Raw genomic sequence first — 56,781 nt, 5'->3', positions numbered from 1 at the left:
GGCGACGGGCTGCATGCACTCTGGCTTCGAGACCCGACGCGATTCGTACGGCGGACATGCCGCTTTCGGCATCACGGCCGCTCGCCGCCCGTCCGTCGACGCGTTACCCTCCGCAGCCGCGCGCTGCCGAGGGCGGCCGGCGGCACCAGAGAGTCAGCGCCCGGTGCGGGGGAGGCCCTGTCGGATTGCCAGGCGCATTCTCCCCAGATTCTCCCCAGGGGGCCCGACGGGACACTCCTCTATTTCGCGAGAGCTCAGCACATCAACGGCGTTGATGTGCTGACTAGAGCCAGTCGCGCTTCTTGAAGATGACATACAGGCTCACGCAGACCACGGCCATCAGCAGGATCGCGAAGGGGTACCCCGCGGCCCACTTCAGTTCCGGCATGGTCTCGAAGTTCATGCCGTAGATGGTTCCCACGAGTGTGGGTGCAAACAGGATGGCCGCCCACGAGGAGATCTTCTTGAAGTCGTCACCCTCATACCCCTGACCTGCGAAAATCGGCTAGACGGGCAGTCCGACCTGCGGCGATCTGCCTTTCCGACCCTTTCACCGTGCTGCCCGTTTGTACGGCCGATCCTCCCCAGCCGCTCCCCAACGCGGCTTCATTCTCCCCAGATTCTCCCCAGCCGCGGCCGCCTCCGATGGGGCATCGCCGCTGGTAGGGAGCGCGATCCGGCAGCAAGGACGGACTACGCGACGTAGTGGTGCCCCGGAAGGTGGGACGGAGGCCATCCTCGCAAGCCGCGCCATGCCACGGCGAGCGAGAGGGGCGTCAGTAGTTGCCTGGCCGCCCCATCTCCGAGCCGCATTCGTGGTTCGAGCCGAGGGTTACGCATTTCGATGCCCCGAAAGATCATCTCGGGTGCTGTCCGGCCGTGCATCTGGCCAGCCTCAAACACCTGCCGCGGCCTTGAAGGCTCTGGTACGCGCTTTCTCCTGTGTTGTCTTGCTGTGGCCGTTGAGGGTGCGTGCCAACCGGCGTGCGAGGGTCGGTAGCGGTCTAACGGCCTGGCCGAGCGCCGTAGCACCCTCGGGGGTGGCGGCCAGTAGCGATCCGCCGACTTCATCGACCAAAACCTCTGGCACGGAATTGGGGGCCTTCGCGATCAAGCTCCCCATCATTGCGCTGGCGCGCTGGAAAGTGCTCTGGTCTGCCCCAGCGGCCTTGAGCAGGACTTCCCACAGCGGCGGAAAGACGGAACAGGCATTGACGACTTGGGTGATGCGCAATGGGTCCCACTCTCGGGCTTGAAGGGCCCGCTCTACGTGCAGACAGAGGGCATCGGTGGCTGCGGCACTTGAGGAGATCACCTCCAGCAGAGCTGGCAGCTGCTCGGTAGTCGCCATAGAGAGGGCACTGTCCAGAAGATCGGCAGCAGCTTCGTCGGCGCGAGTGGTCAACTGCAGGCAGCGGTTGTTCGCGGCAGCGAGGAGGGCCGCCTGCTGATCGGCGCCCAGTTTGTCCCACAGAGAAGAGGCGTGTTGCCAGGCTTCACGGTCGTCGCTCTCCAGGATGTGCTGTGCGAGTGACATCGGCAGGGCGGTCTGAGTCAGGTCCGTTCGACTCGACGCAGCTGTTGCAAGGGTACGGACCGACGAGGGGACGCTCGCCCAGTGCTGGTGGATCCAGGAGAGCCATTGGGCGCTCACTGCTGGCTCGGCAGCGTAGTGGGCAACGAAGCCAGTGGCGAGATTGGGCTGGTTGGACATCCAACCTTGCAGTTGATTGACGGAAGTTTCCAGGCGTGCCGTGCGAGTGTCTTGATCACGGAATAGGACATGGATGCTGGCAAGGATGTCTTCGATGTGGGGGTGACTCGGACTCGCGAGCACGGGCATGAGTAGGTCAACCAGGACTGTTCCGGAAGCGCGCCCTTGCGCGGTCGTCATTACCGCAGGAAGGAACCGCCGAGCAAAGTCGCCAGCCGCATCGGGGGCCGCCAGAGACGATGTTAGAGCGGTCAGGCATGCCTCAGCAGCTGTCCGTGCGTCGTGGGCATTGTTGTTCTGCGCTAGACGCAAGTAGGAGACCAGAGCGTCACCGAGTGCGTAGCGGAGTCCCTCCTCAAAGCCTCCCGGGTTGCCGATGCTGCTGGCAATGACTGTTGCGCAACTCGCTGCGTCCTGCGATTGCAGGACAGGAAGAATTTTCGACGCCTCGGTTGCGAGTTCAGTACACGTGTGTGCCACTTGCCCCAGAGCGTCCGCAACGACGGCACTGATTTGCTTGTCGGGGGTGCTAGCCGAGTGGTAGCCCACCACGGGCAGCCAGCTGCGCAGAAGGCTAGCAGTGAGTTTTGAGCTCTCGGCTTCGTCATCGTCGAGAAGGAAGTTAGTTGCTGCTTGGGCGAGTTGCGCAGCCAACGTTGAATCGCCGGCCATCTCCGGAAGAGGTTCAGGCTCTCCCCAACCATCTGAGGAAATCGTGATCTGACTAAGCAGGCTCACGGCCTGCCTGCGGAGAGAGTGTTCGCCGGCAGTCAGCCAGGCAAGAAGTCCTTGAATAACGGGGCGCTGCCATTGGTGCATGTCGCGGGCGAGCTCGACAGTGCGATGTACTCGAGCAAGGGTTTCGCCATCTGCAACGCGGGTGGCCATACCGAGGAGAGCACGGTAGGCGTGGGGCGGCCAGGCTGCGCGGCCTACGTCCGACGATTCATCCCACTCGACGAGCCACGTGGCCAGCTCGTCGGCCGTACCGTTAGCGGCAAGGACAGCGAAGTGACGTCTGAGAGCCGCGTGCAAGTTGTCGGCGTGAGCTCCTGCTGGGAGGGAAAGGATGGCCTGAGCCCAGAGGAAGGTGGGTTCTTCCGCGCCGGGAGTGCCGACAGGGCCAGGGGCAGGCGGGATGCTGAGAGCGCCATAGAGGCCGGGAACGTACGCCTGCGGGACCAAGTCCAAGATGGCAATCAGGTCGTGGGCCGGAACAGCCACGGCTGCCTCCGTCCGTCGACGGGCAATGCGATCCGTGAGCGTTCGCAAGGCCCGGTCGACGGCTTCGTTCTCGTCTCGATGGTCGGCCAGAGCAGGGGTCCGTCCGAGAGCTTGGACAGCAGCAGTGAGTGCGTTATCGAGATCTTGCCCGTGGCGTGCGGCAGTAAGAGTGTCCGCGGCGGCGAGCAAAACTCGTTCGCGGCTGGCCGAGTCGGCCAGCCGGTCGGTGAGCGCATCAGTGTCACGTTCAACGAGTGCACGCTGGATCGCAGCCGCAACCTCGCTGCCCAGTGCCCGGCTTGCTGGTGCGGAACCCAGGGTAAGCAGTGGCATCAGATGTGAGGGACGATGGATTCGGGTCCGGGCGGCGGTGGCCCGTAGGTAGTCCAGCCCCGGGTGATCGGCAGTGTTCAGACGCCGGGGAGCATCAACGTGGCGCAAGGTGTCCTGGCCGTCTTCCGACGGCAGGCTGCTCGTTGTGAAGGGAATGAGGAGAGGGTCCGCCAGAGCGGCGGTGGAGCCGAGAAGGGCATCGTCGAGCAGGGCTAGTAGGTCATTCTCGGCGCTGATTTCGTCATACAGGTGCCGAAAGTCGTGCCGAAGGACCGTGAGCCGCGCGAGCGTCAAAGGATGATCTGTGACCTCCCCACGTGCGATGCGGGGTGTGTCGGTGTTGGCCGGCTGTTCGCGGCGGACTGCGAGCGCGTAGTCGGCGAGGAAGCTGTTCACAAGACGGATGGCGTGGCGTGGGTCGCGTACGCCGTGATGTATCAGGACATCGAGGACGTTGCGGACCGTGGTCATGCCCCCGAGGTGTGGGATCACATCGTGCGGCGTCGGATAGGTGAGTAGATGCTCGGCGTACTGCCGCAAGTCCGCGTCGTGGTGCGCGGGCAGGAGAAGACGGACAGTGAACAGTTTGTTCAGGTACTCCTGGGCCGCCTCCTCAGTCGCCTTACGCTCGGCTGCCTTGCCCTGGGCACCGCTGCCGACTTGCTCCTCGCCCGGTGGGGGCCGGTGGGCTAGACCAGGGCGAACACCGACAATGGCTTCGCGGACGATGTCCTCGTCGCACGACAGCAGGAATACTGGTGGATTGCGGTGGTACGTTCCGGTCAGCAGCAGACTGCGAACCGTCGTGATCGCTTCGAGCACGTCTGATGCTGCCAGGCGGTCAATGTCGTCGACTGCGATGACAAGCCGTCGATCGATGCGGTCGATCAGCCGGGAGAACACCTGCTCCAGATCGTCAGTGGAGTCCGGGCGGGGAGTGGTCAGCGTGATTTCGTACTTCTTCAGGGTCGACAACGCGCCGTCTTTCGCAGACCCCAGAACAGCAGCGACAACAGCCGCACCGAAGAGCACAGTGGTCAGTGGCCCAGCGACCGGTGAGGCAAACCAAGCCCACGTCGAAACCCCGGCCCCGCGGCCAACGGCATGGCCTATGGCAACCAGGACAACGCCGAGGATCCAGATCAGCACTAGGAGGGCAGCCATCCAGCCTAGAGCGACTGCCGCAGCGGCCGGGTAGCTCCACCAGGCTGCCCCCGGCTCACCCGCTATGGGACTGGAGCGAGGCAAGGTCCGCTGGCGACCACCTTCCAGACACGCGCGCTCAGAGTTGTACGTCTTCTCATTGATCAGGCCTTGCCGACGCGCATCATCCAGCAGGCTGTACAGCAGGCCGCGCACCCTGGCGGTACCGCTGTGGCGCTCAGCGCTGAGGTGTACGACCGCCCAGTCCCTACTCCCTTGCAGTTCAGCATCGAGAAGGCGAACTACGGACGACTTGCCAGTACCGAACGGGCCAAGCAGACCGATGGCAAGGGGAGCCCGAGATCCGCGAACAATCGCGCTTAGTTCACGGGCAACCGAGCGGTGGTCAAACCGGTCCTGCTCGTGCGAAGCGATCGCAGAGTCCTCAATGATCCACGGACGTGGTTGTGCCATCTCATGCAGCTCCGCTCCGAACCGGTCCATACGGGTGAGCGGATCATATGAGTTGCCACTGACAGATGGCGCTAGGTCGGAGCGACTCGGGTGGGGAGGGTCAGGCTACGGCCGCCAACGCGTGAACCAGCCGATCCGTCCTGTGCAGGTCCCGACTGTGAACGGTCACGGTATTCCCCAGCTGGAACGTCACGGAATGGGCCAGGGACATCGCGGAGCCGGCGTCGTCGTCCCCATGCGGACACCGGAGCCGTTGCGCGCTTCCCACGGACGCCAGGGTTCTCGGGCCGCTCGATAGCTGCCGATCGTAAGGGCTGGTCAGGGCGGTCAAGGGTGGGCGAATGCCCAGCGCGGAGCGCCGCCGAAGGCGCCCTTGAGGGCACTGTCCTGCCCCAAACTCAGGAGTCGGGCGGCCCGTCAACGGCCCCGACCAGGTGGGGAATTCGGTGACGCTGGAGACCGCGGTCATGGGTATATCCGTGACCGCTCACACCGACCACTCGCGCAAGCACCGATGCCCTCCCTGAACCGGCACGCTCTGTCAGCACATCCCAGTACGCTGCCACGCATGGGGGAAGCAGTGAGCGGAACAAGCCTGCCGACGTGGTGGCACCCGCTGTTGCGTTTGCATCACCGATGGGTTGAGAGGCATGTGGTCCCGGCAGAGAAGGCTGCGACCGAGCTGGGAATCGACTTCGATGCTGCGGCCATCCGCAAGGCGCTCGGCTACCAGCGGTGGATGTTTCTCCGAAGGGTGAGGAGGATCGCGATCTTCTTTGCCGTACTGGCCCTGCTCGCTGTCGTAACCCGCCCGGCAGCATGTAGGCCGGGCGGTCTGCTCACCACAGGCCAAGCCTGGTGCCCGACGTATACCGCGTACGTCTTCGGCCCGAACGCTGACCCATGGGTGTCGATCACGCCAACGCTGGCTTTGATCGTCATCCTCTGGATCGTTTCGGCCTGGCGAGGCGAGAACATACTGCGTCTCTATCAGCCTCTGTACCCGCTTCTCGACCTCCTCACGGCCAGTGCCGACCTGACAACGATGGATGGCAGTCGGTACACGAACGCAGTGAAACTCAGCGCCAAGGCCGCCGAGCTCGGTCTTCCACTGCGGACGGTCGTCCGGGACGCCGCCTCTGATTTCGGAGCCCGGGGAGCCCTTCGCAAAGAGCTCCTCACCCACGCGGATCTCGTGGAGACGGCCATAATGCAAGCCGCGGATGGCCTGGTTGGAGACCGCACGGGGTCAGCAAGGAAGCTGGGCACGTTGGCCGGCGCCATCGCGGCCAACGTCGCAGCTGGTCAATTCACCAAGATGCTCCCTCACGCTGATCTCCCCGAAGAAGCCGTCATTGAGCCCGACCGTCTCGACGGACGCCGCTTGGCGAAAGCGTGCCTTTGGTCGGCTATCAGCGTGACGGCATTCGCACTGCTGCTCGCAAGGCTGGGCGCGCCAGCCGAGCTCCTGATGCCTCTGGCGGTAGTGGCTTTCATCGTGACGGCCTATGTGCTCCTGGGCCTCTGGTACGGCCTCGCCGAAGCGACCCGACTAACGCGAAGCCTCATGTCCTTCTTCTCAGCTGGCCCCCCTCTCTGACTAATTCTCACAATTCGGAGCGGCCTTGCCTGCGGTCTGGAATCGAAAGAGGCATGGGGTGAGCTCGATGGAGACCCTCTCCCGGAGCGAGGGGCAGGCGCCGATGGTGGCAAGGGCCCCTCGCCGCCCACCGAGTGCTGAACTCTCGCTCGCCGGTTCGACCACTGCGCCCTGTTCTTGAGCGCAGGGCGGTGGCCGAACCAACCGCACCCCGGTGTCAGGGCCGGCGTGCTGGCCTCGCTACTGGTGATGGCCGCGGCATGGGTCGGAGTGGCGAGGCGGTCGGCTCCGGCGCGGTCGCTTTCGGCTGGGAGGCGGCGAGGTCGTTCAGGACTGCGTTGACCACAGGCCAGCACATGTCCAGCGTGTCGCGATCCGGGGTGTGGGCCTCGCGGATCTCTGCTCGCGGATGGACGAAGTTACGGTACTTGCGCAGCTCGTGACAGAAGCGCTCCACGTCGGCACCGATCCATCCTGCGTCGTGGCAGGTCTTGATCAAAGTGTCGAGGGTCACCCTGTCTGCAGACGTGCTGCCGAGTCGTGAGGCGTCGCGTTCGCGCACCACATGGACCATGACGCCTTCCAGCAGGCTGCCGAGCATGATGATGGCAGCCACGTGAGCGCCATTGGCGTAGCAGGTGCGTGCCTCGTCCAAGCGGTGTTGGAGCAGGGCGGCCATCTTCCGGTCACTGATGAGATCGGTCATGGCTGCGCTGAGTTCGGTAGGACCCTGGCTACCCGGGTGGGCAAGGGAGGGGTCACAGGCGACGAGACGGGGGCGGCCGCCAGGATTCTCCAGGCGTGCTCCCTCGTAGACCAGGAAGGCGTTGACCGCGGAGACAACAGCAGGGAGCTGGTCCGGCTCGTCAAGGTATTCGCGAGGGTCGGCCAGGCGAAGCAGGACCCGTTCCAGCTCGGTGGGCTCTTCTCGGCGTTCGCTGAGCCGGGCGAGCGTCCATTCCATCCTGTACTCGCCGTTGTACTCCGGCACCCGCTGCCAGCCGGCGTGTTCCAGGAAGCGTGCGATCTCGAAACCCTTGCGGTAGTAGAGGTGGTCGTCGCCGCAGATGACGCGCGCGAGCTCCTCCAGGGTGTTGGCGTCGAGGATGCCGAGTGGGGACTGCGCAGTCATGCCGAGCCTTCCGTGCTGTCGTCGGTTTCGTCGTCTACTTCGTTGTCTTCTGCCTTGCGGAGCGTGTTGGCCAGATCGTCTGTACCCGGGTCCTCGGGTGCCTCCGCCGTGTCGTCGGCCAAGCCCTCGTCGGAGGAGAGGTCGAAGGGGGTCCACTTCACGCTGGTGGGTGTGGCGGACGAACGGGTCCGGTCACTGGTCCCCTCGAATGTGGCCGGATGGATGCCAAGTCGTTCGAGCTCATCCCACAGGCCGGACAACGCCTCCTCAGGGTCGAATCGGAACTCGCTCTCACGAATCCGCCAGAACGTCCAGCCGACGCGTTGGAGTTCACGGTCGCGCCGTTGGTCATGCCGGATCTGCTCGGGTGTCGAGTGATACCGGTCGCCGTCGCACTCCACGGCCAGGCGCCCACGTGCCCCTACGACGACGAGGTCGAGGCGCTTGTTCCCTGCCGGATACTGCGGGACGACGTGATATCCGCGGGCCTTCAGGTGCAGGTAGACCTGCTGCTCGAAGAGCGATTCGAAAAGCTTCTGCGGCACATCGCCTGTTACCTCTCCGATGTCTTCGGAGCCGGCAAGTGCGGATGGCGGGTTCTCCATATAGGACAGGAGGTTGAGTCGCATGTCCTCCCTCTTCAATCGGTCCGGCGGTACCGAGTAGAAGATCCACATCTGGTCCTGTGCCCGGGACGCGGCGACGTTGTATGCCTGTCGTTCGCTGCGGGCACCTCCCGTGATGCGCGGCGGATCGGTGACGACCATCGACAGCAGGATGACGTGCCGTTCGTCTCCCTGGAACGACGCCGGGCTGCCCACACGAATCTGGTGGCGTTCAAGCATCGGCGCCGGGATACGTTCCTGGATGAGCTTTTCCAGGAGCTTGACCTGACCGATCGACCCCTGAAGGGTGATGACGCCCATGGTCCGGTCGCGGTAGTCAGGGTCCGCTACGAGCCTGGCCAGGCAGTCGACGATGGCCTCGGCCTCCTTCGGGTTGCGGATCCTGCTGTCGCGCCCCTGGGTAACGGCCCCTTCAACGAACTGAGTCACGAGGGGGTCGAGGCGCTCACCGCCGTACTGACGCAGAGGCTGCAGCTTGTTGTTGTAGAAGGTCTGCGAAGACCAGCCGATGATCTCCGGCATGCAACGGAAGTGCTCCTCCAACCGGATCACCTTCGGGAAGAAGGTGGACAGCAACTGGTAGAGGTTGGTGGAGGGTCCGTAGAGCGTGCGCAGCCTCGGAGGCATGTCCGGCAAGTGGGAGACGAGCCGGTCATGGATCGCCTGATGCCGGCCCATGCCACTGAGCGGGGGCGCGCATTGCTTGTCGTCCCCCACGACGATGACGCGGGGCGCCAGCCACAGCAGGAACAGGGCGTCCATGCCGGCCTGACTAGCCTCGTCGACGATGACGACATCGAACGCGTCCCGCCTGGGCTGCACCATCTCGGCGACCTGGGAGATGGGCATGACCCACGCGGGGACTGCTTCCTGCGCCGTCTTCATAGCGTCGTACGCCGCGGCACGGTATCGGCCCGCACCGCGCCCCTTGCCCTTGCCGTACGAGGACATGTGGTTGCGGTACGCCTGGAGTGCCGACCGCTGCTCTTGCGTCATGCGATGCAGACAGTGCCACCTTCCCCAGGTGGCAGCGAGTTCACCGGTGATGTCCTCCAGGTGACGTTCACACTGCGCCAGTTCGCCTTCGACCTGACGTTCGCGTCCCGGTGTGCGCTGACGGTGGACGAATGCAGAAGCCACCGCCCAGGCCCACGCTTCCGCCAGCGAGTCCAGGCGAGCTTCCCATGCCCGGTCACCAGGGTCGTGCGTCAGCTGGTCAGCGAGCAGCGGGTGGGCCCGGCGGACGCTTTCGAGTAGCACGGCGCATCGACGCCGGCGGTGTTCACGCCGATGAGCCTCGCGCAGCGCCTCAAGTTCCTTGGCGTATCGGTCGATGTCCTGCTCCCGAACGGCTTGGGCGGCGGCCACAGCTTCGGTGGTGGGGTGGGAGCCGTCCACCGGTGTGCGCAGTTGTTCCTCCCAAGCAAGCAACTGGGCCGTAGCCTCGTCTGCCGCTCGTCGGCCGGAGACCGCAGAGAGGGCGCCGGTGAAGTCCTGCCATGCCGACCTGGAAGTGAGGGCGATGTGCACCCCGTGATGTACGAGCAGCTCGTCGATGCGCTCGCGGCCAGCGCCGAACGTGTCGACATGTTCCAGGCGTGCGTACGCCTCCGTCAGCGATGCGAGCCGAACTTCCAGCGGCCCTTCGGATACGGACACCTGCACTTGGCCCCACCGCTCCGCAAGCGTGGCAACGGCGGAGCGGGCGCGGAGGTGAGCAAGGGCGGCGTCGAGATCCTCCAGGGATTCGGGTGAGTGACCGTTCACAGTGCACGAGTCGAGGAGGTCCTGCGCGGCCTTCTGCGCCCGCGAGGCACGGAAGCTGCCGCGGACTCGCAGCTTCCCACCCGAGACGAGGTGCTCGCGCAGCGCAGAACCCGCCGTGAGCATCGCATCCCCTTGTTCCGTGGAGAGCTGCCCGGGCACGGTGACGCGCGTCATCCCCTGTTCGTTCAGCCGCTCGGAGATGTCCACGAGTTGATCGGCAAGTCCGGACACGCGACGCCACAGCGCGAGATTCTCACGGGAGAGTCGGTCGGTGAGGGCCTTGGTGGCCCACTTGTCCTCATCCCATTGTGTGGCCTGCGGAGACAGACCCAGGTAGTGCAGAGCCGTACGGCAGGAATCCACGAGAGAGGTCAGCTCATCGGTGACAGAGCTGTCGAGCCTGGCAAGATCGCCGCGGATGCGGACCGCCCCGGAGGACAGGCCCTCGTCGGTGACGCGGCTGGCTGAGAGTGCCTGGGCCAAGGCTTCGGGGGAGGGGAGGCCGTCGGGGTCTGGCAGAGTGCCACCGGCGCGTGGCTCAGCCGCCCCGTCGCGCAGCAGGCTCAGCAGTTCCGCCGCTTGCGCGGGGGACAGCGGAGGGACAGACGGGGTCGGGCCGTTAGCCGGCACAAGACCGATCCAGGAGTGATGTCCGGCGTTTTCTTGCACACGCTGCACAATTGCGGCGAGAGTGCCGGCGTATCCCGGTGCGATCTCCGGGTGCCGGTAGACCTCGGCCTCCCGCAGTGCGATCACCTGTTCGGTGAGCGTGCTGATCCTTCCCCGCACCTCCTCACGGCGGGTGGAGAGCCGATGGATCTCGTCCTGCAGTTGCTCGGGGTCACTGGCGGCGACCTGATCGGTGAGAGCGTTGACCGTGCGTTCCAGCTCATCCGCCCCGTCCTGCCGTGCCGAGCTCAGCAGGAGGACGCACAGGTCCCGTACGGCGGGGGGAAGTTTGTCCCGCAGGACCGTCAGGGCCTGGTCGCGGGCACTGGTCACCAAGACCCTCTGCCCCTGCGCCAGCAGCGCGGAGACCAGATTGGCGATCGTGTGGGTCTTGCCGGTGCCGGGTGGGCCTTGGACCACCACGCCCGTGTCGTGCTCCAGCCGCCGCAGGACACTGCGTTGACGTTCGTTGGTCTTTCCTGGGAAGAACGGGTCGTCCCCGAACAGGGGGGGAATCTCGCGGCCGTCCCAGTTCACGCGCTCTTCGGAGTTCAGTGGCAGTACCAGCTGGGCGAGACCCAGAGGTGCGTGTGCCTCGGAGGACACGCTGTCCGCGATCCGGTCGTAAAAGGCCAGCAGAGCATTGCGGTCCCGTGGACGCAGCACAAGTGCGGGAGCGTACGTGAGACGCGCGCCTGCCTCGGGCTCGTAGGGTGGCTGCCACTCGGCACTGAAGGACACGGGCCGTTGCAGCACCCGCTCCTGCCACTGGGCCAACTGCTCCAAGGCCTCCGATCCAAGCAGGTGCAGTGACTGGGCCGCGATCTCCTCGGTGAGCGCGGCCGAGCGTTCGGGCGCCCAGCCGTCATCGGTGTCGAGGAATGATTGATCCTCCAGCCGCACGGCTCCCTCGGCCATGAGCCGCACTGTGAGCCTGGCGGTCTTCCGGTCTACCAAGGTCTCCACGCGGTGGGTGAGCAGGTGACGGTGAATGGCGTCGCCACGTGGATCGCTCCAAGTCAAGAGCCCTGTGGCGAGCACGAGTTCTAGCTGATCATCCTGCTGGGTCAGCTTCTGGTGCCACCCGTAGACCTGGTCGTACAGCTCCCGAAGGGCTCGCTCCGCGCGCTCCCTCTCCGCCCACTTCCGCCAGCGCGTCAGCCAGGGACCGTAGGCTCGGAGTACCTCGTCGGCATCCTCTCGGCGGACGGTCTGCTCCGCCGCCGGTTCCCAGGACTGGCTGCCGTCCGCAGCTCGCACGAGTTCCTGCCCCGGTCCTTCAGCCTCAAGCGGCGGGTCACCGCCGCCCGCGTCCTGGCAGCGTTCCGTGGACACCCATCCATCCAGCAGATCCGGGAGTGAGGGCGGCGATGTCTGCGGAACGTGGTCAAGCGTGAACAGCAGCCCGTCGGGTCGGTCGGACGGGCTTCGTACCGAGGGGGGCATGGCGACCAGCCATAACCGCTCCCTTGAGCGGCGGTCATCACGAAGTCGTTGGTTGCTGCTCTGCACGACCTCCTTGAGGAAGCCGATCAGACTGGCAGTCTGACCGATGACGTCGGGGTCCTTCGCGTGACGTCGCGGTACGTTCACTTTTCTCCTCCCAGCTGGTGACGAACGTTCCAGGATCGGGATGAGGGGCAGTTGGAACAACCTGTCTCGGGAGAATGGCGCGATATCGGCTCCGTATGGGCCGAATCACCTTGATCCCTGTGAGTGCGTCGCTGAGATCCGTCGGATGATGCAGGCCCGCGGCCATGTGGGGGCCTGCATCATTGGACCGTGGCCGTCCCGCCTCTAGGCCGCCGCCATCACCAACCTCTAGGGCACCATCCCTCTCCGGGCTCATCGGCGCACTGGCACATATCGCAGCAGCCCTGGTGGTGCCCTGGGTCGGCGCCGAACTTGCCCCCCTTGGCGGCCAGTCCCAGCTGTTTGCTGTGCTGGCAACCGTCTTCCTCGTTACCGCGTTGCTGGCCGCAGCTGCTTCGGGGCGGGCCGCAGGGAACGAGCCATGGCTGACGGGCGCCCTTACCGACAAACGTCGCCTTGCCCAAACTGCTGCTCGGAGACGGGGAGGAACTGGGTGGCAGCACGCAAAAGGCGCCGGTCGGCATCGCAGAAGCGTCGGGAGGCACGGCTCAAGACAGGTGCGTGGGGCGGCGTCGTCGTCCTGGTACTGACCCTGACGTTCTGGGCGGTGATCTGGCCTTACCTAGTAGGGGCGGTGGCTCTCGGCGTAGTCAGTGGTGGCGGTTGGTGGCTGTGGAGGACGGACCGTCTCGTGCGGGGCAATGACCAAAGGTGGCGCCACGAGAATGGGATCAGCGCGGGCCATCGGACGCTCGCCGAGGTCGACGTGATGGACGGCACGCAGTTCGAGGACTTCGTGGCCGACCTCTGCCGACGGGACGGCTGTACGGAAGTCCGCCGCGTCGGCCGCACGGGCGACGACGGCGCCGACGTACGTGGACGGCTGCCCGACGGCCGCACAATGGTGATCCAGTGCAAGCGGTACAACCCGAAGCGGAAGGTGTCCAACGGAGAGGTCCGCAACCTCCTCGGCTCCCAGGTGCACTTCAAAGCCGAGGTCGCCGTCTTCGTCACCACCACGTACTTCAGCGCCCCCGCCGAACGCTGCGCGGTGCAGAACGGCGTCGTCGCTGTCCACCGCGATCATCTCGGCCTGTGGAACAACGGCGCTGCGCTCCCGTCGCTTACCGCGGTGAGCGGAGCCGGCCAGGGAGACCATCGACACCGCACCCTCCGAAAGGACACGTACGAGTAGTTCCCTGGGAGCCGAAGGGGCACCCCGAGGCCCGCCGCGAGCGCTGATGGTGTTGGCCTACCAGTGCCGTTGCCCGACCAGGGGTGGCCTGCGGCACCCCTGTGTGTTCGTCATCGGCAGACGAGGATGCCTCCCAGGCAGGTGACGCGGAATGCGCCTTCTGCTTGGATGGTCTCTTCCACTCGTTCTCGGGCGCGCTCTACCGTCTCCTTGAAGGGGACACCCATCTGATCGGCCCATGCCTCGTACGAGGCCAGGTGGGCGACCACGGGCGCCGAGTCGGTCACTTCGATCACTCCTGGGAGGGGGATCGTCCGTACGTCCTCGAAGACGGCGCCGAGGACTGCGGGGGCGTCCTCCAGGGTGAAGCGGGCAGAGAGCTGGACGCGTGCCGGACCCTCTGGGATGCCGAGGACCTCGCCGGCGGCTCGTCGCCAGAGGTCTTCCAGTTCACGTTTGTCGGTGCGGCTGTTGGTGGATGCGATGGCGATGCCGCCCTTGGCCAGGACTCGGCCCAACTCCCGGACGGCGCGTGCCTGGTCCTCCACGTGGTACAGCATGTGCATGGCCAGGGCGGCGCCCAAGGACCCGTTCGCGATGGGGAGCTGCTGGACGTCCGCGGCCACGGCGCCAGCGATGCCTGCCAGGATGCCGGGGGAGACGTCCATGGGGAGAACAGTCAGGTCCGGCCGCTGGGTGCGTATCCGCTGCACGAACTTGCCGTTTCCGCAGCCCACGTCAGCCACCGCGCCGCGTACGCCTGCCAGTTCCTCCACGACGAGGCCGGGCAAGTCGTGCCGCGGGGTCTGCCACTGGTAGAGGGACTGGCGGGCTGCCAAGTGCTGGCCGGTGCCGTACGCCTGAGTGGAGAGGAGGTGCCGGTCGGTGACCGAGGGCTCGTTCGTGGGCTGGGTGCTCATCGCGGCTCCGTGGGTGTGCTGACGATCGTGGGTCGGGAGGTGACCTCGTGGATGTGTTCACGGAGATCGACTACCGGCCGCGAGTCACGGTACGGCCCGCTGGCGATGAGCGTGTCCAGTTTGCGGAGCCTGATGGTGATGCTCGCCGTGTACTGCTCCGCTACGAGGACCGTGTCGAGTTCCGCACCTGCCACGTCCACCTGGCCGTTCGCGAGGTACGCGGTGGCCAGGTCCAGGTGCGCGGCGTGCAGGTCTCCGGGGGAGCGGTCGTCTTCAGGCCCTGTCTGGTAGAGCTCCACCGCGCGGGTGGAGGCCGTGATCGCGCGCTGTACCTGTTCGTCACCGCCGACGGCCAGCAGCGTGGTGCCGGTATAGGCCCATTGCTTGGCCTCGGGGAAGGCGAACACCCCCGGCAGCTCATCCAGGTCGGCGATGGCACGGGCCTCGTGGGCAAGGGCGAGGGAGCGCAGCGCGCTGCGCCTGTCTCCGCCGGCCGCGAGAGCCCGGGCTTCCAGGCTCAGCAGTCGTGCCGTGATCGTCCCGGAGCCCAGGCCCCGGCCATCCTCGTATCCGGACCTCGCAAGGTCTGCGGCCCGCCGGTAGTCGCCTGTCCAGTACGAGGCCAGTGACTGGAAGGAGCGGGCCCAGGCTCGCAGCCTCGGGTGTTCCGCGATCTCGGCGCACTGCACCACGGTCCGGGCATGGGTGGCGGCCGAAGGCTGGTGGCCGAGGTCGAGGGAGACGTGTGCCGCGAGGCCGGAAAGCCATCCGGCGACGACGTACAGATGTCGGGTCTGGTGTGGGTGCTGGCGGCCTTCGACCAAGCGGAACACCTCGGTGCGCAGGGTGCGGATCTCAGGGATCAGCAGGGTCAGCGGCCGGCTGACGAAGTCCCTTGCGAGGCGTTCTAGGTCGGCGTCGAGCTGCTCCAGGACCAGGGCGTTGACGTTGGTGGCGGCAGCGTGTCGAGCGAGCCGGGCTGAGAGCTCCGCGTCCGCGATGATGCTGCCCGCATCGTCTGTGGGCGCTGCGGAAGTGCCGAGCGTGTGTGGTGTTCCTGAGTGTGGGGTCGCCCCCTTCGGATGCAAACCCAGCACTGCCTCGTTGTCGACTTGGAACACCGCGCACAGAGCTGCCCGGTAGTCGCCGGAGGGCCAGGTGATCGCACCGCGTTCCAGCCGGGAGATCCAGTTCGCATCGAGCTCGGGGTCGCGGCCGGTGGTCGCTCGGACTTGGGCACAGACCTGCTCCGCTGCCTGTGCCTGAGTCCACCGGCGCTCGTTTCTGAACCTGCGCAGGGCCTCGTTCGCCATCATCCCGCCGTCCGCTGGTCGAGTCGGGCGCCCGGAATCCTAGCGGGATTCTGCCTAGTTCGTGCCTACAACGTGCCTACAGGAATGCCCTGTTAGGGGCCCTGGTGGCGGAGTTGACTGAACCCCTGCCCCCGCTCAGACAGCCCCGGGAGAGCCCCCGTGATCACCCACGCAACTCCGGTCCGGCGCGACATCACGTACCACCACGACGACCACCAGGCCACCCTGCCGATCGAGCTGCACCGCTCTGACGGCACCACCGAAACCACGACCCTGATCCTCGACCCCACCCAGCTGGAGGTTCTGTACGCACAGCTGGACCGGGCGATCGGGATGCGCGAGGCTGCTGCGGGGCACTCGGGATGACGACCACCCCCGCCCCGCAGGCTCGCGTGCAGACGGACATCATTCGTGCCCTGTGTGCCCGTGTCCTCACGCCCGACACGTATGGCATACCGGGTGGCGAGGTACGGGCGGCCACGACCCTGCTGTCGGGCCACGTCCGACTGCTGCTCGGCGAGCCGGGCGGTGGCACCCAAGCCCGTACGGATGCCGAGCGGCTGCTGGCGCGGGAGCCCGGTGAGGGACGGCTCGGGGCCTGGATCCACATGCGGGCCCTTGCTCGTGTCTGCCGCGTACTGCTGATCGAGCACCAGGTGCACCGGAAGCGCGGCGTTGCCGCCGCCGGCCGGGTGCCGCAGGACGTGAACGTGGTGGCGAGGCAGTGAGACAGCGGATCGCCGTGATCGTCTACGCGATCCTCTGCGGCGCCATCGTGGGCTGTCTCCTGTCGGCCACCGAACACTGACCACCCGCCGCTTGTGGCGACGGGGAACGGCGGCTGCGTCCGCACCGCCGAGAAACCGAAGTGATGGAGGCACGTCATGAACCGACCCAAGCCCCAGACGAAGCCGAGTACGGCCGTTACCGCAGAGGCGGTCCGCCGGCTGCAGCAGCGCGTGACGGCGTTCGCCGCCACGGGCACCACCAACAACGCCCCGACCACCTACCACCGGTAGATCCTGCCGGTCCGCGAATCGGCGCGGAGGGGGACGTCCGCTGTCCCTCTCCGCGCCACCCTCGTGACCCTTCCCAACCGTGCAAAGGAGTTCGTCATGGCAGCAGCCCCCGTCGGCCTGGAACTGACCTTCCTTGGCCACCAGACCTGGCACATCACCGACGGCCTCTCCTCCGTCCTCCTCGACCCGATCCTCGCGCCCGCCTTCGGAGCAGGGAGCCTGGAGTTCGCGATCTGGCCTCCCCGCACCGTGGACACCCAGGGCATGCCCGCCCCGAACGCCGTGATCCTCAGCCATGAGCACCTGGACCACTTCCACCTGCCCTCCCTCGACCTCCTCGCCCGCACCGTGCCGATCTACACCGGCACCACCACCCCGGCCGCCGTCACCGACGCCATCGAGGCCCTGGGCTTCACCATTCACCGCCTGGACCACACACAGCCGCTGAACGTCGGCGACATCGAGATCACCCTCTACCCCGCCGGCGCCCGCACCCTCTTCTGGGAGAAGCGCGTCTCCCAACCCCTGGTCCGCCTGTCCGGCACCACCGGGAACGACGTCTTCATCGGCGTCGACGCGGACGTCTCCGACCTCTACATCGAGCAGCTGGCCCAGGGCGTACTCGCGCCGCCCCGGCTCGCGGTCGTCTCGAACAATGCCCAGACCGTCCCGTACGGCGCGCTCGGCGCCGACAACAATCTGCTGCCCGGCATGGACGGCCCCCGCAACCGCACCACCGGCGTCCAGATCCTCAACGGCCTGCTCATCGACTACCTCAAGTCCCTGGACGGTGTTCGCGACGTGGCCCTGTGCGGCAACGGCTTCACCGCGCCGCGCAGTCCCCACGGCCCCTTCCTCTACGCCGATCACAAGGCCCTGGCCGCCACCGCAAACGAGCTCCAGCACCTCTTCCGCGTGCACGGCCCCCGTCCCGGCGACCGCCTGACCGTCCCGGCCGGCGACGGCTCCCTCACCACTTCCCGCGTCCCCTGGGTCACCCCCGACCCGGTGACGGAGAAGACCGCCCTTGACGCGCTCGCGTCGTTCCTCGACTCCCCGCAGCGAGTCGAGCCGACCCCGGTCACCCCGCCCCTGGACAAGGAGGATTGGGAGAGCGCCGAGACCCTGGTGGCCGAGGAGCTGCCCCGGCTGGCCCGCGAGCTCATTGCCACCCGCACCGGTGCCCTCGCCACCAGCATCCACGACTACCTCCACGGCCCCCTCGGGCCCCACCGCGCCGTACTCCGCCTCCTCGACCCGCCCGGCCGCCCCGGCGACATCGACACCTACGCGTGGAACATCACCGGACCCACGTGGGACAAGGTGGAGACGACCAGTCGCGAGGAGGCCATGGCCGCCTACCCCTTCGGTATCGAGATCTACTTCCAGGACCTGGCCGCCGTCTTCCTAGGCCGCGCCCAAATCTGGGACGTCGTCGGCGGCTCGTACCAGGGCTGGCACATCGGCGAGAACCTCGACTCCCCGGTCTACGCGCTCTTCGCGATTTACGGCGAGCACCAGCGGCCCGACCTCGCCGCCCGCTGCTACGCCCACAGCCTCGCCGCGCTCGGGGTCCAACAGGAGACCTCGGCATGACCACCGCCCCCGTCGGGCCGCTGGACGGCGCCGCCCGCACACGACCCGACGGGTGGCTGGCCACCCCTCTCACCACCGACCGGGCCGCTGCCGAGCGCGAGGCCCACGCCATCCTCGACCGGCGCCACGCAGGCGAGCCGGGCCCGGTGTACTGCCTCACCGCCCACTACCGCACCGCAGTCTTTGCCCTCGGGACACCACCCCGCCGGATCCTCAAGCGGCACGCGGACGAAGGCGCCTACCAAGGCGAAGTCCTCGCGTACGAACTGCTGGCTGGCGAGCGCGTCCTGCCGGACCTGCACCGCGTCTGCGACACCTCCCGCACCTTGCTCGTCGACTACGTCGGCCAGGCCGTCACCCTCACCAGTACAGACGCGTTCGACGAGCTGATTCGGGCGGTCGCTACGATCCACACGGCCTCCGCCCGCTGGCATCCGGTGGTCGGCGAGGCCATGGCAAGGTGGCGAACTGGCGCCGCCGTCAGCGCACCAGCGCCGCAATGGATCAGCCATGCCGACGACTGGCGCCGACTCCTCCAGCTCGTCAGCGATGCCCATGGCTCCGACCACGTGCCCCTCGGACACCTCGACCTCAAACCGGAACACGTACGCCGCCGCGACGACGGGTGCCTGGCCCTCATCGATGCCGAAACCCTCCGCCCCGACATCACGGGGCTGGCCGACCTCATCACGCTTGCCTTCATCGCAGGAGATGAGCCCAAGCTGGCGCCCCGCTGGGTGCGCCACGCCTACCTGCACCACGTCAACGAACTCGGCGCGCAGTGGAACGACCACAGCCTCGTACGCGCCCTCACGGCGTTCGCCTCCGCCACCAGCCTGCGTTCCCTGCACGGCGCCCACGAGTGACCGACACAGCGGTACCGTGCCAACTTCCCGACGCATAGGAGAACCCCAAGTGCTGCGCGGTATCCGCACCGTCATGGTCTTCGTCGACGACCCCGAAGCCGCCGCCCGTTGGTGGGGCGACATCTTCGTATCCGAGGTCAAGCTCGACATCAACGGCAACGCCGTCTACGCCTGGCTGGACCTCGACGGACTCGAGTTCGGTTTCCACCAGGCGTCCCCCAAGGCCAACCCCCACGGTGGAAGCACCGTCCCGTACTGGCCCGTTGAAGACCTCGACACCGAACGCAAGCGCCTCCTGGACGCCGGCTGCATCCATCACCGAGGTCCCCTCGACGTGGAACCCGGCCGACGCATCTGCCAGCTCGTCGATCCGTTCGGCACGATCTTCGGACTCGACGGGCCCTGACCCCGGAGCCTGCCCATGCGCCACTGGCCCATCACCGAACTGGAACTCTCCACCCCCGACCTCGTTCTACGTCTTCCCTCGGACGCGGAGCTCGACGAGCTCGCCCAGGTCGCCGCGGAAGGCGTCGTGCCCGACGGCGCCGTGTTCTTCCCGCAGCCCTGGGCCTCCGCCCCGCCGGCTGAGCGCGCCAGGAACGTCGTACAGAACCATTGGTGGGCGCGAGGCGACTGGAGCCGCGACGATTGGCGCCTTCTCCTGGCCGTCTTCCACGACGGCCAGGTCATCGGCCAGCAGAACCTATCCGCCCGCGACTTCGCCACGACAGGCGAGGCCCGCACGGGCTTCTGGCTCGGCCGCCGCTTCCAGGGTCAGGGCTACGGCACCCAGATGCGTGCCGCAGCCCTGGCCCTCGCATTCGACGGCCTCGACGCATCCCGGGTCACCTCCACTGCCTTCGCGGACAATGCTTCCTCCCGAGGCGTCTCGCGGAAGTTCGGCTATCAGCCCAATGGAGTGCACCGCATTGCCGTGGAAGGCCGGCCTCTCGATGCGTATGAGGAAGTCATCGCGTCAGCCGACTGGCAGGCGCATGACCGTCTCGTTCCGGTCGCGGTGACTGGTCTGTCCAGTGCCATCGAGTACTTCCGATGACCGACTCTCTGCCCAGTCCGGAGCCTGAGCGAACTCGACTGCCCATGTCGAGCCCGAAGAGTCGATCATTGCGTCGAGAACGCAGCATCGCCGAGCTCCAGCCAGGAGGCCGCCCGTGACCACCGTGACCGTCTTGCACCCCGGCGCCATGGGCTCCGCCGTCGCTGCCCAGGCCGCCGCAGCAGGCCACGAGGTGCTGTGGGTGCCCGAGGGACGAAGCGAAATCACCCGCGCGCGGGCACTGCAGGCGGGAGGGGTAGCGGTGAATTCCCTGACCGAGGCCCTGGAGCGCAGTGCGGTGGTTCTGGCCGTGTGTCCTCCGCAGGCAGCCGAGGACGTGGCCGAATCGGTCGCCGCTCAAGGCTTCGCCGGCGTTTACGTGGACGCCAACGCGATCAATCCGCAGCGCATGCATCGCATCGCCGAGGAGATCGCCCCTGGGGCAGTCGTGCTCGATGGCGCGATCTTTGGCCCTCCTCCCGGTGCACAGCGGGTTGCTCGTCTCTACCTCGCCGGGGACGAGTCGGCCATCGCCCTCGTGGAGACCCTGTTCAAGGACACCGCCCTGCACACACGCCAGGCGGCGAGTGGCGGTATCGGATCGGCCTCCGCTCTGAAGATGGCCTTCGCCAGCTACCAGAAGGCGGCTCGGACCCTCGCCGGCGTCGCGCACGCCCTCGCCGATGCCCACGGGGTCGGCGATGAGCTCACCGCGGAGGCCCAGGTCATGGCGTCCAACATCCTTTCCGACCCGGGGTACTTGCCCAGCGTGGCGGCACGGGCCTGGCGCTGGGTACCTGAGATGGAAGACATCGCCGACACCCTTCGTTCGGTCGGCCTGCCGACGGACATGGCTGAGGCCGCGATCTCCGTGATGTCACGCTGGGAAGACGACAAGGACCAGTACGACCTCCCGGTTGTCGACGCCCTGGCTCACCTTCGTGGCCAGGGAGATTGAGGGGGAATCGGCATGTCCTTGGGAGAGGCGCCTCAGCGGCCCGTTGCCGCTGCCGTCGTCGTGCGCGAGGGCCGGGTGCTGTTGGTGCGTCGGCGAATCGCGGAGGGGAACCTGTCGTGGCAGTTCCCGGCCGGCAAGGTCGAGCCGGGGGAGTCGCGCGAGGACGCCGCAGTCCGGGAGACGAAGGAGGAGACGGGTTTGGAGGTGGTCTCGCGCGGGCTGCTCGGTGAGCGAGTCCACCCTGCCAGCGGTCGCATGATGTCGTACACGGCCTGCGACGTGGTCAGCGGCAATGCACACGTGGCGGCTGCGCGGGAAGTCGCGGAGGTCGCTTGGATCACCCGCGCCCAGATCCCGGAGTACGTGCCACAAGGGCTCTTCGAACCAGTGCAGCAGTATCTGGACGTTGTACTCGGCTGACCCGTCCGCTGCCCGATACGAGCACGGACGGGTTTGGCATCCGCGACCTGGTCGCCGACATGGCGGCCCGAGACCGTCGGCGTACGCTGCCAGAGCTCCACCACTTCAGCCGCCGACTGGGAGTACCCGCGTGACCGAGCCGCAGCCCAAGCCCTTCCTGTACGTCGTCGTGTGCGCGGCCGGGGTCGCCGGCGATGTCGGCAGACTGATTACCGCTGCACAGGAGCGGGGCTGGGATGTGGGAGTGGTCGCCACACCCCAGGGGCTGGGCTTCCTGGACGCCGCGGCTGTCGAGGACCAGACCGGGTATCCAATTCGCTCGGCGTGGCGTTCACCCGGCGAGGCAAGGCCGTTCCCGCCGGCCGACGCCATCGCCGTCGCACCGGCCACCTTCAACACGGTCAACAAGTGGGCGGCCGGTTTCGCGGACAACCTCGCCCTCGGGATCCTGTGCGAGGCCAGCGGCATGGGAATCCCGACCGTGGTCCTTCCGTACGTGAACAGCGCCCTCGCTTCCCACCGGGCGTACCAGAGAAGCCTGGCCGAGCTCCGCGAGATGGGCGTCCTGGTCAGCAGCTACCAGCCTCACCCTCCCAAGTCCGGCGGAGGCGCCGACCGCTTCCCCTGGCCGGAGGCGGTCGAACTCCTGGCCCCAGCAATCCGCGCGGAGGGCGAACGTCCTTGAGCTACCTCACGGTCAGCGTGGACCGTGCAGGTACTCGAAGGCATCGGCATTACTGGACGAGGCGGAGCACTGGCCTTTGCTCCTGGACACCCAGCAGATCTCGAACTCGCCTGTTGGTCCACGCCAGTTCATGCGCCAGCTCGGAAACGGAGAGATTCGTTTCCTTGGCCGCCAGGTCGAAGGCCTGACCGAGCAGTGAGGGCTGCTCACCGGAGAAGTTCGAGACCGATTCCGGCGTGAAGCCGGGCTGGCCGTCGAGAGCGCGCAGGCGCTGGTACGTCCTGCTTGCGGTGGCGTCGGAAATCAGTCCCAGCTCACGGCATCGGTAGACGAGCGACTGGAGGGAGACCCCCCAGACTCCTCTCAGCTCTGCCAGCTTTGCGATATCCATCCTCCTGGGCAACAGTGGCAGGACGCTGGACTGAGGGGTCAGGAACTCGGCCGCGAAGGCGTCAGCCTCCTTCTCCTGACGGCTGTCACCGGTGGCGTCGCCGTGAAGCACGAGGTGGCCCAGTTCATGGGCGGCGGTGAACCGGTGCCGGTAGATGTCGTCCGCCCGGTTGGCGGTCAGAACGACGAGCGGCCGTGCGGCCCGGGTGGAGAACGCGTCCACGCTCGCGGCGGAAGGATCACTGGCAGGCGGCATCACCACCACGATCCCGTGGGACTCCATCCGCCTCACCAGGTGTGTGACAGGGCCGTCGCCGAGACCCCATCGCCTGCGGAGCTCACGGGCGGCGGACACGGGATCGGCGGACAGCTCCTCGCCGGGGTGGACCTCCCCACCAGCGAAGCCGGGCAGGTCGACAAGTGGCAACTGGATCCGCTGTTCCAGGGCGTACGTGAGCTCCCAGACCTGCTCGGCGAAGGCGAGAGCACGCTCTCGCTGGGACTTCGGCGTGCTGCGCAGGCTTCGGAAGTGCGCCATGGAGGCGTCGAGCCGGTTGGCCGGCCTTCCCAGCAGGAAGAACGTCACCGGAACCCCGAGGATCTCCGCGAGACGGGGGATCAAGTCAGGCCGTGGCTTCGAGACCCCCGTCTCGTACTGACCCACCGCGGCAGGCGTCACCCCGAGCTGTGCCGCCACGTCCTTCTTCGTCATCTCCGCCAGCCGACGGGCTTGTGTCAGCCGGGTGGGATCGAAGCCGTCGGAGATGGCACGCGGCGTGGCGCCTCGCTCTTCCGTACCGGGAATCAGGTCTTGCTTAGTGAGTCGCATCGTCTTCGCTGGTCTGGTCCTCGACGGGTTCTGCCTCGGTCTGAGCGGGTACGTGCAGGGCCCGGTCCGAGGCGGTTCGAGAGGACAGCGTAAGGGTGGGTTCGGTTCCGCCGGCGAAGCTGGTGTGCGCCGTGATCGGGTGCGGAATGCTGATCGGTCGCGGCGTGTACGAGGTGACCGACTGCGGCAGGTGGAGCGGCTCGGGATCGGTGGTCCATTCCAGCCGGCGGTTCACCCCGAGCGCCGCGATGCCCCAGTACGCCTCGAGCAGCTCGGAGGCGTTGCAGGCGAAGGGCACCAGGATCAACTGGGTGCCCTGTGGGACGGTCGCCAAAGCGCCGCGCGGTTCGGCGGTCGGGACAGCCGGCCCGAAGTCGAGGTCGAACGGGTCCTGGGTGTGCTTCGGCGCCGGCGCGAAGGTGAAGAGCTCCCGTACCAGCCGCGACTCGCTGGGGATTCGCGCGCTGCCCACGTCGGACTTGGTCTTGGAGTACCGGAACGGGTAGAGCAGCCCGTTGCCGATGAGCATCAGCTCATAGGAGAACCCGAAGGGCTGTACCGCGCGGGCGCCGGGCAGGTCCTTGAGTTCGTCCTGCAGTCGTTCGTACTGGTTCTCATACCGGCTGCTGCCGTAGGTGCGGGTGGTGCGGGATGCTGTTTGGTCCTGTGCGGCCTGTGCGTTGGCCTGCATGTTGCGAAGGCCCTGTCCGACGCCGAGGCGTACAGCTGCGGCCTGATCGCCGAACACGTCGGTCGCCCACGGCGACGGAGGCACACTCATGCGGACGACTCCTAGGGTCGGACTACGCATCGAAGCATTCCAGTGCGTCCCTGACTTTAGTTGACGTCGAAGATTTTGCACAACTGCTTCTGTGTTCGGCGTGTTCGACCGCCGCGGCCCATCGCTGGGCGAGCTCTACCGCAACGGGCGCGTTACGTCCCCCGCGTGGATGAACGTCGTTTACCGCTGGTCAACCCACCCCGCCGACAGGGGCTGGCTGCTGCACTGAAATCGCCAACGACCAAGGAGATAGCCCCACATGATCGAACGAGTCCGTGCCGTCCTCGTCACCGCTGACGACATGATGCTGGTCATCCGCCGCACCAAGCCCGGAGCTCCCGTGTACTGGGTGCTGCCCGGCGGCGGGGTCGAGGAGAGCGATGAGTCCCGGGAGGCCGCACTCCACCGGGAGATCCATGAGGAGATCGCGGGGAAGGCCGACATCATCCGCCTCCTGCACACGATGGAGTCCGACGACGAGCGTCAGCTCTTCTACCTCGCCCGCATCGCGACGTGGTCCTTCGAGGACCGGACCGGCTCCGAGTTCGGCGCCGTGGGACGCGGCGAATACGCGTTGGAGGAGATCCCGCTGACCGTGGAGGGGCTTGACGGCATCGACCTCAAGCCCGAGGAGATCGCTCATGTCCTGCGGGGCGCCGTTGGTGCTGACACCCTCGGGGCCGGGGCCGGGGCCGGGGCCGGGGCCGCGGGCTAGCGGTCGACCATGTGAACATGCCACCGGGGCCAACGCTGCTTTGCGTTGGCCCCGGTCACATTCTCAGAAGGTGTACGGGGTGAAGGGGCGAGGGGGCTCGATCACGAAGCGAAGCCGCCGATCGAATTCGGCCCTCTCGTCCTCGGTCATGAGCTCGACGGCGTTGCCGAGGGTCTTCGTAGTGAGCTGTTCCATGAACGGGGCGAGGAACTGCTGCAGGGCTTCGGGCGCGTCCTCCCACTTGCGCACGTAGTCCCGGTAGCGCTTGAACTGTTCGGAGGCCTCTTCGACCTCGGCGCGGACGGCCTGGAAGGCCGTGGTCTGCTCTTCCTTGGTGAAGGGGTGGCCGTCACGGTGGGACCAGGTGTTGGTGTCGGGTCGGTACTTCCAGTCCGCGTCGCAGAGCAGCGCGACGATGTGGGGTCGGATTTCGGTTTCGGGCATACGGGTGCTCCTCGAAGGGGTGCGGGAAGGGCGATGTATCAAGGATCTGGAGAATCCCCGGTTTGGCTGACCGGGGATCGTCGGCTACCTTCAGCGGCTCTTCTTTGGTCAGCGCCCTCGGGTTAGGTCGCTCGCTGCCTTGGTCGTCAGTTGCGCGGCCGGAGGCGCAGGCGGGGTGCGCCGGTTGCCTCGGGCGGGCCGGGTGTCGGGGGCGGCGGGTAGGTGGGCACTGCGGCGCAGGCGCCAGACGAGGACATCGCTGATCGATGTTGCGGTGTCGAGCTCTCGGCGGCGCGTGGCTTCGGCGAGCAGGGCGGTTGGGTCGTGTCCGATGCTCTCGGCATCGGCGAGAGTGGCGGCCAAGGCGGGCCAGCCGGGCTCAGCCAGGACGCGTTCGGCCAGTTCAGGCAGTGCCTGGTGGACGAGGCGGGCCTGCCGCTGCTGGACATGCGGGGCCAGGCGTTGGCCTTGCTGCTGCAGGACCGCCATGGGCTGGGCTGCGGCTGTCCGGTAGGCGGCGCGGAGGTGTTCGGCTGCCTGGAGGGCGGCGACAGCCTGCTGGGCGTGGTTCCTCTTGGCGTGCCAGGCGGCCGCTGCCACGGCGAGGAAGAACGCCATGTCGATCAGCATCGCGCCCGTGGCGCTCTCTTCGCCTCGGCCAAGGGCCGGACCGCTGTGGACGAGGTCGCGGGCAGCTTGGCGTAGGGCGCGGTCGTGGCCGCGTTCGGCGCGTATGTGGGAGCGGGTTGCCCGCTCGAAGGCCGTAGCTGCTTGCCTCAGCTGGGTGCGGGTGTGGGCGGCGGAGGTCTTGGCGAGGGCGTCGAGGACTTCGCCGGCGGCTGCGATCTGGGCGGCCACGGTCCCGTCGTCGCCGTGATCGATGAGGAGGACGGCTTGCCAGAGAGCACCGGTGGCACGGCGCCGGGTGGACGCGGGAGCGCTCGCCTGGGCGGTCGTCGGCTGGGTCGGCGCGTCGGTCCAGCGTTCGCGGAGGCGGGGCAGGGAGAGGTCGGGGGCGAGTTTCGACCCGGAGTAGTGGACGGGTGCCCCGTCCTTGTTGCGATCCTCGGGCAGGGCGACGGTGTAGCCGAGGGTGTCACCGGAGGGGGCGATGCGGCGGCGGATGAGGAGGCCGGCGGAGGCGAGGCGGTCGAAGAACTCCGTCTCCGAGGCGGTGCCCGCGGCGGCGCGGCGGACGGTCTCGCGCAGTTCCTCACGGGCGGCACGGTCCCGGCCCCGGCGCTTGGCTTTGTGCTGTTCGGCGCTGGTGGGGCGCTTGGCGGCGGTGCCGTCGCCGGGAGCCACGCGGTGGAGGTCGTAGTCGGCTTCGATGCGGCGGCATTCGGTCTGGGCGCGCTTGCCGGAGCGGTGGTGGTCGGGTTTGCGGCCGTCTTCGCGTACGAGGGTGGCGATGAGGTGGATGTGGTCGTCGGCGTGGCGGACGGCGGCCCAGCGGCAGCCGGCTCCGTCGCCGGGGTCGATGCCGGTGGCGGCGATGACGCGACGGGCGATCTCCGCCCACTCGGCGTCCGTGAGCGTCCGGTCGCCGGGGGCGGCGCGGACGGAGGCGTGCCAGACGTGCTTGTCCGGGCGGGTGTCCGCGGGCAGGAGGTGGAGGGGTTCGTCGAGGAGCTGCTGGAGGTCCTCCTCGGTGGCGTAGGGGTTGCGGCCGGGGTCGGGGGCGAGGCCGTCGAATGAGGCGACCAGGTGCGGGTCGGTGTGCTCTTCGCTGCGCCCGGGGCCGTAGAGGTAGGCGATCAGGCCGGCGGTGCTCCCGCCCTGCGGATGGATGGAGGGGATCAAGCGGCCCAGGTTCCTTCGGGGTTGGTCATGCGGGTGGTGACGCGCTGGATGTCCTCGGCGGCGCGGAGGACGGTGGCGATGGTGTCGTCGAGTCCTTCGGGGGCGATGCCCAGGTGCAGTGCTTTGACTGCCTGGTTGAGGTTGTTGTTGGCGATGCCGAGCTGACGGCGCAGGGCGAACAGGGTGGTGAGGACGTCTTGGGTGGTGGCGATGACGGCGGAGGTGCGGTGCAGGTCGCGGGCGGCGGTGAGTCCGCTGTGGGCGAGGAAGCCGGCCAGTCGCATGCCGACGGCAGCGGCGCCGGCGGAGGCGAGCTCGTGCTCGGGTTCGCTGAGGCGGACGCTGATGGCTCGGCGCTGCTTGCTGGCGCGGATGCGGGGCTTGCCCCGGGGCCTGTCAGGCTGCGGTCCGCCCTCGGCCGCAGCCTTCCCGTCCCGTGCCCCCTGGCGCGGGACGCGGCCCGCCACCCCCGGGGCGGGCTCTGGTTCGGATGCACCCCCGACGGGGGAGTGTCCGAACCTCCAACTTGCTCCCTCTGAGGCTGGAAGCGAGGGCACGTGCTCGTCGTGGTTGGGACGGTCGTGCGGTGGGTTGTGCATGTGTGTCCTTGAAGAGGTAGAGGCTCGGGATTTGAAGGGCTGATGGGTCGGGCCGGCGCCTGTGGGGACCGCTTGCTCGTGACGCGCGACGCTGCCGGTGCTGTCCGGGGACTGTCCGGGGACTGGGCGGGGACGGTCCCGTTCCGGGAGGTGCCCGGTCCCCAGTGGCATGGGTGGGGGGACCGGTCCCGTCTCGGTCCCCGTAACCGGTGGGTGGGGACGGTCCCCGATGTGGCGAACTCGCGGTCCCCGCAAGGTCTCAGGGCGGTCCCGGATTGTGGGGACCGTGGGGACGGTCCCCACCGAGGCGGAAGATTTCAGGGGATTGACCTGCGGAAACAGAGTTGGGGACCGGTCCCCGTGGGGCCCGGCGCGCGCAGCGCAATCAGGCGACGGTCCCCACTGCCGCGCCGTGAACCGGGACGGTCCCCGATCGACTGCCGCCGGTCCCCTCCGGGGGAGACTCCCGTCAGGCGGGACGGGGGACCGGGCTGGCGACGGGGACCGCGATCGGGGACCGCGATCGAGACGGGACCGGGGTGGGGCAGAGATGGGGACGGTCCCCGAATGGCTCGGTCAGCGGTTCAGTCCCCTCGATGACGGGACCGAGCTGGGTGGGGACCGTGGTGGTCAGGAGCCTGACGGCTGGGCGCGTCGGCGGTCCGAGCCGGTGAGGATGACGCGGGTGGTCATCTCTGCCAGGCGGGAGGCGACTCGGTCCCCGACTGCGTTGCGGAGTTCCGCGATCGGCAGGTTGGTGGTGATCAGGGTCGGGAGCATTTCGGTGTAGCGGCGGTTGATCAGCCGGTACGTCAGCTCCTCGGTCCACTCGGACTGCTTGGCAGCGCCGAGGTCGTCCAGGATCAGCAGCGGGCACCGGCCGAGCTCCTGGATCTCCCGCTCGGGGTCGTGGTGGGGACGGGGCCGGAGCTGGGCGTAGAGGTCGGCGGAGGTGACTGCCTGCCAGCGCAGACGGACTCCGGCGGCCAGCAATGAGCGGACGGCTCCGTAGGCCTGATGGGTCTTCCCGATGCCCGTGGGCCCGGCGATCAGCAGCGAGGGGCCGTAGGCGATGCCCCGGGTACCGGCCGGCCCGTTCCGCCCGGCGCCGGTGACCGCCTCCACCCAGCCCATGACTTCGGGTTGGGTGGCGAGTGCCTCGCGGTAGCGGGGCGGGATGCGGCGGTCGGCGAGTTCCAGGGCGGTCACGGGCTCCACGGTGGGCCCGGCGGGGGCGGCGTCGGGGTCGATGCCCTTGGCGGCGAGGATGGCATGGAGACGGGCTGCCAGGGCGCCAGCACGCTGGGGTTCGCGGGTCGCGGTGGTCACAGCTGGCCTCCGTAAGCGGCTTCGGCGTCACCGGGGTTGGTGTACGGCTGAGGGGCCCTGCGGGCGCCAGCAGTGGCCTGGGGCGGGTTCATGGCCTCGTTGACCAGGCTGGACAGCAGGCTCGGGTAGAGGCTCTTGAGGCGCATGCGGTCGACCCCGGCTCGGATGTGGTCCGGGTCGATGCCTTCGTGCAGCAACTTGCTGATCTCCCGGCCGACATGGCCCAGGACCCTCTCCGGAGGGCGCTTCCCGCACGCGGCGGCGTACTCGGCGACCAGTTGCTGGGCCGTTGCGGTCTGGGGTGTGGTGGGGGCGCTCGCGCCTCCCAACGGAGATCCTAGATCCATGATCCTAGGTCCTAGATCCGGACCGTGAGGGCTCGGCGCAGGCCTACGCACCTCCCCCTGATGCTGCACGGAGGGCTCACTGAATCCGTCCTGACCTGCGGATACGGGGATCATCGAAGCGGCATGAGGTGCGGGTGCGAGCTCCGGGACGGTTGCCTGATGGGGCAGGGACGCCTCACGGAGCCCTCCCTTCGCCAGCGGTGAAGTCAGGGGTACCCGGCCGCCGTCGTGGTAGGGGCAGTTCGGGTGCCGGACACCGCTGGGGCGGTTGACCTTCTGGTGCTTGGAGAAGGTCACGATGTGCAGGTACCGCTTGCCGTCCTCGCCCTCGTACCGGCAGATGAGTTCATTGCCGGCGAGTTGGGTGAGGTCGTCCTCGACCTCGATCGGGCCGTGTTCGGGGCGCAGGGACCACAAGAGGCCCGCGATGACGGCGGACTGGTCACGGAACCGGCCGTGGTCGTCGGCCTGGGTGAGCAGACCGAAGAACGTCCGCTCCGCGGTGATGCTGACGGCGGCCAGCGATTCGGAGCTGAAGGCTTCCGGCTTGATGGTGCGGATGCGTGCCATGCCTATCGCCCCGCCTTCGCCTGCTGCGGGGACGGCGACGCCGGGGTGGGCGCGGGTGTGCGGACGGCTGCTTCGGCCGTACTGTTGGGCATAGACGTTCCTCAGATCCGTTCAGGAGTGGGCGGTTTGGACAAGGGGCTCCCATCGGCTCTCGGCGCTGCAACGCCGGGAGCCGATTCCTTTGTCAGGGGTGCTTGGCCAAGACAGCCACACCCAGCCCGCGCAACTCCAGCGAATCCGCACTCGAAAAGCGTCAGAGCGCATCGCTGATCGCGAACGTCTTCACAGTAAGGGCGAATCCCCGGTTGACCAAAAAGTCGACGGCCTAGGGAGAGCGGCGAAGATCGCACCCCGAAAGCAATTGACCGGGGTAGGCGAGGCGATCTATGTTTCCGCCGCCCGGAGCAACTGATGGTGAGCGTACCTCTGTGGTCCGAGATGGGTCGTAGTTCCGCAATGGCTGTCTATGCGGGAATCGCCAGTTCGTTCTCCGCGAAACGGGCCCCAAAGTCCCATGTCTGGGCTTCCGCGATTACGAGAACCCGGGAACCCGAGCTACAACAGACGCATGCCCCGAAGAGCTACGGAAATCGGTCCCGCCGGAGAACGGACCGCCGGCGCCATCGAGCGCCTGCGCACCTCGCGCGGATTCGCCCAGCGCGAGCTCGCTGCCCGTGTCACCGAGCTCGGCCACCCCATGACCAACACCATGCTGTCCCGCATCGAACGCACCCGCCGACGCTGCGACGTGGATGACCTCGTCGCCATTGCGGCCGCCCTTGGTGTCTCCCCACTCGCCTTGCTCCAGCCCGCGACGTAGGGGTCCGGGGTGGGTGCGCTGTGACGCCGCCCCGGCTTATACCCGACGATCCCCGGTCAGCCAAACCGGGGATTCTCCAGACCATAGAAGTAGTCCGCTCCACCTGCCTGACAGCAAGCGGGGGCGGGCTCGTCATGCCCGATGTCCGTCGCCGCAGGTTGCCGACGGAAGACCCCGAAGGTTCGATACGTGCGAAGTGTTGCTTGTGACAGTGAATTGCTGGCGAATGCCCCTATGCCTCCCCGTGTGTCGCCGCTGGGGAGGGGGTTTCTGAACGTCCGTGAAGCTGCCGAATACCTGGGGCTGTCGCCCTGCACCCTTTACGTGTGGCGGCACCGTCGCCAAGGTCCGCCGAGTTTTCGGATGGGGCGGAGCGGACGTGTGATGTACCGGATCGAAACGCTTGACGAGTGGATCCGGGAACAGGAGCAGGCAGACTCCCGCAGTAATACCTCCCTAAGCCCGGTGAATGCCGTCCCGCAGCGCCGCGCCGGGTATCCGGCCACGACCTGACCGATCTACCCGACCTTACCGCCCGCCCTACGCCCAACCCTTACCCCGAGGAATTCTTTGGCTGGCTATATCGAAGACCGTTGGATCAAAAAGAAGAAGGATCCCGTCACAGGGAAGCGTGAGCGTACGACCCGTTACGGAAAGGGGTCCCGATATCGTGTCGCTGGAATCCCCGGCGTCCGGGACATGTCGTTCGACGTGCTGGAGGACGCCAAGGGGTGGCTCCGGCGGTCCGGCACCGACAGTGAACGAGGCGAGTTCGTCGACCCGCGCGACGGCTCCATCACCTTGACGGACTTCGTCACGCGCCACTGGCGTGCCGGCGTTCGCGGCGCGCCCGGCACGGTCAAGCGAGTTGACGAGCGTGTACGACTCCACATCCTTCCGCACCTCGGTGCTGTGGCGCTGCGCGACGTGTCGGCGACCGTCCTGCGCGGCTACATAGCCACGCTCGGAGGCGAGTGCTCTCCGCGGTACGCCCGGCAGATCCTCACCTCGCTGTCGAACATCTTCGAGACCGCGATCGACGACAAGCGCCTTGTTCGCAACCCGATGCGGGCCAAGACGGTGCGTTGGCCGAAGGCCCCCGACGAGGATCGTGACGCGTGGCCGCTGGCAACGGCACAGAGGGTGCGGGACGTGATCAATCCTCGCTACCGGATCGCGGTTGTCGTCGCGCTGGGGTGTGGGCTGCGCCAGGGAGAGGTGTTCGGGCTGTCGCCGAGGGACATCGACTTCGAACGCGGCGTGATCCGAGTGCGCAGGCAGGTGCAACTTCTCTCCGGGCGCCTCTACTTCGCCCTGCCCAAGGGCGGCAAGACGCGCATCGTCGACATGCCCCGGTCGGTGGCCACGGAACTGGCCGCGTACTTCCTCGACCATCCGGCGGTCGACGTCGAGCTCCCCTGGGGCGGACCGGAGCCCGACCGGGAGAAGCAGAGCTTCCCGCTCGTCCTCACGACGACGTACGGCAACGCCATCCGCGCCAACATCTTCAACGACGAGGCCTGGAAGCCAGCCCTCGCCGCGGCTGGAGTCATTCCCGTACGGGAGAAGGGCGCGCGGTGGAAGGCTTCGCGCAAGGACGGCTTCCACGTGCTCCGGCACACTTACGCGTCGGTCCTCCTCGAAGCGGGCGAGTCCATCGTCACGCTCGCCCGGTGGCTCGGTCACTCAAGTCCGACCATCACCCTCGACCACTACGCCCACTTCATGCCGGAGGCCGGCGGTAAGGGTCGCGCGGCCATCGACGCACTACTCGGCACGGCGCCCGAGTACATACCTGAGGACCTCGTTTTCTCTCACGGCAGCATCTGAGGGCCCGTACCAACAGCGGTCGCCTGCGCCCGGCAATGTTCCAGTCCAGCCGTCACTTCCGCCTGGTCCGGGCCGTCCTCGGTTGCCAGGAGTTCCCCGGCCGTAACCATGGCCGCCCAGAACTCGGGAGGTGAGCCCCGCCCGTTCCGGAACATGGTCCGTGCGAAGAGCAGGAAGATCTTCGTGAGCTCCCCGGTGCGAAACCAGGGGATCATGCCGCCAGCAAAGCCTCCGCGGGCGGAGGCGGCAGTCCACAGCAGTTCGCGGATCCGCTCGCCGCGACCGTCCAGCACTTGGTCCACGACGAACACGTGCCCACAGGCGAGGAGCATGGCGACGATATCTTCCTCTCCCGCCTCGAACTCGTCGAAGAGGGGCCGTGCCTCGTGGATTCGAGCTTCGGCGTCCGGCCGGGACACTCCCAGGGCCAGACATAGGGCCAACGCGCAGGCATCCCAGTCGCCGGTGCGCGCGGCCAGTTCGGCGAAGACCTCCTCCTCGCCCTGTCCGGCGGCCAGCATCTCGCGGGCCTCCAGAACGAGCGCGTCCCCGCCTTCCCCGTGCTTCATGGCCAGAGGCTACAGCGATGCTCGAACGCGATAGAGGGGCGCGGTGACTTGAGCGTTCCGTCATTCCCGTGATTCCGGCTGGTCGTGCAGGTGACGACGCTGGGTTCAGCGGCAGAGGTCCCATGATGGTGTCGTCGAAGTCGGGGAACTCCCGGGTCGCCAGCTCGATCACGGCTGCCGCCGACCGGCGCTGGTGCGGTGCGAATCCTTCGGCGATGGCTGCCAGCTCCGGATTGGGCTGCGCCTTCCAGTCCGGCTCGTAGGACGTGGCGGCTTCCCAGGGGCCGAAGCCGTCGGCCAGTAGCCACAGGAAGGCGCCCAGGTCGCGTGCTACGACACCGGTCTCGCCCTCGGAGCCGAGGAAGACGATGGGCTGCTCGGCCAGAGGGCGGCTCGGGCGGATGAGCCAGATCGCCGCATACCCGCCCGTGCCGTCTTGTCCGAACACGCGGAAGTCGTTGCCGTCCAGTTCGCTGTTCCCGGTCCATGCCTGGAACCAGTCGGTGGTCTCGGCAGCGGACAGGAAGGCAGGGAAGGGTTCGAAGTCGACCCCGGTCTTCCCGTCGGCGTAGTCGAATCGAACGGCCATCGCGGTGGCGAGCGCGGCGGGGAACTGGCGGTCATCGGTGGGCTTCACGGAGACAGGCTAGACAGGGGGTCGGACATCGACGCCCCACGGGCAAGGTCGTTGGACCACTGCCGGCTTGTAGTCGTCGGGGGAGACAGGACAGGCCTGGTCGCGACAACGGGTGGCACAGCATCTGCTGTGCCACCCGTTGTCGTTACCCTCCGCAACCGAGTGCCGTCAAGGGTGGTCGGCGGTGCGGGAGGGACAGCGCCAAGGTGTGGGGGAGCGCCCGGCACGGGCGGGCTGCGGATTCTCCCCAGATTCTCCCCAGGGGGCCCTGCGGGCCACTTTCAGGTATTCGCAAGAGCTAAGTTGATCAACTGTGTTGATGTGTGGTCTACAGCCAGTCGCGCTTCTTGAAGATGACGTACAGGCTGACGCAGACCACTGCCATCAGCAGGATCGCGAAGGGGTAGCCCGCTGCCCACTGGAGTTCCGGCATGTCCTCGAAGTTCATGCCGTAGATGGTTCCCACGAGTGTGGGTGCAAACAAGATGGCAGCCCAGGAGGAGATCTTCTTGATCTCCTCGTTCTGCTCGAAGCCCGCTTCGGCCAGGGCGCGCATTTCGGCGTTCTGCTGTTGGGAGACCAGGGTGGCGTTCACCGTGAGGATTTCCGTGAGGGCCTGGCGGAAGCCGTCGACGCGTTCGCTGGTGTGGGTGACGTGGTCGGCCACGTCGCGGAGGTAGCGCTGGAGTTCCTCGTCCGTGCCGTATTTGGCGAAGCCCGCCATCAGTCCGTGGAGCATGCCGATCAGGGGGCGGGTGGCGCGTTGGAACTCGACCATTTCGCGGGAGAGTTCGTAGATGCGGCGCGAAACCGCCGGGTCGCCGCGGAAGACCTCCGTCTCGATCTCGTCGATGTCGGTCTGGACGCCCTCGACCACCGGGGCGTAACCGTCGACCACCGCGTCGAGGATGGCGTACAGGGCGGCCTCGGGGCCGAGGGAGAGGAGCTCCGGGGTCTCCTCCATGCGGCGGCGGACCGACGAGAGGTCCGGGGCGCCGCCGTGGCGGACCGTGATCAGGAAGTCCGGGCCGACGAAGATGTGGAGCTCGCCGAATTCCACCACCTCCTGCGCGTCCAGGTAGCGGGCGGCGCGCAGTACGACGAACAGGGTGTCGCCGTAGCGCTCCAGCTTCGGGCGCTGATGGGCCTCCAGGGCGTCCTCGACGGCGAGTTCGTGGAGGTTGAACTCGGCTGCCAGGGAATGCAGTTCGGGCTCGGTGGGGCGGTGCAGGCCGATCCAGGCCATGCCGTCCGGCTCCTCGCGCAGCCGCCGGAAGGTGTCCGCCAGGGTGGTGGGGGAGGCGATGCGGCGGCCGTCGCGGTAGACGGCGGAGTCGACGACGCTGCGGTGGTTCGGGGGAGCGGGGGCCGGTGGAGCGGGCTGCGGAGCGGCAGGGGGTCCCGCCGGGGGCGTGCCAGTTGGGGAGGAGGGGCGACGCCAGCCCGCGCGCTTGCCGGCGGACGGCGGGAGGTGGCGGTCTGGGCGCTCCGACATAGCAGGTCTGCTCCCGGTCGAAGGGTCGAACGGTCGAAGGGTTGAAGGGTCGAACGTCCGTTTACGGGCAAGAGGCAGGATATACGGGACAAACGGGCTCAGGGCTTGGCTCAGGGCTTGGCTCAGGGCTTGGCCCGGGCCTGGCGCCCGGGCCTTCGGCGGCCTGCGCTCGGGGGAACCGCCGCCGCCTTGCGGACAGAAGATGTCCGCAAGGCGAGTTAGCTTGCCTTCATGGCCTCCAGGACAACGCATCCCGTACTCGGTACCCGCGCACTGAACCGTGCCACGCTCGCCCGCCAGTTGCTGCTGAGCCGCGCCGAGATGTCCGCGCGGGACGCCGTCGCCCACCTGCTCGGACTCCAGGCGCAGAACGTCAAGCCCCCCTACTTCCAGCTCCACGCACGCCTCGACGGTTTCCGGCCCGCCGAGCTGGCGGGCCTGATGGAGTCCCGGGAGGCCGTCCGGATGGTCACCATGCGCTCCACCATCCACACGCACACCGCCCACGACGCCCTGACCCTCAGACCCCTCGTCCAGCCCGCCCGGGACCGCGAGGTGAACTACTTCCGCAAGGGGCTCGCCGGGGTGGACCTCGAACGGCTCGCCGAGCTCGCCCGCGCGTTCGTCGAGGGCGAGCCGCGCACCATGGGGGAGATCCGCGGGGAACTGCTCAAGGAATGGCCCGACGCCGACCCGCAGTCCCTGTCCGTCGCCGCCCGCTGCAGGCTCCCGCTGGTCCAGGTCACGCCCCGCGGAGTGTGGGGGCGCAGCGGCGGGGTGCGCCTCACCACCGTGGAGAACTGGCTCGGGCGGCCCGCCGGGGAGGCACAGCCCGTGGACGACGTCGTCCTGCGCTACCTCGCCGCCTTCGGACCCGCCTCCGTCAAGGACATGCAGGTCTGGGCGGGGCTCACCCGTCTGCGGGAGGCCTTCGAGCGGCTGCGCCCCGGCCTGGCCGTCTTCCGCGACGGGCGTCGAGCTCTTCGACCTGCCCGACGCACCCCGGCCCGACGCCGACACCCCGGCGCCGCCCCGCCTCCTCCCCGAATTCGACAACCTCCTCCTCTCCCACGCCGACCGCTCCCGCGTGGTCCCCGCCGAGATCAAGGGACGCACCTGGACGGGGAACCAGGCCCACTGCACCCTGCTCGTCGACGGCTTCCTCGCCGGCCTCTGGAAACGGGAGGGGAACGCGGTCACCGTCGAGCTGTTCGAGAAGGCGCCCCCCGCGCGCAAGGAGGAGATCGTCGCCGAAGCCGAGCTGATGGCCGCCGCCATGAGCGGACCCGAGGACCCCGGGAAGGTCTCCGTACGCTTCGCGTCAATCCACGGCTGACGTCGCTCTGGTGGTCCGGGCGGCGCACGCGGCACGATGCCTGGCATGACGACCGAAAGTGCGCAAGCCGACAGTACGCCGAACAGCGCCACCGCCCAGTTCCTGGCCGCGCGGGACTTCCTGCTGGAACGCCGCGGGGACTACGCGAGCGCCCACGCGGGATTCACCTGGCCCCGGCCCCACCGCTTCAACTGGGCCCTGGACTGGTTCGACCACATCGCCGCCGGGAACGGCGCCGACGCCCTGCGCATCGTCGAGGAGGACGGCTCCAGCCAGGCCCTCTCCTTCGCGGAACTGTCCGTACGGTCCGACGCGGCGGCCGTCTGGCTGCGCGAGCAGGGAGTCGCCGCGGGCGACCGGGTCCTGGTCATGCTCGGCAACCAGCGCGAACTGTGGGAGGTCGTGCTCGGCGCGATGAAGCTGCGTGCCGTCGTCATCCCCGCCACGCCGCTGCTCGGCCCGGCCGACCTGCGCGACCGCATCGAGCGGGGACACGTACGCCACGTCATCGCGCGCGCGGCGGACACCGCCAAGTTCGACGGGGTACCGGGTGCCTACACCCGCATCGCGGCCGGGCCCGAGGTCCCCACCGGGTGGCGGCGGCTGGAGGACATGTACGCGACCGAAGGCGCCTTCACCCCCGACGGCGAGACCCTCGCCACCGACCCGCTGATGCTGTACTTCACCTCCGGCACCACCGCCCGCCCCAAGCTCGTGGAGCACACGCACGCGTCATACCCCATCGGGCACCTCTCCACCATGTACTGGCTCGGGCTGCGCCCCGGCGACGTGCACCTCAACATCGCCTCGCCCGGCTGGGCCAAGCACGCCTGGTCCAACCTCTTCGCCCCCTGGAACGCCGGCGCCACCGTCTTCGTCCACAACTACGCCCGCTTCGACGCCGAGCGGCTGTTGGACGAGATGGACCGGCACGGCGTGACCACCTTCTGCGCCCCGCCCACCGTGTGGCGGATGCTGATCCAGTCCGACCTCACCCGGCTGGCCCGTCCCCCGCGCGAGGCCGTCGCCGCAGGCGAGCCGCTCAACCCGGAGGTCATCGAGAAGGTCCGCGAGGCCTGGGGCGTCACCATCCGCGACGGGTTCGGCCAGACCGAGACCACCCTGCAGGTCGGCAACTTCCCCGGGGTCCCCGTCAAGCCCGGCTCCATGGGCCGCCCCGCGCCGGGTTACGAGATCGTCCTCCTGGACCCCGTCACCGGCAAGGAGTCCGCGGACGAGGGCGAGCTCTGCGTGGACCTGCGCACCAAGCCCGCCGGCGTGACCACCGGCTACCGCGACGACCCCGGGCGCACCGCCGAGGCCATGGCGGACGGGCTCTACCGCACCGGCGACATCGCCTCGCGGGACGCCGACGGGTACCTCACCTACGTCGGGCGCTCCGACGACGTCTTCAAGGCCTCCGACTACAAGATCAGCCCGTTCGAGCTGGAGAGTGCGCTGCTGGAACACGAGGCCGTGGCCGAGGCCGCCGTGGTGCCGGCCCCGGACGCGCTGCGCCTCGCCGTACCGAAGGCCTACGTCACCCTCGCCGCGGGCTGGGAGCCCGGGCCGGAGACGGCCCGGGCGCTGTTCGAGCACTCGCGTGCGGTGCTGTCCCCGTACAAGAGGATCCGCCGCATCGAGTTCGGTGAACTCCCGAAGACCGTGTCCGGCAAGATCCGCCGGGTGGAGCTGCGGGAGCTCACCGCGGCCGGCTCCGCCCAGGAGTACGACGAGTCCGACCTGAGCCTCGGCTGAACCCCGGCCGGACTCGGCTGAGCGCCGGCGGCGGAACCTACGCGGGCAGGTTCGCCTCGATCGCGGCGACGACCTCGGGGGACTCGGGCTCGGTACGCGGGCGGAAGCGCGCCACGACCTCACCGGCGGGGGAGATCAGGAACTTCTCGAAATTCCACTGGATGTCCCCCGCCTCGCCCCCGGCGTCCGGGACCTTCACCAGCTCCTGGTAGAGGGGGTGCCGGTTCTCGCCGTTGACCTCGGACTTCTCCAGCATCGGGAAGGTGACGCCGAAACCGGCCGCGCAGAAGGTCTGGATGTCCTCGGCGGTGCCGGGCTCCTGCTCGCCGAACTGGTTGCAGGGCACCCCGATGACGGTGAAGCCCTTCTCCTCGTACGCGAACTGCAGGCGGGCCAGCCCCGAGTACTGGGGGGTGAGCCCGCACTGGGAGGCGGTGTTCACCAGCAGGATCGCCTTGCCCTTGTAGGCGGCGAGGCTGGTGGGCTCGTCGGACAGGCTGGTCAGCGGGATGTCGTAAAGGCTCATCGGGCTCTCCTGGCAGGAAGCGGGCATCGCCTCCGAGCGTAGGCGATGCCCGCAACCGGCTCCGGGGCGGCGGTACGACCGCTAAGCGCCCGTACCGATCAGCTCGTCCGCCGGGTCGTTGACCGGCTGGGGCATGCCCGTGAGGTCCATGACGAACAGCGGTATCCCCAGGTCGTCCGCGCGGGCGCGGGCGTCCTGCGTGTACCCGGCGAGCGCGAAGTAGACGCCGGTCGCGGAAGCTGTAAGTCCGTTCAGCCAGACGCACTCGACCGCCCGCACCCCGGCCGGCGCGGTGGTCGGGTCCACCTGTGCGACCAGCCCCGGAGCCCGCAGGTCCACGGCCGCCGAGGGGATCGGCCGTCCGTCGGGCTGCCGTACGTCCTGGAAGCCGAGCCAGCGCAGGTAGAGCGCGGCGGTGGCCACCGCGTCGCGGGCCGTCCGGATGGTCACCGGACGGAACGCGGGGCGCGGCACCGGGGCCGTCGGCGGCAGCGGTATGTGCGCCGGACGCGGATCCCGCCGCTCTGCGCCCGGCCGGGCCGGATCGGCAGCCCCGGAGGGCGCGTCCCCGGCGCCGCCGCCCCGGTACTCGCCCCGCTCCGCCGGGTGCCCGGGACGGGCGCGGTGCACGGGGTGCACCGCGATCCGCACCACCGTCCCGCACGATCCGCACCCCAGCTCGGGCCGCGGCCACTCGCTCTCCCGCCCGCACGACGCGCAGCGCACCGCCACCCAGCTCTCCGACCAGGTCCGATGGGTCAGCGGCTCCGGCGGCGCCGTCAGGTCCAGCGGCGGATCGACCGGGCTCCCGCAGGCGCAGGGGAAGACCGGGGCGGTGTAGCCGTTCTCGCGCAGGCACGCCGGGCAGCGCACCGGTACCGCTTCCGCCATGAGACCTGGACCCCCTCCGTCGCTGTGCGTAGGTACATGCTCCACCACCCGCCACCACCGGGGCGAGCGTGCCCGCCTTTTCCCCCGGATTCCCTCCACGGGCTCGGTCATTTGTGCAACACACCGAGCGGGACGGCGCTTTTGGTGGCATCGGGGGTGTCGAAGCGCCTTGACGACAGGGGAGCCGCCGCTTAGCTTGTTCCGTATAGCAGAACAATACTTCCGGATTACGGAAAAGCCTGACCGCCAGACCCGCAGGAGAACCTGATGCCCCGTATGACAGCCGCCGCCGCTGCAGTGGAGATCCTCAAGCTCGAGGGTGTCGAGCAAGCGTTCGGCGTGCCCGGTGCTGCGATCAACCCGTTCTACCGCGAGCTCAAGAACGTGGGCGGCATCAAGCACACGCTGGCCCGCCACGTCGAGGGTGCTTCGCACATGGCCGAGGGCTACACGCGCGCCAAGGCGGGCAACATCGGTGTCTGCATCGGTACCTCGGGCCCGGCCGGCACCGACATGATCACCGGCCTGTACTCCGCGATCGCCGACTCGATCCCGATCCTGTGCATCACCGGTCAGGCTCCGGTCTCGAAGCTCCACAAGGAGGACTTCCAGGCCGTCGACATCGCCTCGATCGCCAAGCCGGTCACCAAGAAGGCCACCACGGTCCTGGAGGCCGCCCAGGTTCCGGGCGTGTTCCAGGAGGCCTTCCACCTGATGCGCTCCGGCCGTCCCGGCCCGGTCCTGATCGACCTGCCGATCGACGTCCAGCTCACGGAGATCGAGTTCGACCCGGAGACCTACGAGCCGCTGCCGGTCTACAAGCCGCGCGCCACCCGCGCCCAGGCCGAGAAGGCCCTGCGGTTCCTGCTGGAGTCCGAGCGTCCGCTGATCGTCGCCGGTGGCGGCATCATCAACGCCGACGCCTCCGACCTGCTGGTCGAGTTCGCCGAGCTGACCGGCATTCCGGTCATCTCCACCCTCATGGGCTGGGGCACCATCCCGGACGACCACGAGCTGAGCGCCGGCATGGTCGGTGTCCAGACCTCGCACCGCTACGGCAACGCGACCTTCCTCGAGTCGGACTTCGTCCTCGGCATCGGCAACCGCTGGGCCAACCGTCACACCGGTTACAACCTCGATGCCTACACCAAGGGCCGCAAGTTCGTCCACGTCGACATCGAGCCCACCCAGATCGGCAAGATCTTCGCCCCGGACTTCGGCATCGCCTCCGACGCCAAGGCCGCGCTGGAGCTCTTCATCGAGGTCGCCAACGACCTCAAGGCCGAAGGCACGCTGCCGGACTTCTCCGCCTGGGCCGAGTCCGCCCAGGAGCGCAAGGCCACCCTGCAGCGCCGCACGCACTTCGACAACATCCCCATGAAGCCGCAGCGCGTCTACGAGGAGATGAACAAGGCGTTCGGCCCGGAGACCCGCTACGTCACCACCATCGGCCTGTCCCAGATCGCCGGTGCGCAGATGCTGCACGTCTACAGGCCGCGCAACTGGATCAACTGCGGCCAGGCCGGCCCGCTCGGCTGGACCATTCCGGCCGCGATCGGTGCAGCCACCGCGGACCCGGAGACCCCGATCGTCGCCCTCTCCGGCGACTACGACTTCCAGTTCATGATCGAGGAGCTCGCGGTCGCCGCGCAGCACAAGGTCCCCTACGTCCACGTCCTGGTGAACAACGCCTACCTGGGCCTGATCCGTCAGGCTCAGGGCGGCCTGGGCATCAACTTCGAGGTCAACCTCGAATTCGAGAACATCAACACCCCGGAGCTCGGCGTCTACGGCGTGGACCACGTCAAGGTCGCCGAGGGCCTGGGCGTCAAGGCGATCCGCGTCACCGACCCGGACGAGCTGGGCGCCGCCTTCGAGCAGGCCAAGAAGCTGGCCGCCGAGTACAGCGTCCCGGTGGTCGTCGAGGCCATCCTGGAGCGCGTCACCAACATTTCGATGAGCAAGACGGTCGACATGAGCGACGTCACCGAGTTCGAGGAGCTCGCGACCGAGCCGGGCCACGCCCCGACCGCGATCAAGGCCCTCAAGGTCTGATCCGTCCGCAGTGCACGACGGCCCCTGCCCCTCCGCGAGGAGGGGCAGGGGCCGTTCGGCGTGGGCCGTCCGTGGGCCGTCCGTGGGCCGTCCGTGAGTCGTCGGCGAGTCGTCCGCGGGCCGTCCGGGGGCTGCTCGGGGGCTGTCCGTGGGCCGTTGGGCGGCTATTCGGGGCGCGGGCCGAGCTCCGCGTCCACCGCGCCGGTCAGCAGCTCGCGGGCGCGCTCCAGGGTGAGGGAGCCGCTCAGCCAGCGCTCGCTCAGTCCCTCCACCAGGGCGGTCAGTCGCTCGGCGGCGTCGAGCGGCGTCACGTGCAGGTCGGCGAGGCCGGCCGCCTGGGCGTCCGAGACGGCGTCCGCCGTGTCCTGGGACCAGGCGCGGGTGGACTCGGCGAGGGTTTCGCGCAGGTCGGCGTCGAAGACGGCGCTGGCCCGCAGCTCGCCCCACGCGGTGCTGTTCTCGCGGACCCGCGGGACGTCCTGGAGCTCGCTCAGCAGCAGCTGGAGCAGCGCGGCGCGAGCGTCCTCGGTGTCCTTCAGGGCCTCGTCGGTGTAGCCGGTGGCGCGGTCGCTGACGAAGGCCAGCGTGCGCCGGATCAGGCCGGCCCGGTCTTTGAAGTGGTAGTAGATCAGCGCGGTGGAGACCCCGGCCTCGGCCGCCAGCTCCTCGACGCGCAGGCCCCTGACGCCGCTGCGCGCGATGACGCGGACGGCTGCTTCCAAGATCAATGCCTGGCGGTCGGCCACTCTTGTCCGCACCTTTCGTTCCACCCCTTGACTGAGCTTTCAGTCAGGTCTCACGATAGCTGCCACCCGACACCCTGACCGGATCTTCAGTCGCGCTCCGTCCGCCCCGGGAGTGCGCGTACACCCGGCTGCTCCCGGGCCGGGTACCGCGCAGGAGGCGCAGGAGGCGGAGGAGGGGCGGCGGATACGGCAAAGCGCCGGGTCACGGGACCGTCCGTGACTCGGCGCTCTGGTTGTTACCGCCCGACGGAGCGAGGCTGGCGCGACAGGACGTTCGCACCGCCGGGCGGAGACTGTGGGGAGGTGTGTGCACCTCCGTGTACGGGGGACCCCGTGCGTGGCCCCGTATATAGAGAGGGAACGGCTGGGACCGTGGCGGTCGGGCGACGGGAACTCCGGCGTCGTCTCCCTCAGGTCAAGAGACGGGCCTCGGAACCCATGACCACCGCACTGGCTCGCACGCCCGCCACGGTCCTCACGCGGCGCCAGCCGCATGGACTGGCGCAGTCTGCCCTCACCGCGCACCACCCCTCATCCGGGTCCGCGGGTCGGGCTCAGCACCCGGGGCCTGACCTCCCGTCAGGCCCCCGGTACAGCTGTGCGGCTCAGGCGTCGCGCAGGGCGCGAACGGCCTCCTCGACGCGCTTGCCGTAGTCGGCGTCGGCGGCGTGGAAGTGAGCCAGGTTCTTCTCGATGACGTCCTCCAGGGTGACCTGGGACAGGCCGCCGGCGATGTTCGCCACCAGACGCCGCTTCTCGGCCTCCGACATCAGGCGGTAGAGCTCGCCGGCCTGGAAGAAGTCGTCGTCCTTGGTGTGGGCGGGGGCCTCGTGGGTGCCCGTGTAGCCGGAGACGGCCTTCGGGGCGCCGAGTGCGAGACCGGTCTCCGCCGGACCCTGGTACGAGTTGGGCTCGTAGTTCTTGTCGTGGCGCGAACCGTTGCGCAGCGCCATGACACCGTCGCGGCCGTAGTTCTCGGCCTTCGTCGCCTTCGGGGCGTTGACCGGCAGCTGGGTGTGGTTCACACCGAGGCGGTAGCGCTGGGCGTCGGCGTACGCGAAGAGACGGCCCTGGAGCATCTTGTCCGGCGAGGCGGTGATGCCGGGGACGAAGTTGTTCGGGGAGAAAGCGGACTGCTCGACCTCGGCGAAGACGTTGTCAGGGTTGCGGTCGAGGACCAGGCGGCCCACGCGCTGCAGCGGGTAGTCGCTGTGCGGCCACACCTTGGTGAGGTCGAACGGGTTGAAGCGGTAGTCCGCAACCTCGGCGGCGGGCATGATCTGGACGTAGAGGGTCCAGCTCGGGTTCACGCCGCGCTCGATCGCCTGCAGCAGGTCGGTCTGGTGCGAGTTCGCGTCCTTGCCGACGAGCTCGGCGGCCTGCTCGCCCGACAGGCAGCGGATGCCCTGGTTCGTCTTGAAGTGGTACTTGACGAAGAAGGCCTCGCCCTGCTCGTTCGTCCACTGGTAGGTGTGGGAGCCGTAGCCGTTCATGTGGCGGTACGACGCGGGGATGCCGCGGTCCCCCATCAGCCAGGTGATCTGGTGCGTCGCCTCGGGGGCGTGCGCCCAGAAGTCCCAGACGTTGTCCGGCTCCTGCTTGCCCGTGAAGGGGTCGCGCTTCTGGGAGTGGATGAAGTCGGGGAACTTGATCGGGTCCTTGATGAAGAACACCGGGGTGTTGTTGCCGACGAGGTCGTAGTTGCCCTCTTCGGTGTAGAACTTCAGCGCGAAGCCCCGCGGGTCGCGGACCGCGTCCGCGCCGCCGAGCGAGTCGGCCACGGTGGAGAACCGCAGGAAGGTCTCGGTCTTCTTGCCGACCTGGTTCAGGAACGCGGCGCTGGTGTACGCGGTGACGTCGTCGGTCACCTCGAAGTGGCCGTACGCGGCCGAGCCGCGGGCGTGCACCACGCGCTCCGGGATGCGCTCACGGTTGAACCGGGCGAGCTTCTCGAGGAGCTGCTGGTCCTGGACCAGGAGCGGGCCACCGACGCCGGCGGTGGCGGAGTTCTGGTTGTCGGCGACCGGGGCGCCGGACTCGGTCGTCAGCGTGCGCTTCGACATGGTGACCTTCCGTACGGGTAACTGCTGACGGAAAGCGTCTTCCGTCATGCGAAACAGCCTAATTTCGGCAAGAACTAAACGTCAACAGTTTGTTGAACGAAGTTGAGGAGAGGTGATCCGGACGGTGCCGGCGCTTGGGCGCGACAGGACAGGTGTCAGCACCGGCACCATCCGGAAACTCAGGTCCCCGCGAGGGGAGGGCTCTGGTCCAAGCCCGGAGCCGGGCTCGGAACCAAGCTCGGATCCGGGCTCAGATCCGGGCGCCGGAGAGGCGCTCGACGGCGCGGAGCAGGGCGGAGTGGTCCAGGCCGCCGTCACCCTGGGCGCGCAGCGAGGCGACCAGCTGGGCGACGACCGTGCCGACCGGGAGGGCCGCGCCGACGTTGCGGGCGGCGTCGGTGACGATGCCCATGTCCTTGTGGTGCAGGTCGATCCGGAAACCGGGCTTGAAGTCGCGGTTCAGGAAGTTGTCCTTCTTGCGGGTCAGGACCGTGGAGCCGGCCAGACCGCCGTTCAGGACGTCCAGGGCGGCCTGGAGGTTCACGCCCGACTTCTCGAGGAAGACGACGGCCTCGGCGCACGCCTGGATGTTCACGGCGACGATGAGCTGGTTGGCGGCCTTCACCGTCTGGCCGGAGCCGTGCGGACCGCAGAGCACGATGACCTTGCCGAGCGCTTCGAGGATCGGCAGGGCCTCGTCGAAGTCGGCCTGCTCGCCGCCCACCATGATCGACAGGACTGCCTCGATGGCGCCGGCCTCGCCGCCGGACACCGGGGCGTCGATGACGCGGATCCCCTTGGCGGCGGCGTTCGACGCGAGGTCGATCGAGGTCTGCGGGGTGATCGAGGACATGTCGATGATCAGCGCGCCGGACCTCGCGTTCTCGAGGATGCCGTTCTCGCCGTAGGAGATGGCCTCGACCTGCGGGGAGGCGGGCACCATCGTGATGATGACGTCGGCGTCCTTGACGGCCTCGGCGATCGAGCCCGCCGCGGTGCCGCCGGCGGCGGCCAGGCGGTCCAGCTTGTCCTGCTCCAGGGTGAAGCCGGTGACCGGGTAGCCGGCCTTCAGGAGGTTCTCGGCCATGGGGGAGCCCATGATTCCGAGACCGATCCAGGCGATCTTGGGGAGGGTGCTCATGAGGAGGGTCCTTCTCTACATGCTTTGTACGAAGAGTTCGTGAGGTGCCTGGCTGATCGCCCGGACTTTGTCCGCCTACTCGGCGGCGCGGGCCTCGGCCGGGAGCCACGCGAAGGACGCGGCAGCGTCGGCCGCCTTGTACTCGAGGCCCACGTAGCCCTCGTATCCGGCCTTCTTCAGCTGGTCGAGCAGCTCTTCGAGGGGCAGCTCGCCGGTGCCGGGGGCACCGCGTCCGGGCTTGTCCGCGATCTGGACGTGCCCGGTCTTGGCGGCGTACTTTCCGATGACCTCGGAGAGGTCCTCGTCGTTCATCGCCAGGTGGTACAGGTCGAGGAGGAACTTGGCGTTGCCGAGGCCGGTGGCCTCGTTCACCTTGTCCACCACCTCGATGCCGGCCGGTGCGCTCACCAGGGGGTAGAGCGGCGACTCGGGCTTGTTGAGGGTCTCGATCAGGAGGATCGCCCCCACCCGGTCCGCGGCCTGCGCCGCCACGACCAGGTTCTTCAGGGCCAGCTCGTCCTGGACGGCCGGGTCCACGCCTTCGACGCGGTTGCCGTAGAGGGCGTTCAGCGCCTTGCAGCCGACCGAGGCGGCGAAGTCCGCAGCCACGTTGATGTTGGCGTTGAAGCGGTCCGACTCCTCACCGGGAACCGATACCGCGCCGCGGTCCGGACCCGGCAGCCGGCCGGCGTAGAAGTTCAGGCCCACCAGCTGGGTGCCCGCGTCCTCAAGAGCCTTCTTGAGGGCGTCGAGCTCCGCCTGTGCGGGGGTGGGCGTCTCGATCCAGGGCCACCACAGCTCGACCGCCGTGAAGCCCGCCGCGGCGGCGGCCGCGGGGCGCTCCAGAAGCGGGAGTTCCGTGAAGAGGATCGAAAGGTTCACATCGAAGCGCTGGTCCGTGTATCCCATGAGGGGTGTGCGCTCCTTCCGTATTGCGGAAGTTAGTTTCTGCTTGATGGAAGACTGCATGGAGGTTCGCGGGGCTGTCAAGTGCGGGCTCCCGGAAAGTCCCGAGTGCCAGGTAGCTTGACCGCGTGCGATTGAGAGTGGAGTTCACGACCGAGCCCTTCGACCTCGAAGAGGCTCCTGCCCACGCCGTGGCGGCCCGGGAGGTCATCCAGAAGGCCGAGCTGGACGCCGTGGACGTCGGTCCGTTCGGAAACACCGCCGAGGGGGAGGCCGGCCGGGTGCTGGCCGCGGTGGCCGCGCTGCTGCGCGACTCCCTGGAGGCCGGGGCGACCCGCGTGTCGCTCCAGGTCAACGTGATCGGCGAGGAGACGCCATGACCGAGCCCCGCGACCACCCGTTCGTCGCCGCGGTCAAGCCGCTCGTCGACGCCATGGGCGGCGAGCTGATGGATCCCGCCCAGGCGCAGCCCGACGACGTCGTGCTCAGGTGGGAGGGGCAGGACCTGCTGGCCGTGCGCCTGCCCCAGCTCTCGGACTCGCTGGACCGCATCCTTGCGGCCCTGGAGCGCCGGCACGGCGTACCGTTGTCCCAGCTCGACCGCAAGTCCAAGCAGGACGTCGTGCGGATACTGGAGGCGCGGGGCGCCTTCTCCGTGCGGCACGGTGTGGAAACGGTCGCGGGTGCCCTGGGCGTGAGCCGCTTCACGGTCTACAACTACCTGAACAGGGACGCCGGTGCTCAGGCGAAGGCCGACAAGGGCACCCAGAAGTGAAGCCGAGAGTGAACGCGATCTGACCCGCAGTGACGAGCCGCCGCCCAATTCACCCGGGCGGCGGCTTTTGTGTACGGGAAGTTTCAACAAAGTGTTGACGCCGTGTTGTCGAGGGCGTTAGCTATGCGCAGCCCGTCAAAGCAACAACAGGCCACGGAGGCCTACCGTGACTTCGAGTCCGACCCCGGGTCTCACCCGGTTCAACGCCTTGGACGACAGCGCGGCCGCCGCCGAGCTCCACGAGGTGTGCGCCAGCTCGGCATGGGGGAGCAGGCTGCTCGCCCAGCGCCCCTTCACCAGCGTCGAATCCCTGTTCGCGGCGAACGAGTCCGCCATGGCGGAGCTCACCGCGCAGGACCTCGGCGAGGCGATGGGAGGCCACGCGCCGATCGGCCGGCCGAAGCCGGGAGACCCGACCTCCGCCCGCGAGCAGCGCGGCATGGCCGGCGCATCGGAAGAGCTCAGGAACGAGCTCCTCGAACTGAACCTGGCGTACCAGGAGAAGTTCGGCCACGTCTTCCTCATCTGCGCCACCGGCGCGACCGGTGAGTTCATGCGGGACGCGGTCAAGGTCCGGATCGGCAACTCGCCGGAGCGGGAGCGGGAAATCGCCCGCGGCGAGCTCGTCAAGATCAACAAGATCCGTCTGACCCGCCTCGCAGAACTCGCAGAGGGAGAGTGAACATGAGCACCGAGACCACCGCGTCGGTGTCCACGCACATCCTGGACACCAGCATCGGCAAGCCCGCCGAGGGCGTCGCCGTCTCGCTTTCGGCCCGTACGGGTCCGGCCGGCGAGTGGGCCGCCCTGGGCGACTCCGCCACCGACGCGGACGGGCGCTGCAAGGACCTGCCGGCGCTGCCGGAGGGCACCACCCACGTACGTCTCGACTTCGAGACCGAGTCGTACTTCCATGACAAGCACAGTTCCGAGAAGCAAGCCGAGGCGCAGCAGGACGCCCCCCGCGTAAGGGACAGCGGTGCGTTTTTTCCGGAAGTGACGATCACGTTCGCGGTCACTCCCGGCGAGCACTACCACGTACCGCTGCTGCTCAACCCGTTCGGCTACTCCGTTTACCGAGGGAGCTAGCATGGCCACGATCCTGGGCCAGAACCAGTACGGCAAAGCAGAGAACCGCGTCGTCAAGATCACGCGGGACGGCGACACGCACCACATCAAGGACCTGAACGTCTCGGTCGCCCTTTCCGGCGACATGGACGACGTCCACTACTCCGGATCGAACGCCAACGTCCTGCCGACGGACACCACCAAGAACACGGTGTACGCGTTCGCCAAGGAGCACGGCATCGAGTCCGCCGAGCAGTTCGGCATCCACCTGGCGCGCTGGTTCGTGAACAGCCAGGAGCCGATCCAGCGGGCGCGCATCCGGATCGAGGAGTACGCCTGGGACCGGATCGCCACCTCGGACGCGAACTCCAAGTTCATCGGCTCCGACGAGGTGAACCACTCCTTCGTCCGCCAGGGCATGGAGACCCGCGTCACCCAGATCACGTACGACGGCCGGAACTGGGAGGTCATCTCCGGCCTCAAGGACCTGGTCGTCATGAACTCCACGAACTCCGAGTTCTGGGGTTACGTGAAGGACAAGTACACGACGCTGAAGGAGGCCTACGACCGCATCCTGGCCACCCAGGTGTCGGCCCGCTGGCGCTTCAACTGGTCGGACGACGAGCAGCGGATGCCCAACTGGGAGAAGTCCTACGCCGAGACCAGGAAGCACATGCTCCAGGCCTTCGCGGAGACCTACTCCCTCTCGCTGCAGCAGACCCTGTACCAGATGGGTTCGCGCATCATCAACCACCGTTCGGAGATCGACGAGGTCCGCTTCTCGCTCCCGAACAAGCACCACTTCCTCGTGGACCTTGAGCCGTTCGGCCTCAAGAACGACAACGAGGTGTACTTCGCCGCGGACCGTCCGTACGGTCTGATCGAGGCCACTGTTCTCCGGGACGGCGTCGACGCCCGTATCCCCGTGGACATGACCAACCTCTGATGCGGCACGCGCGTCCCGGGGCCCCGCAGTGGCCCCGGGACGGCGCGCCATGCATCCGCTTGTGAATCGGCACCCGGACGCATCACACGGGGCGGCAGTACTGTCAGCTGTCAAGGCCCCCGGCTCCGGCACTCAAATCTCCCGGGCCTTGCCGTGCCCGCACCGCCACTGAAAGCACGAGGAAGTCCCATGGCAGCATCGGCAGCCCCTGACAGCGCGGTCGAGCGCATCGTCATCGAGAACTGTGCGATCGCGACCGTCGACGCGAACGACACCGAGTACGCCTCGGGGCACGTGGTCGTCGCCGGCAACAAGATCGAGTCGATCGGTGCGGGCCGGGCCCCCGAGAACCTCGAGAACGTGGTCCGCCGCATCGACGGCACCGGGCACCTCGTGACGCCGGGTCTGGTCAACACGCACCACCACTTCTACCAGTGGATCACGCGTGGCCTGGCCACCGACCACAACCTCTTCAACTGGCTCGTCGCGCTGTATCCGACCTGGGCGCGCATCGACGAGCAGATGACCTACGCGGCGGCCCAGGGCTCCCTGGCGATGATGGCCAAGGGCGGCGTCACCACCGCCATGGACCACCACTACGTCTTCCCCAAGGGCTCCGGCGACCTCTCCGGCTCGATCATCCGCGCCGCGTCCGAGATGGGTGTCCGCTTCACCCTCGCCCGCGGCTCGATGGACCGCAGCGAGAAGGACGGCGGCCTGCCGCCGGACCATGCCGTCGAGACCCTCGAAGGCGCGCTCGCTGACACCGAGGCGACCGTCAAGAAGCACCACGACCCCTCCTTCGACGCGATGACCCAGGTCGCCGTCGCCCCGTGCTCCCCCTTCTCGGTTTCGACCGAGCTGCTGAAGCAGGGTGCCGAGCTGGCTCGCCGCCTGGGCGTGCGCATGCACACGCACGGCTCGGAGACCGTGGAGGAGGAGCAGTTCTGCAAGGAACTGTTCGGCATGGGCCCGACCGACTACTTCGAGTCGACCGGCTGGCTCGGCGAGGACGTGTGGATGGCGCACAGCGTCCACATGAACGACTCCGACATCGCCGCGTTCGCCCGTACCAAGACCGGCGTGGCGCACTGCCCGTCCTCCAACGCCCGCCTGGCCGCCGGCATCGCCCGCGTCCCGGACATGCTCGCCGCCGGTGTCCCGGTCGGCCTCGGCGTGGACGGCACCGCCTCCAACGAGTCCGGTGAGCTGCACACCGAGCTGCGCAACGCGCTGCTGATCAACCGTCTGAACCCGGTCCACCGCGAGCGCGCCCTGAACGCGCGTCAGGCCCTGCGGCTGGGTACGTACGGTGGCGCCCAGGTCCTCGGCCGCGCCGACAGCATCGGCTCGCTGGAGGTCGGCAAGTGCGCCGACCTGGTGATGTGGAACCTGAGCACGCTGGCCCACTCCTCCATCGCCGACCCGGTCACCGCGCTGGTCTTCGGTGCGGCCGCCCCGGTGACGCTCTCGCTGGTCAACGGCAAGCAGATCGTCGAGCACAACCGACTGCTCTTCGCCGACGAGGACGCCATCGCCGCGTCCACGCGGGAAGAGGCCCAGCGCCTCGCGCGGATCGTCGCGCAGGCCTGATCCTCCCCCAGCCACCGCTGGGAGGTACCCCCAAATGAGTCCGGCCGGGGGGGACGGCCCCCGGCCGGCGGCCGCGGACCCGAGCGGGGTCGGCGGCAGCCGTTCCCGGGAAGCGCCCGGTCTTTGCGGGCGCCCCCGGGAGCGGTGACTCGTGCCACTGGCTCGACCATCGCGGAACCGACTCGGGCGAATCGTTTCCGCGCACCCGTACTTCCGCGGGCACGTGCCTCCGCGCACCCCTGCCTCCGCGCACCCACAACTGAACACAGGCTCGACTCGCACAGCTTTCGCACCACCTCCATGACACCCACGTCCCTGCCGACGTGTTTTAACCGACCGGAGGAAGCCGTGGCCATGACGCCCAGGTTTCGAAAAGATGCAGTCGCAGTACCGGAGGAGAAGCACCCGGTCGACGAGACCCTGCCTCCGCTGAAAATGTTCACGAGCGGCCTCCAGCACGTAGCCGCCATGTACGCGGGTGTCGTGGCCCCGCCCATGATCGTCGGCCCCGCCGTCGGCCTCTCCGCCACCGAGACCGCCTTCCTGATGGGTGCCTCCCTGTTCACCGCGGGGCTCGCGACCCTCCTCCAGACCCTCGGTTTCTGGAAGATCGGTGCCAGACTCCCCTTCGTCAACGGTGTTTCCTTCGCCGGTGTGACCCCGATGATCGCGATCGGCAAGGGGGAGGGAGCGGACGCCATCCCGGTCATCTTCGGCGCGATCGTCGTTGCCGGAGTCGCCGGCTTCTTCGCCGCCCCCTACTTCGGCAAACTCGTCCGCTTCTTCCCGCCGGTCGTGACGGGTACGGTCATCACCCTGATCGGTGTCTCGCTCCTGCCCGTCGCCTTCAACTGGTCGCAGGGCGGGAACCGCACCGCTGCCGGCTACGGCTCGATGGAGAACATCGGGATGGCGGCCGTCACCCTGGTCGTCGTCCTGCTGATGCGGAGGTTCCTGCGCGGTTTCCTCCAGCAGATATCCATCCTGCTCGGCCTGGTGGCCGGCACGCTGATCGCCCTCCCCCTGGGCATGACCAGCTTCGACGCCGTCAAGAACGCCTCCGTGATCGGCTTCCCGACCCCGTTCCACTTCGGCGCCCCGCAGTTCCAGGCCGCCGCCATCGTCTCGATGTGCATCGTCATGCTCGTCTGCATGACCGAGTCCACGGCCGACATCCTGGCCCTCGGCAAGATCGTCGGCCGCCCGGCGGACGCGAGGACCATCGAGGGCGGCCTGCGCGCCGACACGCTCGGCAGCGCGATCAGCCCGCTCTTCAACGGTTTCATGTGCAGCGCCTTCGCCCAGAACATCGGCCTGGTCGCCATGACCAAGGTGCGCAGCCGCTTCGTCGTCGCCGCCGGCGGCGGCATCCTGGTCCTGCTGGGCCTGTGCCCGATGGCGGCCTCCGTCATCGGCGTCGTCCCCCTGCCGGTCCTCGGCGGCGCCGGCATCGTGCTCTTCGGTTCGGTCGCGGCGAGCGGCATCCAGACGCTGGCCGGCGCGGCCATGGAGAAGGGCGAGAACGCCCTGATCGTCGCCGCCTCGATGGGCATCGGCCTGATCCCCATCGCCGCGCCGGAGTTCTACCACGCCTTCCCGAAGGACCTGCTGGTCGTCCTCGACTCCGGCATCAGCACCGGCTGTGTGGTGGCGATCCTGCTCAACCTCGCCTTCAACCACCTCGGCGCCCGGCGCGGGGTGAGTACCCCCGATCCGGTCCCGGTGCACTGAACCGAACCGTGTACGGCGGTGCGCACGCCACCCACTGCGGGTGTGGCGTGCGCACCGCCACATCTTCATGTCCAGGCATCCGGAGTGCCCGAAATGGCTGCCTCGCCGAAGAGCATCAAGTACCAGTACAGAAATAGCCAGTCGAGGGAGCGGTAGCCAACCATTGTGTTTCGGTTGTCGGCTGTGGTTGGCCACCGGGTACCTCATAGGGGTGAACGGGGAGCGTCGCAGGGGCGTTGCCTTGGCGGAGTCGCCAATGTTGGTAGAGGCCATGCAGGGCCGCTATGGGAGAGGGGGTGGCTGGTGGCGCGTGGTGGGGGCCGACGGAAGAGTGAACTGCGGACGCTGGCTGATCCGTTCACCGTGTCGGCTCCCGCAGGTGCGCGTATCCGGGATCGTCTGCGCCTGTCCATCGGCGATGCCGAGATCCTGCGGGTCGTCGGCGAGCACCTCGGTCATCATGCTCGTGCGGATCTGGCTGAGCGTCTCCGCATCGGCAGAGTGCCTGTGAAGCAGAACCGGCGGCGGGAGCGTAAACGCGCCCTGACAGGGGTGTCGTCGTCGCGGTGGGCGGGGGCGATCACTCGTGTGTCGGAGGATCAGTTCCAGCTCAGCTTGCGCTGCCTGTTCGATGAACGAGCGGGACTGCGTAGAGTCGTCGCGAAGATCGGTAGGCGGCTGGCGGTGCCGTGCGGTGCGCGCGTGGGTGATGTTCGTGGCTATCCGAGCCGGGCTGAGCGTGCGGAGATGCAGTGCCGGTTGCAGGTGCTCACCGCCCGGCTGGCTGAGGTGGAGCGGCGAATTGAGGCCGGGCACCCGGCAGTTGTAGTGGGTGGCTGCCGTCTGGCGAAGGTGCGGCACAATCTCGCCAACGCTGGTCTCACGGAGGCCGAGTGGCGGGAGCGGTGGGACGCGCAGCGCATGTTCCTGACCGCCGATGGCGAGTCGGGCGCGCCGTACGGGAACTACACGATCAGCGTGGACCCGGCCGACGGCACGGTCACAATCGTCTTGCCCGAACCTCTGCGGTACTTGGCGAACGCGCCGCGTGGCCGCTACCGGCTCGCCTGCACCGTCACGTTCAACCACCGCCGCGAGGAGTGGCTGGACCGGGTCACCATCAATACTTCGGTGCGTTACGACATCGTCCACGATGCCGTACGCGGCCGCTGGTACCTCGACGCCTCCTGGTCCACCCCGAAGACGGTGCTGCCCACACCCGTCGAGCTGGCCGCCAAAGGGGTCCGCCTACTCGCCGTAGATCTCAACGCCGACCACCTCGCCGTCTGCGTCGTAGACGCGCACGGCAATCCAGTCGGTGAGCCCGTCGCCGTGCACACCGATCTGAGCGGCCCTACATCCCAGCGCGATGGCCAGCTCCGGGCCGCAATCACCGAACTGATCAACCTAGCCGAGACGAATGGCTGCGCCGGTCTGGCGATAGAGAACCTCGGCTTCGCCGACGCCCGCGCAACCGGCCGGGAAACCATGGGTCGTGGCCAACGCGGCAAGACGTTCCGCCGCATCGTCGCCGGACTCCCCACCGCGCGCTTCCGCGATCGGCTGCGCGGCATGGCCCACCACGCCGGGCTTGTCGTCGTTGCGGTCGACCCCGCCTACACCTCCCGATGGGGCGGCCAGCACTGGCAACGCCCCCTACAGCAGCAATCCAAGACCACCGTCACCGGCCACCACGCGGCCGCTGTGGCGATCGGCAGGCGCGCCCTCGGCTACGGGCTACGGCGTCGGCCAGGTGTGACCGCACACGACCAGAGGATCGTCGCGCGGAGAGCTACCGGCCAGACCGTCCCCCGCCCCAGGGCGCGCGGGAACACGAGCCCGCCAAGGACCACAGGCACGCCCCACCAGGGCACCAAGACCTGCCGGGACCGAAGCGACCAGCTCGCGCTGTTCCCCGTCTCCCAAGACCGTTCGGGGAGACAACCGGATAGCCCGGTATGCAGCGACTCGGCCAAGGGAGGCCGACATCGCTAGGAACGGTAGCCGCACATCACGGGCTGCGCGCCGGCCGAGACCTCGCGCACCCAGGCGCGGAACTCCGCCATCGCCGCCTCCGGATCGCAGCCGCCCCGGACCAGCAGGTCCCGGTCCAGCCCGCTCACCGCGAGGGCCTCGGGCACGAACGCATCACTGATCGGCCGCAACTCGCGGTAGAAGGTGAGCTCTTCGGGGTCCGCGGCCGTATACGAACCGCCGTCCTGCCGACCGGCGACGGAGGCCTCGAAGCTGATCATCGAGTACGGCCCGGGAATGGGCCCGTCGGCCTCGATGTCGACGGAGATGTACAGGGAGGGTCGTGCGGTACGGGCTGCCATGCCCGAGAGCATGGCAGCCCGTACCGCTTCGATCACCCGCTTTTCGCCGCTACGGCGCGGAGGTCAGGTACATCCCGCTCTGATCGGCTCCGGCCGTGTTCTTGCAGCTGACGCCCGAGTTCGCGGGCTGGGCGACGGCCAGGGCGAGGCAGCGTCCCGCGGCCAGCTGCCCGAAGTAGTTCGGGTGCATGGACTCCTGGATCAGGCCCTGCGTCTCGTTGTTGTCGATCCAGCGCGCCCACTCGCTGGTCTTCGCCGAGGCCGGGACCGTGGAGGTCACCTGCTTGCTGGCCTTGGCGCACACCTCGCGGCCCTGGAGCATGTCCCGCAGGTCCAGGAACTGCACGCCCTTGGCGGCGGCGACGCCCTTGATGCGGCCCGCGATCTGCGGCACGAGCGAGTCACGCGCCCAGTCCGAGTCCCGGTTCCAGAAGGGACAGCCGCCGCTGTTGAGGCGGCTCCAGTCGCTCTGCGGGTACCGGTTCTCGGCGCTCCGCGGGATCGGCGAGGGGTAGGACTGCAGCACGATCCGGTAGGAGGAGTCGGCGTACCCGGCCGCGCGCATCACGGCCCGTACCTCGTCCACCGACTTCCCGACGTTGGCCATGACCTGGTCGATCTTCTGGTCCACGCCGTACTGCTGGTCGTCGTAGCAGTAGGAGTTCCAGAGGACGAAGTCGAGGGCGCAGTCCTTGATGATGTCGGCGAAGCCGAGGTCGTTCCCGCCGATGGACAGCGCGATGACCTTGACGTCGTGGCTCGCGGCCACGGCGGCGAGCTGATCGGCCTGCGGGGCCTCGCCCTTGAAGGAGACCCCGCCGCCGGCGGCGCGGAACACGTTCTCGGAGGTCGCCCCGGAACAGGCCAGGTTCACGGCGACGTCGGCGATCGCGCCGGCGCTGCGCACCTCGGCGGAGTCGGAGCGGTGGCATCCGCCCGCCGTGGTCCCGTACACCTTGGCGGGATCGTAGGTGCTACCGGTGACCCATCCCCGGTCGGTTCCGTACCGGCTCCCGCTGTTGGTCAGGCTGTTGCCCTTCCAGCGCCCGGCCTCGCCGGATATGTAACTGTCGCCCATGGACACCACGGCGGTGGGCCCGCTCCCGGAACTGGCCACCGAGGTCCCGGCCCCACCGGCCACCAGCGCGCTGACGGCGAGGGGCAGGACCAACCCGGCCCCTGCCAGTCGTCGCACACGACGCCGGGCCCGGTCCTTGCTGACGTTGCGGAATCCGATCACTGCGGAACTCCTGCGGTAGGCCATGCCGAAGCCAGGAACAGCTGCGACGCATGGCTGGAAAAGTGGGGGTACCGCCGGCCGGTGGCATCGGAAAGGTGACACGCGCCCCCTTGTTACCGCTAGGTACAGGCAAGTTACGAACAAGTAACAACCGATCGGTCGTTCGGCTCGGCGTCCGGAAACGGCTCCGCCCCCGCTGCCTGGTGGC

The 56,781-nt window shown here is 68.2% G+C and carries 48 protein-coding genes and 3 pseudogenes; 27 read left to right on the top strand and 24 right to left on the bottom strand.

What is annotated here, in order from left to right:
* Window positions 1-283: 283 nt before the first annotated feature.
* Window positions 284-469 (bottom strand): annotated as a pseudogene (locus ACFCZ1_RS17310) (CorA family divalent cation transporter); the annotation flags it as partial.
* Between the two features lie 426 nt (window positions 470-895).
* Window positions 896-4,888 carry a P-loop NTPase fold protein gene (locus tag ACFCZ1_RS17305; protein WP_376679185.1) on the bottom strand — a complete coding sequence of 1,331 codons (3,993 nt, stop codon included), beginning with the start codon at window positions 4,886-4,888 and terminating at the stop codon, window positions 896-898.
* Window positions 4,889-5,456: 568 nt separating this feature from the next.
* Between ACFCZ1_RS17305 and ACFCZ1_RS17300 the strand changes: the two genes are divergently transcribed.
* Window positions 5,457-6,488 (top strand): hypothetical protein, encoded by a 1,032-nt coding sequence (locus ACFCZ1_RS17300; protein ID WP_376679112.1) that lies wholly within the window; start codon window positions 5,457-5,459, stop codon window positions 6,486-6,488.
* A 217-nt stretch (window positions 6,489-6,705) separates the two neighbouring features.
* Here ACFCZ1_RS17300 and ACFCZ1_RS17295 read toward each other — a convergent pair whose 3' ends face one another.
* Both ACFCZ1_RS17295 and ACFCZ1_RS17290 read right to left on the bottom strand, forming a co-directional pair.
* Window positions 6,706-7,620 (bottom strand): hypothetical protein, encoded by a 915-nt coding sequence (locus tag ACFCZ1_RS17295; protein ID WP_376679111.1) that lies wholly within the window; start codon window positions 7,618-7,620, stop codon window positions 6,706-6,708.
* The gene (locus tag ACFCZ1_RS17290; protein ID WP_376679110.1) at window positions 7,617-12,275 is read right to left on the bottom strand and encodes an AAA domain-containing protein; all 4,659 of its coding nucleotides are present in this window, start codon (window positions 12,273-12,275) and stop codon (window positions 7,617-7,619) included. Before ACFCZ1_RS17290 ends, ACFCZ1_RS17295 begins: the two co-directional genes overlap by 4 nt.
* A 493-nt stretch (window positions 12,276-12,768) precedes the next feature.
* Between ACFCZ1_RS17290 and ACFCZ1_RS17285 the strand changes: the two genes are divergently transcribed.
* Window positions 12,769-13,470, top strand: a complete 702-nt coding sequence (locus ACFCZ1_RS17285; RefSeq protein ID WP_376679109.1) for a restriction endonuclease — start codon at window positions 12,769-12,771, stop codon at window positions 13,468-13,470.
* Between the two features lie 110 nt (window positions 13,471-13,580).
* Here ACFCZ1_RS17285 and ACFCZ1_RS17280 read toward each other — a convergent pair whose 3' ends face one another.
* Both ACFCZ1_RS17280 and ACFCZ1_RS17275 read right to left on the bottom strand, forming a co-directional pair.
* The gene (locus ACFCZ1_RS17280; protein WP_376679108.1) at window positions 13,581-14,390 is read right to left on the bottom strand and encodes a class I SAM-dependent methyltransferase; all 810 of its coding nucleotides are present in this window, start codon (window positions 14,388-14,390) and stop codon (window positions 13,581-13,583) included.
* Window positions 14,387-15,706, bottom strand: coding sequence for a multiprotein-bridging factor 1 family protein (locus ACFCZ1_RS17275; protein WP_376679107.1), 1,320 nt, complete (start codon window positions 15,704-15,706; stop codon window positions 14,387-14,389). The genes ACFCZ1_RS17280 and ACFCZ1_RS17275 overlap by 4 nt, the downstream gene beginning before the upstream one ends.
* Before the next feature lie 156 nt (window positions 15,707-15,862).
* Here ACFCZ1_RS17275 and ACFCZ1_RS17270 point away from each other — a divergent pair, with 156 nt between their 5' ends.
* The 10 genes from ACFCZ1_RS17270 to ACFCZ1_RS17225 all read left to right on the top strand — a co-directional run bounded on the left by ACFCZ1_RS17270 (window position 15,863) and on the right by ACFCZ1_RS17225 (window position 22,304).
* Window positions 15,863-16,069 carry a hypothetical protein gene (locus ACFCZ1_RS17270; RefSeq protein ID WP_257559806.1) on the top strand — a complete coding sequence of 69 codons (207 nt, stop codon included), beginning with the start codon at window positions 15,863-15,865 and terminating at the stop codon, window positions 16,067-16,069.
* Entirely contained in the window at window positions 16,066-16,431 is a 366-nt protein-coding gene (locus tag ACFCZ1_RS17265) for a DUF6415 family natural product biosynthesis protein (protein ID WP_376679106.1), read from the top strand. The genes ACFCZ1_RS17270 and ACFCZ1_RS17265 overlap by 4 nt, the downstream gene beginning before the upstream one ends.
* Window positions 16,432-16,587: 156 nt before the next feature.
* The gene (locus tag ACFCZ1_RS17260) at window positions 16,588-16,722 is read left to right on the top strand and encodes a hypothetical protein (protein WP_376679105.1); all 135 of its coding nucleotides are present in this window, start codon (window positions 16,588-16,590) and stop codon (window positions 16,720-16,722) included.
* A 96-nt stretch (window positions 16,723-16,818) separates the two neighbouring features.
* On the top strand, window positions 16,819-18,318 hold the full coding sequence (locus ACFCZ1_RS17255) for an MBL fold metallo-hydrolase (RefSeq protein ID WP_376679104.1): 1,500 nt from the start codon (window positions 16,819-16,821) through the stop codon (window positions 18,316-18,318).
* The gene (locus tag ACFCZ1_RS17250; protein ID WP_376679103.1) at window positions 18,315-19,184 is read left to right on the top strand and encodes a hypothetical protein; all 870 of its coding nucleotides are present in this window, start codon (window positions 18,315-18,317) and stop codon (window positions 19,182-19,184) included. Before ACFCZ1_RS17255 ends, ACFCZ1_RS17250 begins: the two co-directional genes overlap by 4 nt.
* A gap of 49 nt (window positions 19,185-19,233) precedes the next feature.
* Window positions 19,234-19,590 carry a VOC family protein gene (locus tag ACFCZ1_RS17245; protein WP_376679102.1) on the top strand — a complete coding sequence of 119 codons (357 nt, stop codon included), beginning with the start codon at window positions 19,234-19,236 and terminating at the stop codon, window positions 19,588-19,590.
* Between the two features lie 15 nt (window positions 19,591-19,605).
* Entirely contained in the window at window positions 19,606-20,241 is a 636-nt protein-coding gene (locus ACFCZ1_RS17240) for a GNAT family N-acetyltransferase (protein WP_376679101.1), read from the top strand.
* 115 nt (window positions 20,242-20,356) lie between these two features.
* Entirely contained in the window at window positions 20,357-21,199 is an 843-nt protein-coding gene (locus ACFCZ1_RS17235; RefSeq protein ID WP_376679100.1) for a DUF1932 domain-containing protein, read from the top strand.
* Between the two features lie 12 nt (window positions 21,200-21,211).
* Window positions 21,212-21,619 (top strand): NUDIX hydrolase, encoded by a 408-nt coding sequence (locus ACFCZ1_RS17230; RefSeq protein WP_376679099.1) that lies wholly within the window; start codon window positions 21,212-21,214, stop codon window positions 21,617-21,619.
* Window positions 21,620-21,749: 130 nt separating this feature from the next.
* Entirely contained in the window at window positions 21,750-22,304 is a 555-nt protein-coding gene (locus ACFCZ1_RS17225; protein ID WP_376679098.1) for a flavoprotein, read from the top strand.
* A gap of 49 nt (window positions 22,305-22,353) precedes the next feature.
* On the opposite strand, the gene ACFCZ1_RS17220 is transcribed toward ACFCZ1_RS17225, so the two are convergent.
* A complete protein-coding gene (locus tag ACFCZ1_RS17220; protein WP_376679097.1) occupies window positions 22,354-23,523 on the bottom strand; it encodes a helix-turn-helix domain-containing protein in 1,170 nt (389 codons plus the stop codon).
* Window positions 23,510-24,304, bottom strand: coding sequence for a hypothetical protein (locus ACFCZ1_RS17215; RefSeq protein ID WP_376679096.1), 795 nt, complete (start codon window positions 24,302-24,304; stop codon window positions 23,510-23,512). The genes ACFCZ1_RS17220 and ACFCZ1_RS17215 overlap by 14 nt, the downstream gene beginning before the upstream one ends.
* Window positions 24,305-24,563: 259 nt before the next feature.
* Between ACFCZ1_RS17215 and ACFCZ1_RS17210 the strand changes: the two genes are divergently transcribed.
* Window positions 24,564-25,019, top strand: coding sequence for an NUDIX domain-containing protein (locus tag ACFCZ1_RS17210; protein ID WP_376679095.1), 456 nt, complete (start codon window positions 24,564-24,566; stop codon window positions 25,017-25,019).
* A gap of 63 nt (window positions 25,020-25,082) precedes the next feature.
* Here ACFCZ1_RS17210 and ACFCZ1_RS17205 read toward each other — a convergent pair whose 3' ends face one another.
* From ACFCZ1_RS17205 to ACFCZ1_RS17185, 5 genes are all read right to left on the bottom strand, one after another.
* Entirely contained in the window at window positions 25,083-25,463 is a 381-nt protein-coding gene (locus tag ACFCZ1_RS17205) for a hypothetical protein (RefSeq protein ID WP_376679094.1), read from the bottom strand.
* Between the two features lie 108 nt (window positions 25,464-25,571).
* Window positions 25,572-27,266, bottom strand: coding sequence for a relaxase/mobilization nuclease domain-containing protein (locus tag ACFCZ1_RS17200; RefSeq protein WP_376679093.1), 1,695 nt, complete (start codon window positions 27,264-27,266; stop codon window positions 25,572-25,574).
* Complete coding sequence (locus ACFCZ1_RS17195) at window positions 27,263-27,733, bottom strand: plasmid mobilization relaxosome protein MobC (RefSeq protein WP_376679092.1); 471 nt, start codon at window positions 27,731-27,733, stop codon at window positions 27,263-27,265. The genes ACFCZ1_RS17200 and ACFCZ1_RS17195 overlap by 4 nt, the downstream gene beginning before the upstream one ends.
* Window positions 27,734-28,495: 762 nt before the next feature.
* Window positions 28,496-29,194, bottom strand: a complete 699-nt coding sequence (locus tag ACFCZ1_RS17190) for an ATP-binding protein (RefSeq protein ID WP_376679091.1) — start codon at window positions 29,192-29,194, stop codon at window positions 28,496-28,498.
* Window positions 29,191-30,111 (bottom strand): hypothetical protein, encoded by a 921-nt coding sequence (locus tag ACFCZ1_RS17185; protein WP_376679090.1) that lies wholly within the window; start codon window positions 30,109-30,111, stop codon window positions 29,191-29,193. The genes ACFCZ1_RS17190 and ACFCZ1_RS17185 overlap by 4 nt, the downstream gene beginning before the upstream one ends.
* Window positions 30,112-30,679: 568 nt before the next feature.
* Between ACFCZ1_RS17185 and ACFCZ1_RS17180 the strand changes: the two genes are divergently transcribed.
* The 3 genes from ACFCZ1_RS17180 (at window position 30,680) to ACFCZ1_RS17170 (ending at window position 32,761) form a co-directional block, all read left to right on the top strand.
* The gene (locus ACFCZ1_RS17180; protein ID WP_267040274.1) at window positions 30,680-30,931 is read left to right on the top strand and encodes a helix-turn-helix domain-containing protein; all 252 of its coding nucleotides are present in this window, start codon (window positions 30,680-30,682) and stop codon (window positions 30,929-30,931) included.
* Window positions 30,932-31,072: 141 nt separating this feature from the next.
* Window positions 31,073-31,444, top strand: a complete 372-nt coding sequence (locus ACFCZ1_RS17175) for a helix-turn-helix transcriptional regulator (protein WP_376679089.1) — start codon at window positions 31,073-31,075, stop codon at window positions 31,442-31,444.
* A gap of 57 nt (window positions 31,445-31,501) precedes the next feature.
* On the top strand, window positions 31,502-32,761 hold the full coding sequence (locus ACFCZ1_RS17170) for a tyrosine-type recombinase/integrase (protein WP_376679088.1): 1,260 nt from the start codon (window positions 31,502-31,504) through the stop codon (window positions 32,759-32,761).
* On the opposite strand, the gene ACFCZ1_RS17165 is transcribed toward ACFCZ1_RS17170, so the two are convergent.
* From ACFCZ1_RS17165 to ACFCZ1_RS17155, 3 genes and pseudogenes are all read right to left on the bottom strand, one after another.
* Window positions 32,746-33,330, bottom strand: a complete 585-nt coding sequence (locus ACFCZ1_RS17165; RefSeq protein ID WP_376679087.1) for a hypothetical protein — start codon at window positions 33,328-33,330, stop codon at window positions 32,746-32,748. The genes ACFCZ1_RS17170 and ACFCZ1_RS17165 overlap by 16 nt on opposite strands.
* Before the next feature lie 121 nt (window positions 33,331-33,451).
* A pseudogene (locus ACFCZ1_RS17160) lies at window positions 33,452-33,967 on the bottom strand (SMI1/KNR4 family protein); the annotation flags it as partial.
* A gap of 328 nt (window positions 33,968-34,295) precedes the next feature.
* On the bottom strand, window positions 34,296-35,462 hold the full coding sequence (locus tag ACFCZ1_RS17155) for a magnesium and cobalt transport protein CorA (protein ID WP_376679086.1): 1,167 nt from the start codon (window positions 35,460-35,462) through the stop codon (window positions 34,296-34,298).
* A 231-nt stretch (window positions 35,463-35,693) separates the two neighbouring features.
* Between ACFCZ1_RS17155 and ACFCZ1_RS17150 the strand changes: the two are divergent.
* Together ACFCZ1_RS17150 and ACFCZ1_RS17145 are read left to right on the top strand one after the other, a co-directional pair.
* Window positions 35,694-36,798: pseudogene (locus ACFCZ1_RS17150) on the top strand (winged helix DNA-binding domain-containing protein).
* A 45-nt stretch (window positions 36,799-36,843) separates the two neighbouring features.
* On the top strand, window positions 36,844-38,556 hold the full coding sequence (locus tag ACFCZ1_RS17145; RefSeq protein WP_376679085.1) for an AMP-binding protein: 1,713 nt from the start codon (window positions 36,844-36,846) through the stop codon (window positions 38,554-38,556).
* Window positions 38,557-38,593: 37 nt separating this feature from the next.
* Here the strand turns inward: ACFCZ1_RS17145 and ACFCZ1_RS17140 are convergent, their stop codons facing one another.
* Together ACFCZ1_RS17140 and ACFCZ1_RS17135 are read right to left on the bottom strand one after the other, a co-directional pair.
* Window positions 38,594-39,082, bottom strand: coding sequence for a glutathione peroxidase (locus ACFCZ1_RS17140; protein WP_376679084.1), 489 nt, complete (start codon window positions 39,080-39,082; stop codon window positions 38,594-38,596).
* 81 nt (window positions 39,083-39,163) lie between these two features.
* The gene (locus ACFCZ1_RS17135; protein ID WP_376679083.1) at window positions 39,164-39,973 is read right to left on the bottom strand and encodes a hypothetical protein; all 810 of its coding nucleotides are present in this window, start codon (window positions 39,971-39,973) and stop codon (window positions 39,164-39,166) included.
* A gap of 267 nt (window positions 39,974-40,240) precedes the next feature.
* Here ACFCZ1_RS17135 and gcl point away from each other — a divergent pair, with 267 nt between their 5' ends.
* Window positions 40,241-42,028 (top strand): glyoxylate carboligase, encoded by a 1,788-nt coding sequence (gcl, locus tag ACFCZ1_RS17130; protein WP_376679082.1) that lies wholly within the window; start codon window positions 40,241-40,243, stop codon window positions 42,026-42,028.
* A gap of 164 nt (window positions 42,029-42,192) precedes the next feature.
* On the opposite strand, the gene ACFCZ1_RS17125 is transcribed toward gcl, so the two are convergent.
* The 4 genes from ACFCZ1_RS17125 to ACFCZ1_RS17110 form a co-directional block, all read right to left on the bottom strand.
* Window positions 42,193-42,774: a TetR/AcrR family transcriptional regulator gene (locus tag ACFCZ1_RS17125; protein ID WP_376679081.1), complete on the bottom strand. Its 582-nt coding sequence runs from the start codon at window positions 42,772-42,774 to the stop codon at window positions 42,193-42,195.
* Between the two features lie 605 nt (window positions 42,775-43,379).
* Complete coding sequence (locus ACFCZ1_RS17120; RefSeq protein ID WP_376679184.1) at window positions 43,380-44,837, bottom strand: catalase; 1,458 nt, start codon at window positions 44,835-44,837, stop codon at window positions 43,380-43,382.
* A gap of 250 nt (window positions 44,838-45,087) precedes the next feature.
* Window positions 45,088-45,978, bottom strand: a complete 891-nt coding sequence (locus ACFCZ1_RS17115; RefSeq protein WP_376679080.1) for a 2-hydroxy-3-oxopropionate reductase — start codon at window positions 45,976-45,978, stop codon at window positions 45,088-45,090.
* A gap of 75 nt (window positions 45,979-46,053) precedes the next feature.
* Window positions 46,054-46,887 (bottom strand): TIM barrel protein, encoded by an 834-nt coding sequence (locus ACFCZ1_RS17110; RefSeq protein WP_376679079.1) that lies wholly within the window; start codon window positions 46,885-46,887, stop codon window positions 46,054-46,056.
* 125 nt (window positions 46,888-47,012) lie between these two features.
* Between ACFCZ1_RS17110 and ACFCZ1_RS17105 the strand changes: the two genes are divergently transcribed.
* From ACFCZ1_RS17105 to ACFCZ1_RS17070, 8 genes are all read left to right on the top strand, one after another.
* On the top strand, window positions 47,013-47,264 hold the full coding sequence (locus ACFCZ1_RS17105) for a hypothetical protein (protein WP_376679078.1): 252 nt from the start codon (window positions 47,013-47,015) through the stop codon (window positions 47,262-47,264).
* Window positions 47,261-47,659, top strand: coding sequence for a helix-turn-helix domain-containing protein (locus ACFCZ1_RS17100; RefSeq protein ID WP_376679077.1), 399 nt, complete (start codon window positions 47,261-47,263; stop codon window positions 47,657-47,659). Before ACFCZ1_RS17105 ends, ACFCZ1_RS17100 begins: the two co-directional genes overlap by 4 nt.
* A 166-nt stretch (window positions 47,660-47,825) precedes the next feature.
* The gene (uraD, locus tag ACFCZ1_RS17095; protein WP_376679076.1) at window positions 47,826-48,341 is read left to right on the top strand and encodes a 2-oxo-4-hydroxy-4-carboxy-5-ureidoimidazoline decarboxylase; all 516 of its coding nucleotides are present in this window, start codon (window positions 47,826-47,828) and stop codon (window positions 48,339-48,341) included.
* 2 nt (window positions 48,342-48,343) lie between these two features.
* Entirely contained in the window at window positions 48,344-48,748 is a 405-nt protein-coding gene (uraH, locus tag ACFCZ1_RS17090) for a hydroxyisourate hydrolase (protein ID WP_376679075.1), read from the top strand.
* Window position 48,749: 1 nt separating this feature from the next.
* Window positions 48,750-49,673 carry a factor-independent urate hydroxylase gene (gene pucL / locus ACFCZ1_RS17085; RefSeq protein WP_376679074.1) on the top strand — a complete coding sequence of 308 codons (924 nt, stop codon included), beginning with the start codon at window positions 48,750-48,752 and terminating at the stop codon, window positions 49,671-49,673.
* A 189-nt stretch (window positions 49,674-49,862) separates the two neighbouring features.
* Window positions 49,863-51,266, top strand: coding sequence for an 8-oxoguanine deaminase (locus ACFCZ1_RS17080; protein ID WP_376679073.1), 1,404 nt, complete (start codon window positions 49,863-49,865; stop codon window positions 51,264-51,266).
* 354 nt (window positions 51,267-51,620) lie between these two features.
* Window positions 51,621-52,997, top strand: coding sequence for a nucleobase:cation symporter-2 family protein (locus tag ACFCZ1_RS17075; RefSeq protein ID WP_376679072.1), 1,377 nt, complete (start codon window positions 51,621-51,623; stop codon window positions 52,995-52,997).
* A 363-nt stretch (window positions 52,998-53,360) separates the two neighbouring features.
* Window positions 53,361-54,992 (top strand): hypothetical protein, encoded by a 1,632-nt coding sequence (locus ACFCZ1_RS17070; RefSeq protein WP_376679071.1) that lies wholly within the window; start codon window positions 53,361-53,363, stop codon window positions 54,990-54,992.
* Here ACFCZ1_RS17070 and ACFCZ1_RS17065 read toward each other — a convergent pair.
* Together ACFCZ1_RS17065 and ACFCZ1_RS17060 are read right to left on the bottom strand one after the other, a co-directional pair.
* The gene (locus tag ACFCZ1_RS17065; protein ID WP_376679070.1) at window positions 54,989-55,333 is read right to left on the bottom strand and encodes a hypothetical protein; all 345 of its coding nucleotides are present in this window, start codon (window positions 55,331-55,333) and stop codon (window positions 54,989-54,991) included. The two genes, ACFCZ1_RS17070 and ACFCZ1_RS17065, sit on opposite strands and share 4 nt — an antisense overlap.
* A 49-nt stretch (window positions 55,334-55,382) precedes the next feature.
* Window positions 55,383-56,573, bottom strand: a complete 1,191-nt coding sequence (locus tag ACFCZ1_RS17060; protein ID WP_376679069.1) for a GDSL-type esterase/lipase family protein — start codon at window positions 56,571-56,573, stop codon at window positions 55,383-55,385.
* Between the last annotated feature and the right edge of the window lie 208 nt (window positions 56,574-56,781).

This window comes from Streptomyces sp. NPDC056224 (assembly GCF_042267665.1).
In the GTDB taxonomy this organism is placed as follows: Bacteria; Actinomycetota; Actinomycetes; order Streptomycetales; family Streptomycetaceae; genus Streptomyces.
The sequence above is the reverse complement of the archived record's forward strand: the minus strand, read 5'-3'. Positions and strand labels throughout refer to the sequence as shown.

Coding starts and splice junctions, on each gene's coding strand:
- ACFCZ1_RS17135 (WP_376679083.1), bottom strand. CDS start 39,973: ATGGCGGAAGCGGTACCGGTGCGCTGCCCGGCGTGCCTGCGCGAGAAC.
- ACFCZ1_RS17250 (WP_376679103.1), top strand. CDS start 18,315: ATGACCACCGCCCCCGTCGGGCCGCTGGACGGCGCCGCCCGCACACGA.
- uraH (WP_376679075.1), top strand. CDS start 48,344: ATGAGCACCGAGACCACCGCGTCGGTGTCCACGCACATCCTGGACACC.
- ACFCZ1_RS17220 (WP_376679097.1), bottom strand. CDS start 23,523: ATGCGACTCACTAAGCAAGACCTGATTCCCGGTACGGAAGAGCGAGGC.
- ACFCZ1_RS17280 (WP_376679108.1), bottom strand. CDS start 14,390: ATGAGCACCCAGCCCACGAACGAGCCCTCGGTCACCGACCGGCACCTC.
- ACFCZ1_RS17075 (WP_376679072.1), top strand. CDS start 51,621: ATGACGCCCAGGTTTCGAAAAGATGCAGTCGCAGTACCGGAGGAGAAG.
- ACFCZ1_RS17120 (WP_376679184.1), bottom strand. CDS start 44,837: ATGTCGAAGCGCACGCTGACGACCGAGTCCGGCGCCCCGGTCGCCGAC.
- ACFCZ1_RS17240 (WP_376679101.1), top strand. CDS start 19,606: ATGCGCCACTGGCCCATCACCGAACTGGAACTCTCCACCCCCGACCTC.
- ACFCZ1_RS17100 (WP_376679077.1), top strand. CDS start 47,261: ATGACCGAGCCCCGCGACCACCCGTTCGTCGCCGCGGTCAAGCCGCTC.
- ACFCZ1_RS17180 (WP_267040274.1), top strand. CDS start 30,680: ATGCCCCGAAGAGCTACGGAAATCGGTCCCGCCGGAGAACGGACCGCC.
- ACFCZ1_RS17260 (WP_376679105.1), top strand. CDS start 16,588: ATGAACCGACCCAAGCCCCAGACGAAGCCGAGTACGGCCGTTACCGCA.
- ACFCZ1_RS17215 (WP_376679096.1), bottom strand. CDS start 24,304: ATGAGTGTGCCTCCGTCGCCGTGGGCGACCGACGTGTTCGGCGATCAG.
- ACFCZ1_RS17185 (WP_376679090.1), bottom strand. CDS start 30,111: ATGGCACGCATCCGCACCATCAAGCCGGAAGCCTTCAGCTCCGAATCG.
- gcl (WP_376679082.1), top strand. CDS start 40,241: ATGCCCCGTATGACAGCCGCCGCCGCTGCAGTGGAGATCCTCAAGCTC.
- ACFCZ1_RS17155 (WP_376679086.1), bottom strand. CDS start 35,462: ATGTCGGAGCGCCCAGACCGCCACCTCCCGCCGTCCGCCGGCAAGCGC.
- ACFCZ1_RS17275 (WP_376679107.1), bottom strand. CDS start 15,706: ATGATGGCGAACGAGGCCCTGCGCAGGTTCAGAAACGAGCGCCGGTGG.
- ACFCZ1_RS17110 (WP_376679079.1), bottom strand. CDS start 46,887: ATGGGATACACGGACCAGCGCTTCGATGTGAACCTTTCGATCCTCTTC.
- ACFCZ1_RS17065 (WP_376679070.1), bottom strand. CDS start 55,333: ATGGCAGCCCGTACCGCACGACCCTCCCTGTACATCTCCGTCGACATC.
- ACFCZ1_RS17210 (WP_376679095.1), top strand. CDS start 24,564: ATGATCGAACGAGTCCGTGCCGTCCTCGTCACCGCTGACGACATGATG.
- ACFCZ1_RS17265 (WP_376679106.1), top strand. CDS start 16,066: ATGACGACCACCCCCGCCCCGCAGGCTCGCGTGCAGACGGACATCATT.
- ACFCZ1_RS17175 (WP_376679089.1), top strand. CDS start 31,073: ATGTCCGTCGCCGCAGGTTGCCGACGGAAGACCCCGAAGGTTCGATAC.
- ACFCZ1_RS17205 (WP_376679094.1), bottom strand. CDS start 25,463: ATGCCCGAAACCGAAATCCGACCCCACATCGTCGCGCTGCTCTGCGAC.
- ACFCZ1_RS17165 (WP_376679087.1), bottom strand. CDS start 33,330: ATGAAGCACGGGGAAGGCGGGGACGCGCTCGTTCTGGAGGCCCGCGAG.
- ACFCZ1_RS17255 (WP_376679104.1), top strand. CDS start 16,819: ATGGCAGCAGCCCCCGTCGGCCTGGAACTGACCTTCCTTGGCCACCAG.
- ACFCZ1_RS17140 (WP_376679084.1), bottom strand. CDS start 39,082: ATGAGCCTTTACGACATCCCGCTGACCAGCCTGTCCGACGAGCCCACC.
- ACFCZ1_RS17145 (WP_376679085.1), top strand. CDS start 36,844: ATGACGACCGAAAGTGCGCAAGCCGACAGTACGCCGAACAGCGCCACC.
- pucL (WP_376679074.1), top strand. CDS start 48,750: ATGGCCACGATCCTGGGCCAGAACCAGTACGGCAAAGCAGAGAACCGC.
- ACFCZ1_RS17115 (WP_376679080.1), bottom strand. CDS start 45,978: ATGAGCACCCTCCCCAAGATCGCCTGGATCGGTCTCGGAATCATGGGC.
- ACFCZ1_RS17305 (WP_376679185.1), bottom strand. CDS start 4,888: ATGGCACAACCACGTCCGTGGATCATTGAGGACTCTGCGATCGCTTCG.
- ACFCZ1_RS17300 (WP_376679112.1), top strand. CDS start 5,457: ATGGGGGAAGCAGTGAGCGGAACAAGCCTGCCGACGTGGTGGCACCCG.
- ACFCZ1_RS17295 (WP_376679111.1), bottom strand. CDS start 7,620: ATGACTGCGCAGTCCCCACTCGGCATCCTCGACGCCAACACCCTGGAG.
- ACFCZ1_RS17080 (WP_376679073.1), top strand. CDS start 49,863: ATGGCAGCATCGGCAGCCCCTGACAGCGCGGTCGAGCGCATCGTCATC.
- ACFCZ1_RS17230 (WP_376679099.1), top strand. CDS start 21,212: ATGTCCTTGGGAGAGGCGCCTCAGCGGCCCGTTGCCGCTGCCGTCGTC.